This is a genomic window from Domibacillus iocasae, from assembly GCF_001750285.1.
GTDB classification, from domain to species: Bacteria; Bacillota; Bacilli; order Bacillales; family Domibacillaceae; genus Domibacillus; species Domibacillus iocasae.
The window spans coordinates 115,344-172,172 of record NZ_MAMP01000001.1 but is presented as its reverse complement, the minus strand read 5'-3'; the positions used below and the strand labels follow the sequence as shown (position 1 = coordinate 172,172).

At 43.5% G+C, this 56,829-nt stretch carries 61 protein-coding genes, 3 pseudogenes and 1 other annotated feature (2 of these 65 running past the window's edge); of the genes and pseudogenes, 38 read left to right on the top strand and 26 right to left on the bottom strand.

All coding sequences use genetic code 11. From position 1 onward, the window contains the following. The 6 genes from BA724_RS00905 to BA724_RS00885 form a co-directional block, all read left to right on the top strand. Positions 1–946, top strand: partial view of a S1C family serine protease gene (locus tag BA724_RS00905; protein ID WP_069936813.1) — the 3' portion only. It extends 290 nt beyond the left edge of the window; 946 of the gene's 1,236 nt are visible here — the last part of the coding sequence; its start codon lies beyond the left edge, outside the window; its stop codon occupies positions 944–946. 80 nt (positions 947–1,026) lie between these two features. Continuing rightward, the gene (locus tag BA724_RS00900) at positions 1,027–1,236 is read left to right on the top strand and encodes a hypothetical protein (RefSeq protein ID WP_069936812.1); all 210 of its coding nucleotides are present in this window, start codon (positions 1,027–1,029) and stop codon (positions 1,234–1,236) included. Positions 1,237–1,239: 3 nt separating this feature from the next. Further along, entirely contained in the window at positions 1,240–1,395 is a 156-nt protein-coding gene (locus BA724_RS18200; RefSeq protein WP_141719836.1) for a DUF4083 domain-containing protein, read from the top strand. Between the two features lie 178 nt (positions 1,396–1,573). Further along, complete coding sequence (locus tag BA724_RS00895) at positions 1,574–2,719, top strand: DUF3238 domain-containing protein (protein WP_069936811.1); 1,146 nt, start codon at positions 1,574–1,576, stop codon at positions 2,717–2,719. A gap of 433 nt (positions 2,720–3,152) precedes the next feature. Next, entirely contained in the window at positions 3,153–4,295 is a 1,143-nt protein-coding gene (locus BA724_RS00890; protein WP_069936810.1) for a CapA family protein, read from the top strand. A gap of 86 nt (positions 4,296–4,381) precedes the next feature. Then, positions 4,382–4,522 carry a sporulation histidine kinase inhibitor Sda gene (locus BA724_RS00885; protein WP_069936809.1) on the top strand — a complete coding sequence of 47 codons (141 nt, stop codon included), beginning with the start codon at positions 4,382–4,384 and terminating at the stop codon, positions 4,520–4,522. A gap of 155 nt (positions 4,523–4,677) precedes the next feature. On the opposite strand, the gene BA724_RS00880 is transcribed toward BA724_RS00885, so the two are convergent. Together BA724_RS00880 and BA724_RS00875 are read right to left on the bottom strand one after the other, a co-directional pair. Next, complete coding sequence (locus BA724_RS00880; RefSeq protein ID WP_069936808.1) at positions 4,678–5,211, bottom strand: GNAT family N-acetyltransferase; 534 nt, start codon at positions 5,209–5,211, stop codon at positions 4,678–4,680. Next, positions 5,208–5,996 (bottom strand): nucleotidyltransferase domain-containing protein, encoded by a 789-nt coding sequence (locus BA724_RS00875; protein ID WP_069936807.1) that lies wholly within the window; start codon positions 5,994–5,996, stop codon positions 5,208–5,210. Before BA724_RS00875 ends, BA724_RS00880 begins: the two co-directional genes overlap by 4 nt. 425 nt (positions 5,997–6,421) lie before the next feature. Between BA724_RS00875 and BA724_RS00870 the strand changes: the two genes are divergently transcribed. The 6 genes from BA724_RS00870 (at position 6,422) to BA724_RS00845 (ending at position 12,801) form a co-directional block, all read left to right on the top strand. After that, positions 6,422–7,714: an ABC transporter substrate-binding protein gene (locus BA724_RS00870; RefSeq protein WP_069936806.1), complete on the top strand. Its 1,293-nt coding sequence runs from the start codon at positions 6,422–6,424 to the stop codon at positions 7,712–7,714. 84 nt (positions 7,715–7,798) lie between these two features. Further along, a complete protein-coding gene (locus tag BA724_RS00865; protein ID WP_069936805.1) occupies positions 7,799–8,743 on the top strand; it encodes a carbohydrate ABC transporter permease in 945 nt (314 codons plus the stop codon). Next, positions 8,740–9,582 carry a carbohydrate ABC transporter permease gene (locus BA724_RS00860; protein ID WP_069936804.1) on the top strand — a complete coding sequence of 281 codons (843 nt, stop codon included), beginning with the start codon at positions 8,740–8,742 and terminating at the stop codon, positions 9,580–9,582. Before BA724_RS00865 ends, BA724_RS00860 begins: the two co-directional genes overlap by 4 nt. A gap of 60 nt (positions 9,583–9,642) precedes the next feature. Then, a complete protein-coding gene (locus tag BA724_RS00855; RefSeq protein WP_069936803.1) occupies positions 9,643–10,662 on the top strand; it encodes a LacI family DNA-binding transcriptional regulator in 1,020 nt (339 codons plus the stop codon). 73 nt (positions 10,663–10,735) lie between these two features. Further along, positions 10,736–12,085 (top strand): GH1 family beta-glucosidase, encoded by a 1,350-nt coding sequence (locus BA724_RS00850; RefSeq protein ID WP_069936802.1) that lies wholly within the window; start codon positions 10,736–10,738, stop codon positions 12,083–12,085. Positions 12,086–12,195: 110 nt separating this feature from the next. Continuing rightward, positions 12,196–12,801 carry a YesL family protein gene (locus tag BA724_RS00845; RefSeq protein ID WP_069936801.1) on the top strand — a complete coding sequence of 202 codons (606 nt, stop codon included), beginning with the start codon at positions 12,196–12,198 and terminating at the stop codon, positions 12,799–12,801. Here BA724_RS00845 and BA724_RS19165 read toward each other — a convergent pair. After that, positions 12,798–13,016 (bottom strand): hypothetical protein, encoded by a 219-nt coding sequence (locus tag BA724_RS19165; RefSeq protein ID WP_425388967.1) that lies wholly within the window; start codon positions 13,014–13,016, stop codon positions 12,798–12,800. The genes BA724_RS00845 and BA724_RS19165 overlap by 4 nt on opposite strands. Positions 13,017–13,110: 94 nt before the next feature. On the opposite strand from BA724_RS19165, the gene BA724_RS00840 reads away from it, so the two are divergent. Continuing rightward, entirely contained in the window at positions 13,111–13,590 is a 480-nt protein-coding gene (locus tag BA724_RS00840) for a hypothetical protein (protein ID WP_069936800.1), read from the top strand. Positions 13,591–13,745: 155 nt separating this feature from the next. Here BA724_RS00840 and BA724_RS00835 read toward each other — a convergent pair whose 3' ends face one another. Next, a complete protein-coding gene (locus BA724_RS00835; RefSeq protein WP_069936799.1) occupies positions 13,746–14,588 on the bottom strand; it encodes a TetR/AcrR family transcriptional regulator in 843 nt (280 codons plus the stop codon). A 129-nt stretch (positions 14,589–14,717) separates the two neighbouring features. Between BA724_RS00835 and BA724_RS00830 the strand changes: the two genes are divergently transcribed. After that, a complete protein-coding gene (locus BA724_RS00830; protein WP_069936798.1) occupies positions 14,718–17,726 on the top strand; it encodes an efflux RND transporter permease subunit in 3,009 nt (1,002 codons plus the stop codon). Positions 17,727–17,827: 101 nt separating this feature from the next. Here BA724_RS00830 and BA724_RS00825 read toward each other — a convergent pair whose 3' ends face one another. Continuing rightward, the gene (locus tag BA724_RS00825) at positions 17,828–18,010 is read right to left on the bottom strand and encodes a CsbD family protein (RefSeq protein ID WP_069936797.1); all 183 of its coding nucleotides are present in this window, start codon (positions 18,008–18,010) and stop codon (positions 17,828–17,830) included. A 55-nt stretch (positions 18,011–18,065) separates the two neighbouring features. After that, positions 18,066–19,250: an AI-2E family transporter gene (locus tag BA724_RS00820; RefSeq protein ID WP_069936796.1), complete on the bottom strand. Its 1,185-nt coding sequence runs from the start codon at positions 19,248–19,250 to the stop codon at positions 18,066–18,068. Between the two features lie 171 nt (positions 19,251–19,421). On the opposite strand from BA724_RS00820, the gene BA724_RS00815 reads away from it, so the two are divergent. Beyond that, positions 19,422–20,228 (top strand): YitT family protein, encoded by an 807-nt coding sequence (locus BA724_RS00815; RefSeq protein ID WP_069936795.1) that lies wholly within the window; start codon positions 19,422–19,424, stop codon positions 20,226–20,228. A 139-nt stretch (positions 20,229–20,367) separates the two neighbouring features. Here BA724_RS00815 and BA724_RS00810 read toward each other — a convergent pair whose 3' ends face one another. The 4 genes from BA724_RS00810 to mgrA all read right to left on the bottom strand — a co-directional run bounded on the left by BA724_RS00810 (position 20,368) and on the right by mgrA (position 22,824). Further along, positions 20,368–20,568, bottom strand: coding sequence for a DUF2922 domain-containing protein (locus tag BA724_RS00810; protein ID WP_342669978.1), 201 nt, complete (start codon positions 20,566–20,568; stop codon positions 20,368–20,370). Between the two features lie 53 nt (positions 20,569–20,621). Beyond that, positions 20,622–20,840: a DUF1659 domain-containing protein gene (locus tag BA724_RS00805; protein WP_069936794.1), complete on the bottom strand. Its 219-nt coding sequence runs from the start codon at positions 20,838–20,840 to the stop codon at positions 20,622–20,624. Positions 20,841–20,974: 134 nt separating this feature from the next. After that, positions 20,975–21,823, bottom strand: a complete 849-nt coding sequence (locus BA724_RS00800; RefSeq protein ID WP_069936793.1) for an NAD-dependent epimerase/dehydratase family protein — start codon at positions 21,821–21,823, stop codon at positions 20,975–20,977. Next, positions 21,820–22,824: an L-glyceraldehyde 3-phosphate reductase gene (mgrA, locus tag BA724_RS00795; protein ID WP_069936792.1), complete on the bottom strand. Its 1,005-nt coding sequence runs from the start codon at positions 22,822–22,824 to the stop codon at positions 21,820–21,822. Before mgrA ends, BA724_RS00800 begins: the two co-directional genes overlap by 4 nt. Positions 22,825–22,956: 132 nt before the next feature. Here mgrA and BA724_RS00790 point away from each other — a divergent pair, with 132 nt between their 5' ends. Then, positions 22,957–23,274: a winged helix-turn-helix transcriptional regulator gene (locus BA724_RS00790; protein WP_069936791.1), complete on the top strand. Its 318-nt coding sequence runs from the start codon at positions 22,957–22,959 to the stop codon at positions 23,272–23,274. Between the two features lie 182 nt (positions 23,275–23,456). Here BA724_RS00790 and BA724_RS00785 read toward each other — a convergent pair whose 3' ends face one another. Further along, the gene (locus tag BA724_RS00785) at positions 23,457–23,594 is read right to left on the bottom strand and encodes a YvrJ family protein (RefSeq protein WP_046178342.1); all 138 of its coding nucleotides are present in this window, start codon (positions 23,592–23,594) and stop codon (positions 23,457–23,459) included. A 277-nt stretch (positions 23,595–23,871) separates the two neighbouring features. Here BA724_RS00785 and BA724_RS00780 point away from each other — a divergent pair, with 277 nt between their 5' ends. Beyond that, a complete protein-coding gene (locus tag BA724_RS00780; RefSeq protein WP_069936790.1) occupies positions 23,872–24,600 on the top strand; it encodes a DnaD domain protein in 729 nt (242 codons plus the stop codon). Here the strand turns inward: BA724_RS00780 and BA724_RS00775 are convergent. From BA724_RS00775 to BA724_RS00750, 7 genes are all read right to left on the bottom strand, one after another. Continuing rightward, complete coding sequence (locus tag BA724_RS00775) at positions 24,532–25,869, bottom strand: (Fe-S)-binding protein (RefSeq protein ID WP_069936789.1); 1,338 nt, start codon at positions 25,867–25,869, stop codon at positions 24,532–24,534. The two genes, BA724_RS00780 and BA724_RS00775, sit on opposite strands and share 69 nt — an antisense overlap. Beyond that, positions 25,866–27,278: a glycolate oxidase subunit GlcD gene (glcD, locus tag BA724_RS00770; RefSeq protein WP_069936788.1), complete on the bottom strand. Its 1,413-nt coding sequence runs from the start codon at positions 27,276–27,278 to the stop codon at positions 25,866–25,868. The genes BA724_RS00775 and glcD overlap by 4 nt, the downstream gene beginning before the upstream one ends. 86 nt (positions 27,279–27,364) lie before the next feature. After that, positions 27,365–28,438 carry a CdaR family transcriptional regulator gene (locus BA724_RS00765; RefSeq protein WP_069936787.1) on the bottom strand — a complete coding sequence of 358 codons (1,074 nt, stop codon included), beginning with the start codon at positions 28,436–28,438 and terminating at the stop codon, positions 27,365–27,367. 156 nt (positions 28,439–28,594) lie between these two features. After that, positions 28,595–28,792 carry a hypothetical protein gene (locus tag BA724_RS00760; protein WP_069936786.1) on the bottom strand — a complete coding sequence of 66 codons (198 nt, stop codon included), beginning with the start codon at positions 28,790–28,792 and terminating at the stop codon, positions 28,595–28,597. Positions 28,793–28,965: 173 nt separating this feature from the next. Beyond that, positions 28,966–29,106, bottom strand: a complete 141-nt coding sequence (locus BA724_RS18405) for a hypothetical protein (protein WP_169818471.1) — start codon at positions 29,104–29,106, stop codon at positions 28,966–28,968. 5 nt (positions 29,107–29,111) lie between these two features. Further along, positions 29,112–30,494: a protoporphyrinogen oxidase gene (gene hemG, locus BA724_RS00755; RefSeq protein WP_069936785.1), complete on the bottom strand. Its 1,383-nt coding sequence runs from the start codon at positions 30,492–30,494 to the stop codon at positions 29,112–29,114. A gap of 12 nt (positions 30,495–30,506) precedes the next feature. Further along, positions 30,507–30,965 (bottom strand): OsmC family protein, encoded by a 459-nt coding sequence (locus tag BA724_RS00750; protein ID WP_069936784.1) that lies wholly within the window; start codon positions 30,963–30,965, stop codon positions 30,507–30,509. A 175-nt stretch (positions 30,966–31,140) separates the two neighbouring features. On the opposite strand from BA724_RS00750, the gene BA724_RS00745 reads away from it, so the two are divergent. From BA724_RS00745 to BA724_RS00715, 8 genes and pseudogenes are all read left to right on the top strand, one after another. Then, positions 31,141–31,446, top strand: coding sequence for a hypothetical protein (locus tag BA724_RS00745; protein ID WP_069936783.1), 306 nt, complete (start codon positions 31,141–31,143; stop codon positions 31,444–31,446). 5 nt (positions 31,447–31,451) lie between these two features. After that, positions 31,452–31,901: a 2-thiouracil desulfurase family protein gene (locus tag BA724_RS00740; protein WP_069936782.1), complete on the top strand. Its 450-nt coding sequence runs from the start codon at positions 31,452–31,454 to the stop codon at positions 31,899–31,901. A gap of 397 nt (positions 31,902–32,298) precedes the next feature. Next, positions 32,299–33,168: an alpha/beta fold hydrolase gene (locus tag BA724_RS00735; RefSeq protein WP_069936781.1), complete on the top strand. Its 870-nt coding sequence runs from the start codon at positions 32,299–32,301 to the stop codon at positions 33,166–33,168. Between the two features lie 35 nt (positions 33,169–33,203). After that, positions 33,204–33,548, top strand: a complete 345-nt coding sequence (locus BA724_RS00730; RefSeq protein WP_342669977.1) for a GNAT family N-acetyltransferase — start codon at positions 33,204–33,206, stop codon at positions 33,546–33,548. A gap of 11 nt (positions 33,549–33,559) precedes the next feature. Then, positions 33,560–34,069 (top strand): annotated as a pseudogene (locus BA724_RS18195) (aminoglycoside 6-adenylyltransferase); the annotation flags it as partial. Beyond that, the gene (locus BA724_RS18960; RefSeq protein ID WP_083255978.1) at positions 34,055–34,207 is read left to right on the top strand and encodes an aminoglycoside 6-adenylyltransferase; all 153 of its coding nucleotides are present in this window, start codon (positions 34,055–34,057) and stop codon (positions 34,205–34,207) included. The pseudogene BA724_RS18195 and the gene BA724_RS18960, both read left to right, overlap by 15 nt. A 38-nt stretch (positions 34,208–34,245) precedes the next feature. Then, positions 34,246–34,704 (top strand): VanZ family protein, encoded by a 459-nt coding sequence (locus tag BA724_RS00720; protein WP_069936778.1) that lies wholly within the window; start codon positions 34,246–34,248, stop codon positions 34,702–34,704. Between the two features lie 462 nt (positions 34,705–35,166). Then, the gene (locus tag BA724_RS00715; protein WP_069936777.1) at positions 35,167–35,373 is read left to right on the top strand and encodes a FeoB-associated Cys-rich membrane protein; all 207 of its coding nucleotides are present in this window, start codon (positions 35,167–35,169) and stop codon (positions 35,371–35,373) included. 120 nt (positions 35,374–35,493) lie between these two features. On the opposite strand, the gene BA724_RS00710 is transcribed toward BA724_RS00715, so the two are convergent. Beyond that, a complete protein-coding gene (locus tag BA724_RS00710) occupies positions 35,494–37,551 on the bottom strand; it encodes a bifunctional diguanylate cyclase/phosphodiesterase (protein ID WP_069936776.1) in 2,058 nt (685 codons plus the stop codon). Between the two features lie 338 nt (positions 37,552–37,889). Here BA724_RS00710 and BA724_RS00705 point away from each other — a divergent pair, with 338 nt between their 5' ends. Continuing rightward, the gene (locus BA724_RS00705; protein ID WP_069936775.1) at positions 37,890–38,864 is read left to right on the top strand and encodes an S-layer homology domain-containing protein; all 975 of its coding nucleotides are present in this window, start codon (positions 37,890–37,892) and stop codon (positions 38,862–38,864) included. A gap of 131 nt (positions 38,865–38,995) precedes the next feature. Here the strand turns inward: BA724_RS00705 and BA724_RS00700 are convergent, their stop codons facing one another. Beyond that, positions 38,996–40,684, bottom strand: a complete 1,689-nt coding sequence (locus BA724_RS00700) for a 2-isopropylmalate synthase (protein WP_069936774.1) — start codon at positions 40,682–40,684, stop codon at positions 38,996–38,998. 52 nt (positions 40,685–40,736) lie between these two features. Continuing rightward, positions 40,737–40,960 (bottom strand) — a binding site (T-box leader). Between the two features lie 360 nt (positions 40,961–41,320). On the opposite strand from BA724_RS00700, the gene BA724_RS00695 reads away from it, so the two are divergent. The 6 genes and pseudogenes from BA724_RS00695 to BA724_RS18780 form a co-directional block, all read left to right on the top strand. After that, a complete protein-coding gene (locus BA724_RS00695; protein ID WP_069936901.1) occupies positions 41,321–42,952 on the top strand; it encodes a spore germination protein in 1,632 nt (543 codons plus the stop codon). Between the two features lie 16 nt (positions 42,953–42,968). Next, positions 42,969–44,171 (top strand): Ger(x)C family spore germination protein, encoded by a 1,203-nt coding sequence (locus BA724_RS00690; RefSeq protein ID WP_342669980.1) that lies wholly within the window; start codon positions 42,969–42,971, stop codon positions 44,169–44,171. A gap of 27 nt (positions 44,172–44,198) precedes the next feature. Continuing rightward, a complete protein-coding gene (locus BA724_RS00685) occupies positions 44,199–45,311 on the top strand; it encodes a GerAB/ArcD/ProY family transporter (RefSeq protein WP_069936772.1) in 1,113 nt (370 codons plus the stop codon). 6 nt (positions 45,312–45,317) lie between these two features. Further along, complete coding sequence (locus tag BA724_RS00680; RefSeq protein ID WP_141719835.1) at positions 45,318–45,614, top strand: YczF family membrane protein; 297 nt, start codon at positions 45,318–45,320, stop codon at positions 45,612–45,614. Between the two features lie 438 nt (positions 45,615–46,052). Next, positions 46,053–46,244, top strand: a complete 192-nt coding sequence (locus BA724_RS00675; RefSeq protein WP_069936770.1) for a hypothetical protein — start codon at positions 46,053–46,055, stop codon at positions 46,242–46,244. 461 nt (positions 46,245–46,705) lie between these two features. After that, a pseudogene (locus tag BA724_RS18780) lies at positions 46,706–46,870 on the top strand (metal-dependent hydrolase); the annotation flags it as partial. Positions 46,871–46,945: 75 nt separating this feature from the next. Here BA724_RS18780 and BA724_RS17725 read toward each other — a convergent pair. Continuing rightward, positions 46,946–47,119 carry a YjfB family protein gene (locus BA724_RS17725; protein ID WP_083255977.1) on the bottom strand — a complete coding sequence of 58 codons (174 nt, stop codon included), beginning with the start codon at positions 47,117–47,119 and terminating at the stop codon, positions 46,946–46,948. A 347-nt stretch (positions 47,120–47,466) separates the two neighbouring features. On the opposite strand from BA724_RS17725, the gene BA724_RS00670 reads away from it, so the two are divergent. The 3 genes from BA724_RS00670 (at position 47,467) to iadA (ending at position 49,557) form a co-directional block, all read left to right on the top strand. Beyond that, positions 47,467–47,730 (top strand): DUF1292 domain-containing protein, encoded by a 264-nt coding sequence (locus BA724_RS00670; RefSeq protein WP_069936769.1) that lies wholly within the window; start codon positions 47,467–47,469, stop codon positions 47,728–47,730. A 41-nt stretch (positions 47,731–47,771) separates the two neighbouring features. After that, positions 47,772–48,248: a hypothetical protein gene (locus tag BA724_RS00665; protein ID WP_069936768.1), complete on the top strand. Its 477-nt coding sequence runs from the start codon at positions 47,772–47,774 to the stop codon at positions 48,246–48,248. Between the two features lie 130 nt (positions 48,249–48,378). Further along, positions 48,379–49,557, top strand: coding sequence for a beta-aspartyl-peptidase (gene iadA, locus BA724_RS00660; protein WP_069936767.1), 1,179 nt, complete (start codon positions 48,379–48,381; stop codon positions 49,555–49,557). A gap of 51 nt (positions 49,558–49,608) precedes the next feature. On the opposite strand, the gene BA724_RS18400 is transcribed toward iadA, so the two are convergent. The 3 genes and pseudogenes from BA724_RS18400 to BA724_RS00655 all read right to left on the bottom strand — a co-directional run bounded on the left by BA724_RS18400 (position 49,609) and on the right by BA724_RS00655 (position 50,702). Next, a complete protein-coding gene (locus tag BA724_RS18400) occupies positions 49,609–49,782 on the bottom strand; it encodes a hypothetical protein (protein ID WP_169818470.1) in 174 nt (57 codons plus the stop codon). An 85-nt stretch (positions 49,783–49,867) separates the two neighbouring features. Then, positions 49,868–49,975, bottom strand: a pseudogene (locus tag BA724_RS18775) (isomerase); the annotation flags it as partial. 142 nt (positions 49,976–50,117) lie between these two features. Further along, complete coding sequence (locus tag BA724_RS00655; RefSeq protein ID WP_069936766.1) at positions 50,118–50,702, bottom strand: RsfA family transcriptional regulator; 585 nt, start codon at positions 50,700–50,702, stop codon at positions 50,118–50,120. A 202-nt stretch (positions 50,703–50,904) separates the two neighbouring features. On the opposite strand from BA724_RS00655, the gene BA724_RS00650 reads away from it, so the two are divergent. After that, positions 50,905–51,723 carry an STAS domain-containing protein gene (locus tag BA724_RS00650; RefSeq protein WP_069936765.1) on the top strand — a complete coding sequence of 273 codons (819 nt, stop codon included), beginning with the start codon at positions 50,905–50,907 and terminating at the stop codon, positions 51,721–51,723. 175 nt (positions 51,724–51,898) lie between these two features. Here BA724_RS00650 and BA724_RS00645 read toward each other — a convergent pair whose 3' ends face one another. Next, entirely contained in the window at positions 51,899–52,516 is a 618-nt protein-coding gene (locus BA724_RS00645) for a TIGR03943 family putative permease subunit (protein WP_281181979.1), read from the bottom strand. Between the two features lie 112 nt (positions 52,517–52,628). Between BA724_RS00645 and BA724_RS00640 the strand changes: the two genes are divergently transcribed. Beyond that, positions 52,629–53,405, top strand: coding sequence for a hypothetical protein (locus tag BA724_RS00640; RefSeq protein WP_069936763.1), 777 nt, complete (start codon positions 52,629–52,631; stop codon positions 53,403–53,405). An 873-nt stretch (positions 53,406–54,278) separates the two neighbouring features. Here the strand turns inward: BA724_RS00640 and BA724_RS00630 are convergent. Next, on the bottom strand, positions 54,279–55,052 hold the full coding sequence (locus BA724_RS00630) for an SDR family oxidoreductase (protein ID WP_069936761.1): 774 nt from the start codon (positions 55,050–55,052) through the stop codon (positions 54,279–54,281). An 831-nt stretch (positions 55,053–55,883) separates the two neighbouring features. Here BA724_RS00630 and BA724_RS00625 point away from each other — a divergent pair. Beyond that, positions 55,884–56,829: the 5' portion of a YheC/YheD family endospore coat-associated protein gene (locus BA724_RS00625; RefSeq protein WP_069936760.1), read on the top strand. The gene runs 83 nt beyond the window's last position; the window shows 946 of its 1,029 coding nt (coding positions 1–946); its start codon is at positions 55,884–55,886; its stop codon lies beyond the right edge, outside the window.

Sequence of the window (56,829 nt, the reverse complement as noted above, 5' to 3'; positions counted from 1 at the left end):
GCAGGCACAGGATCAAATGAGCTTATTTGGCGGTCAGCCGATGGAAACAGCAGATGAAACGGCAGAAGAAACAGAGGCTGGAACAGGGTCTGGTGTCATTTTTAAAAAAGGTAAGGATGTTAGCTATATTGTCACCAATAACCACGTTGTGGAAGGCGCGGATACGGTTGAAGTGGCGCTTGCAAGCGGCGAACGTGTTGACGCAGATGTTATTGGAACCGACGCGCTGACGGATTTAGCCGTACTGAAAATTTCCAGTGATCATGTAACGGAAGTAGCCAATTTCGGCGATTCAGAAGCGTTAAAACTTGGCGAACAAGTAGCGGCAATCGGCAATCCGCTTGGCCTCGATTTATCGAGCTCTGTGACAGAAGGCATTGTCAGCGGGATTGATCGGAGTGTGCCGGTTACAACATCAGCTGGTGAATGGGAATTAAATGTCATTCAAACAGATGCCGCGATCAACCCAGGCAATAGCGGCGGCGCGCTCATAAACAGTGCCGGGCAAGTCATCGGCATTAACAGCTTGAAAATTGCCGATGATGGTGTTGAAGGACTCGGTTTTGCGATTCCGGCAGAAGATGCGATTCCTGTCATTGAAGAATTAATGACAAATGGTGAAGTGGAACGTCCATATCTTGGTGTCGGCCTGGAAGACGTCAGCGCATTGTCGCGTCAAGTTGTGCAAAACCAATTAAGCTTGCCGGAAACAGTGACAGAAGGAACTGTTATTTCCCAAGTGGAAACAGGCTCTGTTGCGGCCAAAGCCGGTTTTAAAGCAGGAGATGTTGTTGTAAAAGCAGACGATACGGATATAACGAGCACAGCGGATTTCCGCAAATATTTGTACAATGAAGCGGAAATTGGAGACATGGTAACGATGACGATTTACCGCGATGGTCAGCAGCAAACCATTTCTGCCACATTATCTGCTCAGAATGAATAACTTTCACCGGTTTTTCACCAAAGCCGGATACAGTACGATTAGGGCAAACAAATGCCTGCAATAATAGAGGAGGAAAACGAATGAAGAAGCGTATATTTAATGTGGTGATGACAGGGGCTCTTTCTCTGGGTGTTCTCGGTGCAGCCAGCCTGCCGGCACTTGCAGCGAGTGACACAGCGCTTGACAGCGAGACAAAAGCAAAAATGATAAACAAAAAAGTCCTGGATGCACCGGGACTTTTTTGTTTTGGAAAAAACTTGTATACTAAAAGAAAGAAGATCGGGGGTTAAGATATGAGCTCTATTAATGCGGGCGACGTTTTCTTTCAATTGATGATGATGCTTTTTCTGATTATTCCGGCTGTGGTGATTGTCTTCATCGCCCGTTCGTGGCGAAAGCAGACAAAGCAGTTAGAGCGAATTGAACGGAAACTGGATGAGCGGCGATGATTGTTGAAGGGTTTTATACAGCAGGGCTCGGCCTTTTACTTGGCGTGCCGCTTATTATTCTTATTGCAGCACTTGTGAAAATGGGACGAAAAAAAAGCTGATGGCATCGGCTTCTTTTTTAATGTGTTTTTGAACGTGTGTAATCCGGGTAGATAAGTGGAAGAAAGGTGGCGGAATTATGAATGTGACATCAGTCAGCCAGACGCCGGACCAAATTTCGTTCAGCTGGACGGGAGAGGGATCGGTACGGATTTTAAAAGATGGCCAAGAAGTGTACAATGGCAGTGATCATTCATTCACAGACACAGGTCTTGAACCGGGCACGATGTATGCCTATCTCATCAAGGGCGGGCAAACGCTAAAAATACAAACTGCAACAGCTGTGGAGCGTGAAGAAAAAAACGAAGACATCCCGCTTCAAGAGCTGATTGTGACAACAGTCATTCAAGCAGAAAACGTGGCGGTGGCGTGGGAGCCGATCCGCGGGGTGAAAGAGTATGAAATTTATCGGAACGGGGACTATGCCGGAACGGTTACAGAGCCGGCTTTTCAAGACAGGCATGTGAAGGCGGATGAGTCATATGTGTATCAAATAAAAGGCATCCGCCCATTGGAGCTGGGAAGTGAAGAAGCAACGGAAAAACCGTCTCCGCTGGCGAAGGTGATTGATTTGCTGAAGATAAAAAAAGACGAAGATGACATGCTCGTTGAAACGTTTTTGATTGATAAAGACATCGGCCGCCCGGCAGACCATTTACATGATCGTGTGTCGATGCGCCCATTAGAGTACGTTCTCCGCTACACGACTTTTTTAGAAGATGAATGGATCGAAAACCCGAATGTATTATCAAAAATGCGTTATTTCACCGGCGATGGACGTTCATTTGATCCGGAATCCGATCGGTACCGGACACGCGCCGAAATAAAAGTGAACAGCCGTGAAGTATTGTTAACACGCGATGTCGGCGCTTCAGAAGGGTATACAGTCAATAAGGAGCTTGTTGAGCGGAAAGCAGCATCGGACGAAGGAATTGCCGTGAAAAATGTGCAGACGGATGAAGAAAAAGTATCCTTTTTGCTCGATCATTCTGTCGGCAACCCGCTTATGCCGTCGCCGGATATTATCTATGAAGTATACGCTGCTTTTTATCCAAACGGAGTGATTGATATTAGCGGTGAGCATGACGAAGCGCCGCATCATGAAATTTATTTAAAGCATAAGGATGAAGACTGGAAGCCGCTGCACCGTTCTGAGACCCGGGGCTTGGAACGTCTCGCGCCCGTGACAGCCAACCGGTTTTGGCGCTATTCAAACGTAAACTAAAAAGGTACAAAAGCAGCGAAGACTCGGGCTGTTCACCTGATCCGGACGCTGCTGAACATTATGTGTGCGAAGAAAAGCCCGAAGCTGAAATCAGTATCACAGACGGGTAGAGGCATTTACTGAAGCACGCGTATCCGTTTCTGTTTGGCAGGAAGGCATGCAAAGCGAAGCAGTAGATTTGAAGAAAGAAAAGGAAGTTGATTTTTCAGTCGAGCAGCATCTGTTGAAAAAGGTATTTACTTTGTGAAAGCGTATATCGAAACCGACGCACAGCACATGATGCCAACGAAAAAAAAGAATGATCGGCAAACAAGTTGACGTGTCATCTGAAAAGCTGAAAGCAGACATAAAACCTCACCATTGATCACCTATTTGTTCCGGAAATGTAGTATAATGGTATAAATAAGGGCAGCAAGGGGAGCAGTTGATAGGTATGAAAGAACAAAAAAGGATGGGGAGACGAAAAGGGCGCCGGCTGAAACACTGGGTAAGAATGACGCTTTTTGGCCTGTTTTTAGCGGCCGCTGCAGCACTTGTAGCGAATCTAGTCGTGACGGAAGAAGTAAAGGAAGAAGTAAAAGACGAAGTCGCAGATCAAATGATAGAGCCTGTAAAAGAGCCGGTCCCCGCGTCTATTACAGTAAGCGCAGCGGGTGACTTTACGCTCGGAACCGATGAGACCTTTACATATGCAGGGTCGTTCCCGGATGAAGCAGAGCGAAGCGGCTTATCTCATTTTACGGAAGGGCTGGACGGCATTTTCGAGAACGACGATGTGTCGACGGTAAACCTGGAGACGACACTGACCGAAGCCACGGAAAAAGCGGTGAAAAAGTTCCGCTTTAAAGGTGATCCTGCGTATACACAAATTTTGAATGATGCCGGCATTGAATCCGTGAATTTGGCGAATAATCATATTTTTGATTATTTGGAGCAAGGGTATGAGGATACGAAAGCAAATTTGAAAGCGGCCAACATCGGGTATTTCGGCTATGATGATCAATATGTAACCGAAGTGAAAGGTGTTAAAGTTTGGGCGCTCGGCTATGAGGGCTGGGAAGATACAGCGGAAATTCGTGAACAGGTGGAAACCGATATTGATAGAATCCGTGAAGAGGGTGTGTCGGTCATTGTTGTTCATTTCCACTGGGGAGTTGAACGCAGCTATGTGCCGGAACAATCACAGCGCACACTGGCCCAGTTTACGGTTGATGCGGGCGCGGACCTTGTTGTTGGACATCATCCGCACGTCGTGCAGGGCATTGAAGAATACAATGGCAAATTTATCGTCTACAGCCTCGGCAACTTTATGTTTGGCGGCAACCGGAACCCGGCAGATAAAGACACATACGTATTCCAGCAGACGTTTCATTTAGAGGATGGAGAATTAACGGACAAAAAAGATATTAATGTTGTGCCGTTTTCTATTTCATCGCGGACGGACCGGAACGATTACCAGCCTACGCGGCTTGATGGACCTGAAAAAGAGCGTGTAATGGATAAAATTATCGATGTATCGGATCAGATTGAAAAATCGGATTGGGTGCAGTATATGGATAGTGAGCCGTCCAGGTAATGGACGGATTTTTTTATCCAGTAAGACGTTTGAAAACCCGCAGAAAAAGGTATACTTCCTTTTAGAACAGGAGGAAGAGAAAGAATATGAAAGAACAAACAGACCAATTCATTTTAGAAGCATATGAAAAAGCAGTAGAACTAAATTTGGAACATGATTTTCTTCGGTTGCTTGAAGACGAGTTGAAACGGAGAAATTTGACCATACATAAAAAACTGGTACGCTGAAGAAGAGGCTGTCCCATAAATCCGGTACATCTGGATTTATGGGACAGCTTTTTATTATTCATCCTTTTCCACTAACTGAATGGATAATAAGCTTTTCGGACACCGCCTTTTTTATATGGACGGTGGGACACTCTGCAGTTATTCAAACCCCATCATTAGGAAATGGGAAAGTCAGCCCGGTACACGACGTTAAGCAGACATGGCTGTTTTTCTTTTTCTTCAAGTTCCGCGTGAACGTCCGGGTAGTCTGCTTCCACATGCCATGTGATAAATGGCAGCTTTTTTTGGGCGTTTTGGGACCGCTTGTTGGCAAGGCGAGAACCAATAAATACCCGCTCAAGGCCAAGTTCTTCAAACGCAATCCGCAAAATCGCATATTTTGAAGCCATGTTATAGCCGTGTCCCCAATATTCATGTCCGATCCACGTACCGAGGCTGCATGATTTTTTCGTCTGATCAATGAACATGAGCGTGGTGATGCCAATTAATTCTTCCTCTTCATTAAAAATAGCCCGTGACACCGTTTTGCCGTTCATTTCTTCCTGCATCACCGCCTGCAAAAAATCAATCGTATTGTCCACCGTGTCCACATGAAGACCGAGCGCGTTTTTTACTTCAGGGGCAGAGGTTAAGGTGAAAATGCGGTCGGCATACGTCAAGCTATGTGGTTTTAATTCAAGTTTCTTCAATGGCTCCACACCTCGTGTAATGTGCTGCGGAATAATTGGTTTAGCTGCTCAGTCGGATCGTCTGTGTGATGGTGGAGCTCAGCCGCGTAACGGCGAAGCTGCTCAAGTTCCGTTTCGAGAAAGTGATCAATGATCGGGATGTTAGCCCCTTTGTTTCGTTCATCTCCCGCTATTTTCCGCTTTAAAAGCAGTTGAATGGCTTCGGTTAAATCATCACCCGGCGCCATTTCAGCAAGCAATGTATGAAAGGAAAGCGGCGGAATCTCCTGACGCTCCACAATCCATGTAGCTGCCAGCAACGAACGCAGGGCATAAAGATACTTTTTCATCTTCACTTCTTGCTTGCCGTCAATGTCACGGTAATTGTTCGCGGCTATACTAACGTAGTGATGAATGCACGAAGCCGGCGAAAAAATCTTCCGGGCCAGCCCTCTCATTTGTTCAGCAGTCGAATACGTTTCTTCATAAACAATGTCAGAAGAAAGCCATTCTAAAAGCGGCGGATTTGATTTACGAAACAGCTTCAGCGCTTTCGTCAAATCCCAACCGCTCACATCTAGCAGATCATGAATCGGCCGTTCAATGACATCCCGCTTTTTGCCGACACCTACAGGGTCAATGCTCAAATACACATCAGGATGATGCATGTAGAAAAAGCGGACGTCGTAATCACTGTCTTTCGACGGGAATCCCCATGCCCGGCTGCCTGACTCACAGGCATACAGAACCTTGACACCGTATTCTTTTTCAATGTCCCTTAAAGATTGCAGGATTTCTTTTTTCATTGAAAATAACCTCCGTTTGCGGTAGTTTACTCAATTTTCTGGTTAGTGTAAACCATGAAAAAGGATAAAAGAGAAACGAAATTACCGTGTGTATAAATTTTGTTGCTCTTTTTCCCCTTATCCAGGAAGAAAAATTTCTTCGTAAATGCATTAAAATGAGAATTAAAGAAACCGGTTTACAAAATTATCTTTTTTATTTATAAATTATAGTTGATTTATAGAGTATCACCTACTATAATTTACCTTGAAAGCGATTTCTTTATGAGATATATCTAATTTTTTTACTTAATAAAGGAAACCGGTTTCGTATGATTGTCAGCAAGGTGGTGGAAATGATCTTGAGCTTTTTTTTGCAATGATGTAAAAAAGGCATTATCTTTTCTGTTTTTATTGTTGTTTTTAAAAATTATCAGGGGGAATACAGGATGAAACGTAAAAGTAAATGGTCTTTATTGGGGGCAACAATGATTTTAACGTTTTCATTAGCAGCCTGCAGCGGCGGAGATGAAGATAACGCTTCAGGTGGTGGAGATGGTGGAAAGGTTGAATTGGATTTTTGGGCTTTCGGTGCTACTGGTTATGACGAATTAGCGAAAGAGTACGAAAAAGAAAACCCTAATGTTACGATTAAATTTAAATCTGCTGAAACGGCAGAACACCATGATGCTCTCTTTACCGCATTATCCGCTGGAAACGGGGCTCCTGACATCGCAATGCTTGAAGTTGACCAGTTTGATCGCTTTAAAGTAGCTCAAGATCGTTTTACAAACTTATATGATCTTGGAGCGGAAGAAGTTCAAGATCAATATTTAGAATGGAAATGGAATGCTGGAGAAAATGCAGAAGGCGATTTCTTATTCGGGTTACCTACTGACATTGGTCCAAAAGCTTTATACTATCGGACAGATGTATTTGAAGCCGCTGGATTGCCTACAGATCCTGCTGAAGTAGAAGCGTTAATTAACTCACCTGAAGCTTTTAAAGAAGCAGGATTAAAGATTAAGGAAGAAACAGGAAAACCTCTTGTTGACAGCATTGAAATCGCCTATAGAGCAATGCTGGACCCTGCAGTTGACACGTACTTAAATCCTGATGGTGAATTGTTGATAGAAGAAAAAGGAAATGCTGTGAAAGAGGCATATGATTATGCTGTTGAACTGGACGAGGCTGGAATTGTCGGAAAATTCGATATGTGGACACCTGAATGGGCAAGTGCTGTAAATACAGGCGATTTTGCTGCCGAGATAGGTGCTGGATGGTTAAAAGGATGGATGGAAGGAAATGCGCCAGATGCAGTCGGCAAATTTAAAGTTGCAACATTGCCAAAAGAATTTGCGGCAAACTGGGGCGGTTCATACATTGCCATTCCAGGTGAAACAGAAAATGCACAAGCTGCATATGATTTTATTGAATGGCTGGTATCTCCTGAAAATCAATTAAAATCATTCCAAAGCAACGGGTTATTCCCATCAGCACCTGCTGTCTATGAAATGGAAGAGTTTTCATCAAATCAAGACGAATTCTTTGGTGGTCAAGTGTCATCAGAAGTATTTGCAGAAGCAGCACAAGATATTGATGGAGCCGTTTACAAAGGCGAAAAGTATTTCGCTGTTCATCAGGAAGTGTCAAATGCATTAAAAAATGTTCAAGATGGCGGTGACCCTGAAAAAGAATGGAAAGCAGCTGTCAAGCGCGCGAAAGATCTAATAAGCCGGTAATGTTAAACGGATGATTTTTGATGGGGCTGGCTCTGGCAGCAGGCCGGCCTCCTCTAATTTTTAATTTGGAAACGGGGAGTGAAAATGATTTCTGCAGCTGAAAGAGCAATAAAAAAGAAAAGGTCTATTTCAGAAGAAAAGAAAGATATGATCTCAGGTTACTTATATATCGCACCTTTTTTCATTATATTTGCGGTTATCGGTCTTTATCCAGCTCTCTTTAGCACATTTTTGGCTTTTCAAAATTGGAACGGGTTAAGTCCTATGTCTTTTGTGGGGCTGGAGAATTTTAAAGTTGTTTTGGCAGACCCTCTTTTCTGGAAGTCTTTGTATAATACTATTGTTATAGGGCTGCTTGGAACGGCTCCGCAATTAGTGATAGGGATTATTCTTGCATTTCTGTTAAATCTATCGTTTCTCCGTTTTAGAAATTTTTTCAGAGTGACGATTTTTATGCCGTACATTACATCTATGGTTGCAGTCGCGCTTGTTTTTAGTGTGCTGTTTAGTAATCATGAATCTTCATTGGCGAATTACATATTAGGTGTATTTGGATTTGATCCTGTCAACTGGGCTACGTCTGAATGGGGTACTAAAATCGCAATTGCGGTCATGGTTTTTTGGAGATGGGTTGGATATAATACGATTATTTATCTGGCAGGTATTCAAAGTATCCCCGGTGACCTGTACGAGGCGGCTACCATTGACGGCGCAAGTAAAATTCAGCAGTTAATGTATATCACGATGCCATTGCTGAAGCCGTTTATCATTTTAACAGTCTTTTTCTCAACAGTTGGGGCGTTGCAGCTTTTTGCAGAGCCGACTGTCTTTCTTGGTGCAGGCGCTTTTACAAGAGATGAGGCAATGACTGTTGTCATGTATTTATATCGTGACGCCTTTAAACTACAATCCTTTGGCACAGCATCCGCAACAGCCATTATTCTACTGATTATTATTGTGATTTTTTCAGCGGTTAACACGCTGCTCACATCAGGAGTAGGCAGAAAGAAAAGGGGGGTAAAAGGATGAATCAGGAAGCTCGGGCAAATAAATTTTCATTAGGCAGAATTATGGTTTATTTATTTTTATCCCTTGCCTCATTATGTTCACTGTTCCCCTTTTACTGGATGTTTGTTATGGCAACACGTCCAAGTGCGGCATACAATTCGATTCCTCCGACGATTACACCGGGAAATATGCTGATAGAAAACTTCCAAAAAGTTTTAAATGCAATTGATTTTTTTGGTGCGATGTGGAACACGATTATTCTTTGCACAGTGGTTACGGTTGTTGTATTACTCATAAGTTCATTAGCGGGATTTGCGTTTGCGAAATTTAAATTTCCAGGGAAAAATATTTTATTTGTAAGCATATTACTAACAATGGTCATACCGCCTCAATTAGGATTGATCCCGCAGTATTATTTAATTTCTAAAGCGGGGCTGTTAGATACATTGCAGGGAGTCATGATTCTCTCCTTTTTAAATCCATTAGGGATTTTTTTGATGCGCCAATATGTAAGTGGTTCCGTTCCAGATGAACTGATTGAGGCGGCAAAATTAGATGGTTGTTCAAATTTTAGAATTTACCGCAGTATTGTACTGCCTATTATTCTGCCGGCCTTTGCTACATTAGGTATTATCGTTTTTACGGCAGTATGGGGTGAATTCTTATGGCAGTTTACAATTTTAAGAGATCCGGATATGTACACAATACAAGTGGCATTAGCAACATTAAGTAATACGTTCAATATTGACTTTGGCATGATCTTATCGGGCGTTTTTTGGGCCACGGTTCCATTAATTGTTATTTTCTTGCTCTTCAACCGGTTATTTATTGCCAGTATTACGGATGGCGCTGTTAAATAATATTATTTTGACCTATAGTAAAGTTATTAACTTTATGTGGGATAAAAGAAGAGGGTTGGCATGAATTTAACAATAAAAGACATTGCTAAAATGGCGGGCGTATCTCCGGGTACTGTTTCGAAAATTATTAATGACTATGGCGGCATCAGCAGCAAAACGAGAAAAAAAGTATTGGATATTATTATGGAAACAGGCTACCAGCCTACGTTTTCGGCGAAATCGCTTGCGACTAAAAAATCAAACTTAATCGGGCTGATCTACGCCGGGAAAGTAAATGTTGATTTTGCCCATCCATTTTTTAACGAAGTGGTGACTACTTTTAAAAAGACAATCGGGCACCTTGGCTATGATATCTTAATGTTTTCTAATGAGCAGTTTCACCAGGGAAATGAAAACTACTGGGCAAGATGCCAGCACTTTCAAGTGGACGGCTGCTTACTTATTGCAGGTGAGGAAATAGAGGATGCGATCTACGAATTAGTAAGCAAAGATATTCCGTGTATCGGCATTGATATGGAAATAAAAGGACCGAGATCAAGTTTTGTCATGACCGATAATATGAATTTATCAAGAAAAGTGGTTCAGCATCTTTATTTGAATTCGGTCCGGAAAATTGGTTTTATCGGTGGGAAGCGGGATTCCGCTATTGCTATTCTTAGGGAAAAGGGATTTTTGCAGGCGATGAATCAATTTGGCTTAAAAGTCAATCAAGACTGGATACAATATGGAGATTTTCATGAAGAAAGTGGATACGCAGCCATGAAAAGAATTCTCGAACAAAAAAATTATCCTCAAGCCATTTTTGCAGCGTCAGATATGATGGCATTAGGTGCATTAAGAGCCATAAAAGAACATGGACTAAAAGTTCCTCAGGATATAGGCTTAATTGGCTGTGATGATATCGATACGTGCCGGCACAGCGATCCGCAGTTAACGACTGTAAAACAAGATAAAGAAAGGCTTGGTAAACTAGCGGCATATATGCTGAATGATTTAATCAATGGTCAATCACAATTAAAGCCAGTTTTTGTGGATTCGGAGTTAATCGTGAGGGAATCCTGTGGAAGCAATGTGATTTAACTGTGATCATCTATATGCCGGACTTTCTGATTTTCTTGTTGGAAAAAAAGATAAATCAATTGGAGGCTTGACCATGGCAATTATTGAATTTCCTAAAGAGATGAAGTGGGGAGCGGCTACAGCAGCTTATCAAATTGAAGGAGCTGCATTAGAAGATGGAAGAGGGCTTTCCATTTGGGACACTTTTTCAAAAACACCCGGGAATGTGCTAAACGGTGATAACGGTGATGTGGCATGTGACAGCTACCATCGTTATAAAGAAGATGTGCAAATCATGAAAGAACTCGGCATAAATGTATACCGCTTTTCCATTTCATGGCCGCGCATTTTTCCCGCCGGTACAGGTGAAATAAATCAAAAAGGCCTTCAGTATTATCATAATCTTGTAGATGAGCTGCTGGAAAATGGAATTGAACCGATGTGTACATTATATCACTGGGATCTTCCTCAAGCTCTCCAGGATCAAGGTGGATGGGAAAATAGGAAAACGGTTGATGCATTTGCAGATTATGCAGAACAAATATTTAAAGAATTTGACGGGAAAATAAAAAAATGGATCACTATTAATGAGCCTTGGTGTGTGTCATTTTTATCTAATTTTATCGGCATTCACGCACCCGGCTTTCAAAATTTAAAACTGGCAACGGATATTTCCCATCACCTTTTACTTGCTCACGGTAAAGCGGTTGCCCGCTTTAGAGACTTAAAGGTAGAGGGCAGCATTGGCTATGCACCTAACACGGAATGGCTTGAGCCGTTTAGCAGCAAACAAGAAGATATTGATGCTTGCAACAGAGGCATGGGCTGGTTTATCGAATGGTTTTTTGACCCAGTTTTTAAAGGCCAGTATCCTCATTTCATGCTGGAAGTGTTTGATAAACACGGTGCTGCGCCGGCTATACAAGCAGGAGATATGGAAATCATCAGCCAAAAAATTGACTTTGTGGGCATTAATTATTACACAGGCAGTGTAGGCCGCTACAAAAAAGATGCCGATTTGTTTGATTTAGAAAAAGTGGATATCGGGTATGAAAAAACAGATTTCGATTGGAATATATATCCTGAAGGTTTTTATAAAGTGCTGTTAAAAATAAAAGATCAATATGGAGATATCCCGGTTTATATAACGGAAAATGGCGCTTGTTATAATGACGAGGTAGAAAATGGGCGCGTTAAAGATCAAGGGCGCATTGACTATTTAAAACAGCATCTTACATCGTTAAAACGGGCTATGGATTCAGGTGTTCAGATTAAGGGATATTTAGCTTGGTCGCTGCTTGATAATTTTGAGTGGGCAGAAGGCTATCATAAACGTTTTGGCATCGTTCATGTAGATTTTAACACACTCAAAAGAACGAAAAAAGATAGTTACTATTGGTATAAGCAGACCGTCAAAAATGGATGGTTTGATATGAATTATTGATCTAATAAAGATCCCTTATGGAAGCTGATTTTCATAGGGGACTCTTTTTATTTAGCATATGATGAAGAAAGATGTGGATAGTACAGGAATGTAAGAAAGGAGGCAAATAGATGGTTCAAGATAAACTTCAAAAGTCACTAGAGATTTTTACGGCATTTATTTTTCTTAATGTACTGTGGGTTCTTTTTTGTTTACCGGTATTGACTATTTATCCTTCGACGATGGCTTTATTTGCTGTAATCAGGAAGTGGAAAAAGGAAGAGATTGATTATGATATATGGGAGGTTTTCATTTCCAGTTTTAAAGAAAATATGTCCAGGTATTTCTGGGCAGGCCTTTTTTGGCTGTTGACGGGTGTCTTATTAATAGTAGATTATTATCTGCTTTTAACAGTTCCGCTTGAAGGAAAAAGCTTCATGAGCGGCTTGCTGTTTTTAGGAACATTTTTATACATAGGCATGACGCTGTGGATCTTCCCGGTGACAGTGAATTTTGAATTAATGAAAAAAGAAACGGTCAAGAATACGTTTTTATTTACGGCCGGAAGAATGGGCACAACATGCACGATTATGATCATCTTTGTTTGCATGATTATATTTTGCTACTTCGTTCCATTTTTACTGTGGATAGCTGGAAGTTTAACAGGATTTTTAATTTACGTCACCATCAGTCATTTAAATAAGGAAATCTGGAATGGGGCAACGGATGTAAATTAAGGGCTGATTAAATTTTTAAAAGCATCTTCAGGAAAAATTGCAAATAAAAATCCGGAGAGATAAACCTCTTTCCGGATTTTTATTTTTAAAAGAATTTTTATACAATTCGATATACTTTTTTCGAGCATTTTATAAATCGTTTTTGCAGCTTGAGCGCGTTGTACAGCAGCTTTTGGATTAAAGCGGCTGTTTTTATACCCTTGAATAAATTTCAGTTCGTATGAAAAGAATAACAGATTACTTATTTGATTTTAAAAACAGAACGTCAAATGATATACTACGGTCATCAAGAAAGAAAAGAGGCGTAAGATGCTTACATTTGAAGAAAAAAAAGCGATTATTGATACATTCCCGCAGCTAGTGGCGAAAGAGGTGTCATTAAAGCGTGTGAATTATCATTTTGAAGAAAGCTTATACGAAAAAACGGTTGTTGTGTACCATCTGCATCCGAATGGAAATGGCTTTGTGTTTGTTGGTGATCTGCCAGGGTATGCGGCAGATTCAAAAGGACTTGTGAACATTCGCGATTTTTCCGAGACGGACTTACGTGCCGTTATCGCTGATTCGATCCGGTATTTATCCGATAAAGCGGAAGACGAAGTGATTGAACAGGAAGAGCTTGTGAAGGAAACCGAATGGCGCAACCGCGAAGGCCAAGTTTTAGTACTCGCGAATGAAGACGAGCTTTGGAATGTGTATGTCGGTATGAATTTGGAAGAAAGCTTTGAATCATTTAAAGAAGCGGAACGTTATTTAACAGAAGAAGGATTCCGCCCGCAGTCGAAATAAGGAAAGGCCGCTCTTAATTGAGAGTGGCTTTTTTTATTTCGGAAAATATTTTGTCAGAGGACTGCTGGCAGGTTCGGTAAAAGGATAACGAGAACAAGCCCCGGCTGCTCAGCATCGGGGCTTGTTCGAATGGGATCATTGGAAAATAATCACGTTCAGCCAATCTTGTAATAGTCTTGTAAAACGTGCATAAACTCATGAAGTCTCGGTTCTTCGGCAAGGTTGGCAAGCATTCCGCGCAGAACGGCAGCGCGTGGTGTGCCACTGGCGATTTCCTGTTCAATGACGTCAAGAGACACATGGATATCATCTGTCCAGCTGCCTTTTTTCAAATCGGTCATCCATACAGTAATGATGTCTTCGTTCAGCTTTTCTTTTAACAGCCCATTCATAGCGCCGGGGTCAATGATCGGCTGTTTGGCGCGCCGTCTGAATCCAGCTTCTATATCATCAGCGCAGTCGAGCATAAATTCGGCAAACTGGCGATAGTCGATTTCTACTTGATCAATCAGGGACATGTGCAAAAACGAGTGTTCAATTCCTTGAAGAGAGATCGCCATATCCCAAAAATAAGGCTTGATCCGTTCGCCGTAAATGGCGAACAGGCGATTGTGATAAAACCGATGCGTTTCCGTGCGCATTTTGAAAATAAATGCTTCAATTTCGTCATTAAATGGAATAGCATTTTCACGCGCCTGCATAATGAGAAACTCTTTATGCCGATAAATCTCGCGTACTCGGCATTCGATTTGTTTGACGAACTTTTCACGTGGCGGCAGCGACTCTTTCTCGATCGTATTCAATTTTTCAAAAAGCAGGTCAAAGTAATAATGTAAAATGGCAAGCAATAGCGCTTCTTTTGATTTGAAATGTAAATAAAAAGCCCCTTTGGAAATGCCGCACGCCGTGGAAATTTCTTGTATGGATGTGGCAGTAAAGCCTTTTTTGGCAAATAACTTCATGGATGTTTCAATAATCAGCTGTTCTTTTTCATTCATAGTCTGTCACCTCTTCTTCTATTATGACCCACTGGTCACAATTTTGAAACATATAATTGATTGACTGCTGACCAGGTAGTCATATATATTTAAGTTAAAACTGACCAGTTGGTCAAAAGGAGACTATGAATGAACGGGTTAATTAATTTCGTCTTGAAAAATAAGTTTGCTGTCTGGTTGATGACGATTATCATTACAGCAGCGGGCCTTTATTCTGGGCTTTCGATGAAGCTTGAGACGATTCCAAATATTACGCCGCCGATTGTAACCGTGATGACGGTGTATCCGGGCGCAACGCCGGAAGAGGTGGCGGACAGCGTATCGGAGCCAATCGAAAAGCAGCTACAAAATTTAAATGGTGTAAAGGTGGTCAGTTCGACGTCGTATCAAAACGCGTCGTCTGTGCAGGTGGAGTATACATTCTCGACTGACATGGAAAAAGCGGAGCAGGAAGCGGCAGAAGCATTAGCAGACGTTGAATTTCCTGAAAACGTGCAAGAGCCGGACGTATCCCGTCTGAGCATAAACGCATTTCCAGTCATGGCGCTCAGTCTATCAGATGAAAATTTGACACTTGCGGAACTGACGACGCTTGTGGAAGATGAGATTTTACCAGAAATTGAAGGGGTAGAAGGCGTTGCGTCGGTGCAAATTTCCGGCCAGCAGGTGGAAGAAGCGACGGTTGTGTTTAACCAGGAAAAACTCGCCCAGCTTCAATTAACAGAAGAAACGGTCACTCAAATGATTCAGGGGTCGGACATGACAGCGCCGCTTGGGCTGTTTACATTCGGTGATACGGAAAAATCAGTCATGATTGACGGAAACATCACAACATTGGACGATTTGAAAAACATGCAAATCGGACCGGCAAAGCTGTCGGATTTAGCTCAAATTGAGTTAACGGGCAAAGCCGAATCGATTTCACGGACGAACGGCCAGGAATCAATCGGCCTGCAGATTGTCAAATCGGCGGACGCCAATACAGTGGATGTTGTGAACGCTGTGAAAGAAAAAGTGAACGAATTTGAAGGCGATATTGACGGTCTGACAATTACATCGACGTTTGACCAAGGCGGTCCGATTGAAGAATCGGTGAAAACGATGCTGAGCAAAGCATTGTTTGGAGCCATTTTCGCCGTCATTATCATTATGCTGTTTTTACGGGATGTGCGCTCAACCGTCATTTCGGTTATTTCGATTCCACTGTCGATTTTAATTGCGCTTATTTTGCTGAAACAGATGGATATTACGCTGAATGTGATGACGCTAGGCGCGATGACCGTGGCGATCGGGCGGGTTATTGACGATTCTATTGTTGTTGTGGAAAATATTTACCGCCGGCTTTCGCTTGACGGAGAAACGCTGCGCGGCAAAGAATTAATTCGGGAAGCGACGAAAGAAATGTTTGTGCCGATTATGTCGTCAACGATTGTCACAATTGCCGTCTTTTTGCCGCTCGGATTGGTGGAAGGAACGGTTGGCGAGCTGTTCTTGCCGTTCGCACTCACAGTTGTTTTTGCTCTTTTGGCATCGCTGCTCGTCGCGGTTACGATTGTACCAATGCTGGCACATACGATGTTTAAAAAAGGTGTGAAAGCAAAAACACATGAAGAAAAACCGGGGAAACTGTCAGCATGGTACCGTTCTGTCTTGAACTGGACGTTAAATCATAAAATCATTACCTTCGTAACAGCGGTGCTGCTGTTAGTTGGGAGCTTTTTCTTAGTACCGAAAATCGGCGTCAGCTTCCTGCCAGGTGAGGAAGAAAAAATGGTCATCGTCACGTATGCGCCGGAACCGGGCCAGACGATTGATGAAGTAGCAGACATTGCAACGGATGCAGAAAACTACTTTATGGACATTGACGACGTAGAAACGGTTCAGTATTCGGTCGGAAGTGAAAATCCGATGAGCCCGGGCCAGACAAACAGCGCCATGTTTTATGTAATGTATGATGAAGAGACTGAGAACTTTGAAGAGAAAAAAGAAGACGCCATTGCGGATTTGCAAGATTCTGTTTCTAAAGGAGAATGGGCATCTCAGGACTTCTCGGCAAGTGCGGGAAGCAACGCAGTCGCTGTTAATATTTACGGAGAAACCGTAGAAGATATCGAGCCGATTGTTTCAGAAGTAGAAACTATCATGAACGACAGCGGAGATTTTAAAAAGGTCGAAACAGGCCTTGCTGATTCGTATGAAGAATACACACTTGTCGCGGATCAGGAAAAATTGGCTGCTGCTGGCTTAACCGCTGGACAGATTGCGATGGAATTAAGCCCGCTCCGGGAACGCCCAGTGCTGACAACGATTGAAAAAGACGGGGCAGACGTGAATGTTTATGTAGATGTACCAGTACAGACATATGATTCTATTGAAGACGTGACCGGCCGTTCTGTCGCAACGATGACAGGAGAATCTGTGGCCATTGGTGATGTGATGACTGTAGAGGAAGGTGAAACGTCCGACACGGTTTCCCGCCGTGATGGAAAAGTATTCGTTGACGTAAGCGGCGAGCTTGAAGGCGATGATGTATCTGCCGCGTCCGCTTCGCTGCAAAAGGAGCTTGATAAGCTCGATTTGCCAACAGGCGTTGATGTGGAAATGGGCGGTGTAACGCAGGATATTAATGAATCATTTACTCAGCTTGGCCTTGCGATGCTGGCGGCTGTTGCGATTGTGTATCTTGTGCTCGTTATCACGTTTGGCGGCGGACTTGCTCCACTCGCGATTTTATTCTCACTGCCGTTCACGATTATCGGTGCGCTTGTGGCACTGCTCATTGCCGGTGAAACAATCAGTATTTCGTCCATGATTGGCGCGTTGATGCTCATTGGGATTGTCGTGACAAATGCGATCGTCTTAATTGACCGCGTCATTCATAAAGAACGTGAAGGATTCTCGACACGCGAAGCCCTCTTAGAAGCGGGCTCGACACGTCTGCGCCCAATTTTAATGACGGCGCTCGCCACAATCGGTGCCCTGTTCCCGCTCGCTCTTGGACTAGAAGGCGGCGGCTTGATTTCAAAAGGGCTCGGCGTAACGGTGATTGGCGGATTGACGAGCTCAACCTTGCTGACACTGGTCATTGTACCGATCGTATATGAAGTATTGTCGAAATGGATGAAGAAAAAAGCATAATGAAGAGCAGCTTCCTCATGGGAGCTGCTTTTTTTGTGTGAAGATTGGTTATGAAAAAAAAAGAACGTCCGCAGCCGAGTGCGGGCGTTCTTTTTTTTCTATTAATGGCGTTCTTTTGACTCGCCGATTCGTTCTTGTACTTCGCCTTTTACCTTGTCTTTTTTACCATCCGCCTGCATTCTGGTGTTATTCGTCGCGTTGCCAATCTGATCTTTTACTTCACCTTTTGCTTTATTGACGCCCGCTTTTAGTTTATCGCCGAGACCATTGTTGTCGTGTGCCATGCTGGAAACATCTCCTTTTATATGTGTAGTCCATGTTTACCCAGGACACAATAGATTAAACAAGGTCGTCGTTTTCAATAACAGCGTATTGGTCGTCGGCTTTTTCTGAATAACGGTTATAGCGTGCTTTAAATAAGCCAAACATATACGTGACAAACACTTTTAGTAAAGCATATGTTGGCAGGCCGATCAAGACACCGACGACGCCATATAAGTGAGCGGCGGTCAGCAGGACAAAAATAATCGTCACCGGGTGAATCTGCAATGATTTCCCCATAATTTGCGGAGAAATGAATTTGCCTTCTAACAGCTGCACGACCGTCCATACAATGGCCAGTTTTAGCACCATAAAGGGTGATGTGACGATGGCGATTATAATAGCCGGTGTAATGGCAATCACAGGACCGAGGTACGGGACAACACTTGTAACGCTGGCGATTGCTGCCAGAAGCAGCGCGTAATCGAGACCGATAATGAGGAACCCGATGTACATCATAATCCCGATGCATAAACTAACCAGCATCTGTCCTTGAATATAAGAACGAAGCTGTTCATCCATTTCAATGAGCATCGCGCCTGTGCGTCCGCGCATTTTGGGCGGCAGCACATGTAAAAAGCCACTGTATAGTTTGTGGCCGTCTTTTAGTAAATAAAACAAGATGAAAGGGACGGTGACAAGAGATACGATAAAGTTCGTCAGTGTCGCAATAACACCGGTTATGCTGTCTAGTGTCTGGCCTGCCACATTGGAAAAGTTTTGCGTAATGGAGCCGAGAAATTGTTCTGCATCTGTCTGCATATTTTTTGAGACTTCCATATATTGTGCTTCAAACGGTGAATTACGTGCCCACATGTCAATGTCCATGCCAAGCTGGCGTGCATAACCCGGGAATGAAGCAATGAGCGCTTCCGTCTGGTCCCGCAAAAATGGCAAAATGGTTGAAACAAGAATGGTAATGATACCGGACAGCGCAATAAATACGATTAAAATGCCCCAGCCGCGCTTCACTTTATAGCGCTGCAGTACGTTCACAAGCGGGCTCAATAAATAATAGCCGACAATGGATAAAATAACCGGAAGTGCGACGGTACCAATAAATCCAAAGATCGGATCAAAAATAAAGGAAACCCGGGAAAAAACCATAATAATGAGCCCGATCAATAGCACAATGCTTAAGACAAATAAGGCAGTGCGTCCGCCTAAAAATCGGACGAGCGGGGATGGGGATTGATCATTCATTCACAACAACTCCTCTGACGAATCACAAGGACGGAGGAAGCCGCCTTTGGTTTCTTTCATTATACAATAAGAAGAAAAAAAACACGCATTTTCCGCTTTTCTGAAAACACTATTTTTTAAGGAAGTGCCAATTTTTCTCTTATAATAAAGAAAAAAAGGAGAGGCCATTTTATGCATATATTGCTTATTTTAGCAGGCGCGATGCTGGTTGCCATCGCCTACAATTTCTTTTTAATTCCCCATGAAATTTTGAGCAGCGGTCTAAGCGGCATTGCGATTATGCTCGGTATCATATCACCGCTTAACACCGGGGTCCTGAACTTTCTCTTGAATCTGCCTCTCCTCGTTCTTGGGGTCATGAAGCTCGGTAAAAAATTTATTGCTTACACTATTTTATCAGTCGTATCATTGTCCATTTTTCTCTACATCGTCCCAGTCATTCAGCTGTCGACTGAACCGATTTTGTCTTCCTTGTTTGGCGGCGTGTTAACCGGGGCCGGTGTCGGCTTGACGTTCCGCGCCTCAGCATCATCCGGCGGCTTTGATATTATCGCCATGCTGCTTGCCCGCAAGCGTGACTTTCCGCTTGGCACGCTTTTGTCGATGATGAACGCGGTGGTCATTGTCGCAGCGGGCTTCCTATTCAGCTGGGACGCCGCACTCAGCACACTGATTGCCATTTACGCAACCGGCAAAGTTGTCGATACAATCCATACAAAGCATATTAAACTGACATTAAATATTGTTACGTCAAAAGGCGATGAGCTGTGTGAAAAAATGTTGAAAAACTTGTACCGCGGCATTACGGTGATGGACGCAAAAGGCGCGTATTCCGGTGAAAGCCGCTCCATGCTTATGACAGTCATCACCCGCTACCAGTTAAATGAAGTCAAACAGATGATCCACGAAGTTGACCCGCACGCATTTGTGAACATTACGCAGACAGTGGAAGTGATGGGGCTGTTTCACAGGGAATAAGAAGGACCGATCCGTATCTATACGGATCGGTTTTTTCGTTTATCGGTTTTCGAAAAGTCCAGCACAGTCAGACTCGCTGTGTTGTGTTTTCTAGTTTTTTAAAGAAAAAACCGCCCGACAAATCAGGCGGTTCTCATTTTTATAAAATCTCGGTTACTTCACGGTCAATCAGGCTGGCACCTTTGGCGGAAACGAACGAGCCGGTTGTGGTGATGAATACATTGGATGCGATGATCGCGTCCATTGCCTGCTGGACTGCTGCGGCATTGACCGGTTCAGCGGGCGCGTCGATGGTAATGCTTGATGTCCCGCCTCCTGCTGTCGTGAATTGAAGCTGCAATGTTTTAGCCAGTATACTTACCTCCTCTCTTAACAAGATGAAAAAGCGTTTTTTTAGTCGTTAATCGTGGATGTGTCATTTCGTTCGATTGATGCGAGCGGTATGGATGACAGTGTGGCGATGGCGGCTGCTGCAGCACTGAACTGATCCGGTGTTGCGGCCGACTTTACGTTTGAATAAGATTTCGTTTTGAAAATCTGCTTGCCCTTCTCGTCCACCCCGTGATCAAACACGAGGCGAAGCGATGATTTCATTAACGTTGCTTGAGCCATTGTTTTCCCCTCCTTTCACTCCTTATGTACAGGAGGGAGGAGGAAATCGATACTACTGTTTTAAAAAAAATTTTCTGCATAAAAAAGAAAATTTTTCGAGGTCCTCAATCGCCCTTTTTAAGACAGCCTCTTCTTTATTTTAGTTTCACATAATCCCGCCATTGATGAAGGGGCTGCCAGTTTAGCAGCTTTTTGGCTTTTTCGTTGCTTAACAGGGTACCGTATTCGGACAGGTTCCCGCGGATGTCGACGTTTGGATAAACGGTTTTCATGAGCTCGCGGCTCGGAATGTCCATGCTTGTCTCATCAGATGCAATGTTAAGCGCGACCGAGCCGAGGCCGTCTGTTTCAATGGCTTTCATGCAGGCAGCGGCAACGTCGCGTGTGTCAATATAGCTCCACAAAATGGTTGTGCGCTGCATCGGATCGTGAATGAAATCAGGGAAGTTCGCATACATCTCAGGCGCGATGACGTTGCCGAGCCGAAGCGAAACAACCTGCATGCCAGTGCGGCGGTGAATCATGTCGGCTGTCTGTTCATTAACGATTTTCGACAAACCGTAGCTTTCTTCGGGCAGCTGAGGGTGCTCTTCGTCAATTGGCACGTACTGCGGCTCAAGGTTTTGCCTGGAAAAACAAATGCCGTATGACGATTCACTTGACGCGATGACGGCTTTTTGGATTCCAAGACCAGCAGCTGCTTCAAGGATATTGTAGGTGGTCATGACATTGTTTTCGAACGTCACTTCATTTGGAAAAATGTACGCCTGTGGAATAGCGGCTAAATGAACGACCGCATCCGCCCCTTGCAGCACACCGTACGCTTCGCCTAAATTGGTTAAATCCGCGGTCACATTTTGCGCCTCCGGCTGCGATGGTTTGACGCGGTCTACATTGACGACGTCATAGCCTGCTTGGACAAATTCATAGACGACCGACCGGCCAAGTAAACCGGTGCCGCCTGTGATTACGACTTTTTTCATTTTGCTTCACCCGCTAAAATGGATTCAATTTGAGCCAATTCTTCGTCGGAAAACTCAAGGTTGTTAAGTGCTTTGACGTTTTCTTCAATTTGACTTACTTTGCTTGCGCCGATTAAGGCTGATGTAACACGGCCGCCGCGCAGTACCCACGCGAGCGACATTTGGGCTAAAGACTGGCCGCGTTCTGCCGCTGCATCATTAAGTGCGCGGATTTGCGCCCGTACGTTATCGTTAATTCGCTCTTCCTGCAAGGCGCCGGTTTCTTTCGCGGCACGGGAATCCTTTGGTACATCGTTCAAATATTTATTTGTTAAAAGTCCTTGTGCAAGCGGGCAGAAGGCGATCGAGCCAACGCCGTTTTCATCAAGCACATCCTGCAGACCTTCTTCAATCCAGCGTTCAAACATCGAGTACGACGGCTGGTGAATTAAAATGGGCGTACCGAGTTCTTTCGCAATTTTCACTGCTTGGGCTGTCTGCTCGGCTGAGTAGCTGGAAATACCGATGTAAAGTGCTTTGCCTTGACGGACGAATAAATCAAGTGCGCCAATGGTTTCTTCAAGCGGCGTATCCGGGTCCGGACGGTGTGAATAAAAAATATCGACATAATCGAGGTTCATCCGCTTTAAGCTTTGATCGAGGCTCGCGGTTAAATATTTTTTCGAGCCCCATTCTCCGTATGGTCCTTCCCACATGTAGTAGCCTGCTTTGGATGAAATAATCATTTCGTCGCGATACGGGGCAAAATCAGTGCGCATCATGTCGCCAAACATCGATTCCGCAGAACCTGCCGGCGGGCCGTAGTTATTCGCGAGATCAAAGTGGGTAATGCCAAGGTCAAATGCGCGGCGCAGCATCGCACGGCCATTTTCAACCGTGTCAACACCGCCAAAATTGTGCCAGAGGCCAAGAGAGATTGCAGGCAGCAAAAGCCCCGATTTTCCGGTTCTGCGGTACTGCATATTGCCTTTATATCGGTCAGGATTGGCTGAGTACATCATAGGACATCTCCTTTGTATGTAAGTCTGCATTAATTGTACCGCTTTCATTTTTGAAAGAAAAGTAGTGAAATTTTTAAAAGGTAGTATGATATTCTATAGATACTATAAAAAAGATAGTAAGGGGGACCTGGATTGAAAAACAAAGAAATCGTCATTGAATGTTCAATTGAAAAAGCATTAAACATTATCGGATCGAAGTGGTCATTTTTAATTTTACGAGAATTGTTTTGCGGTACAAAGCGGTTTGGGGAGCTTGAGCGGGCCGTCCAGGGCATTAGCCCAAAAGCATTGACGGACACGCTTCGTCACATGGAGGCGAATGATATCGTCGTCCGGGACGTGTATCCGACGGTGCCGCTTCGGGTTGAATACACGTTGACCGAAAAAGGGCAGGATTTTCATAAAATTATTAAAGAAATGAAGATTTGGGGATCGAAGTGGGGAGGATGATTGAGGCGGAAGCGACTGAGCTAACGCCGATAAAATGTGCCCAGCGCCGGAATCCATGCTGCTAACAGCGTTATAGGAAAATACCAGCGTTAGTCGGGATGATACCGGCGATAAAATCAATATACCGATGATAAAGCGCCTAAAAAGCAGTCTCAGTGATAAGCCGAGGCTGCTTTTCGTCGTTATTCTTTCATTTTTTCGGGCAGATTCTGAATGGACTGAATGACGCCATCGAGTTTTGTTTCAATCCGATACAGCAGATAAAATGTGACCGCAATCGGAAAACCAACGTCTTGAATAAGCGGCAAAATCGTTTCCATAAAGCAATCCCTCCTTTCTAATTGTTATATACAGTGAATGGTCTGAAATCGAAACTGGACCGGGCAGATTAGACAGTAGTCCACCGAACAAAATAAGTACGGTAATGCCGGTGAAAAAACGTCCTTTAAGTGTCGCCGGCATCCAGCTATACACTCGTGAATCCAGCTTCATATTTTTCTCCTCCGCCGCGTTTTTCTGTTTACTGTAGCGAATTTACGGAAACGGTATCGATTTTTCTTCTTTTTCTATATATAAAAAATAAAAGGAGTTTTCCTCATGTCTAAATTGATTTTTAACGATCGTCCGCTGCTTATTTCACCAAAACTCGCGACTGAAATCGGGTTAAACGAAACGATTATTTTGCAGCAAATCCACTATTGGGTCGACAAAAAGAAACATGTAGTTGAAGGGAAAAGCTGGGTGTACAATACATATGAAGAATGGCAGAAGCAGTTTCCTTTTTGGAGTGTAACGACGATTACCTGGGCGCTGAAAAGCCTGGAGAAGCAGGGGCTTATTTTAACTGGCAACTTCAATACAATGGCATTTGATAAAACGAAATGGTACGCAATTCAATACGACGCAATCGGTCAATTTGACCGGACGAATGAGCCAGAACGAATAAAAGATGCGGTCGCATTGGACAGCCCTATACCAGAGAGAAACAAACAAAAGACTTTAACAGTAGATTTTTCTTTATCGGAACGCGCCAAATTTGAACAGTCACTTGGAAAAGAAAAGGTCAACGAAGCGATTGATATTGCGAAAGCAAAAGGGATTACCACATGGGCATACATACGCAAAATTTTGCGCAATTGGGAAAACGATCGTCAGCGCACAAAAAAACCATTCCGGCAAGAAAAGCTGCCGGAATGGTTTAAAAAACAAGAAACAATGGAAGTGCTGGATGTGAATTTTGAAAAAGACCGTGAAGCGTTAAAGCGGGAACTCGTCGCACGCCTCAAGCAAGAGGTCAACAATGTGGACCGCCCGGACACTTTCTGATAAGCCTTCACGTTCAATGCCAAGCTTCATTTGCAGCAGGCAGCCAGGATTTGCGGTCACAATCGTATGCGCGTTTGTTGCTTTTGCTTTGTCCATTTTATGATCCAAAATCTGCATCGACATGTCGCTTTCGACAATGTTGTAGATGCCGGCGGACCCGCAGCACGAGTCGGCATTGTCCATTTCACGGTACTCTGCGCCCGTGATCGACTGCATTAACACACGCGGGGCGATATGGGTGTGCATGACGTTGCGCAAATGACACGAATCCTGATACGTAATGACCTGTGGATTTACATTTAGCCCAACGCGTTCATGGAAATTCAGTTCAAACAAAATTTGCGTAATGTCTTTTATTTTCGCGGTAAACGCTTTGGCGCGTTCGCTGTAGTCAGGATCGTCTTTTAGGAGATGATCGTAGTCGATTAAAAATGCTCCGCAGCCGCCGGCGTTTGTAATGATATAGTCCGCATTTGTTTGTTCAAATGCGTCGATGTTGCGCTTGGCAAGTTCTTTCGCGCCATCCTTTTCGCCGCTGTGGCCGTGAAGCGCGCCGCAGCAATTCTGCCCGTCTGGAATAACAATGTCGCATCCCGCTTTTTGCAGAAGCTTCACGGTGGCGTTGTTGGTACCCAAAAACATCGTATCCATTAAGCAGCCGGAGAAAAAGGCGACTGTTGCTTTTTTTTCAGCCAGTGCAGTAAAAGAACGCCCACGCTTTTTCATGTCGCTTCGCTTCGGTACAGCAGGAAGGGCGCGCTCCATCGCCTGCATGCTATCTGGAAACAGCTTCATAAAGCCGAGTTTTCGCGCTGTTTTTTGCAAGCCGCTCCGCTGGTAAATGCCGAGCAGGGTAACCGCGTGTTCCATCCGGTTTTGGTGTGGGAACAAGCCTTCAAACACCGTTTTACGGATTGCTTTTGTTGCCGGCTTAAATTCGTTGTGATCGGCAAAAATATCGCGTGCTTCCTCCAAAAGGTGCCCGTAATTCACGCCGGCCGGGCAAACGGGCTCACATGCCCGGCAGCCGAGGCATAAGTTCAGTGACCGTTCAACTTCCTCGTCCGGTGCGATCAGCCCATCATGGACCGCTTTCATCAGTGCGATTCGTCCGCGCGGCGACTGGCTTTCATCAAAGCCTGTTTCGATGTACGTCGGACAAGAGGGGAGGCAGAAGCCGCACCGCATGCAGTTGAGGAGCTCGCCTTCGTCCATCCGCAGACTGAATTGTTCTTGAATCGTTCGTTCTCGTGCTGTCATCGTTGTCATTGTGTCACCACCACCCGTTTTCTCGTTTCTTTTGCAAACATTTTGCCCGGATTCATGATGTTGTCAGGATCAAACGAATGCTTGATTGCTTTCATAATGGCGATGCCTTCGGGACCCATTTTCCATTCCAAGTACGGCGCTTTCATCATGCCGACACCGTGCTCGCCGGTAATCGTGCCGCCGAGTTCAATCGCTTTCGAAAAAATATCCGCAAATGCCGCCTCGACCCGTTCCATTTCGTCATGGTCGCGTGCGTCGGTCGGGCACGTCGGATGCAGGTTTCCGTCGCCGGCATGGCCGAACGTGGCAATGCGCACATTATGTTTTTCTGCAATCTCATTGATCGCTTTCACCATGTTGACGATTTCCGAACGCGGCACGGTAGCATCTTCTAAAATTGTTGTCGGCTTCAGCCGGGCGAGAGCGGAAAGAGCGGCTCGTCTTGCGGTTGTGAGCGCCAGCGCTTCCGCTTCGGTTGCCGCAATCTGTACCGAAACGGCCTGCTCACGTGTGCAGATTTCCGCCATCTTTTCCATATCACGGGCAACGATTTCAGGAGGGCCGTCTTGTTCAATGAGCAGCACAGCTTCAACATCCGTCGGTAAGCCGATTTGGGCAAAATCTTCAACCGCAATGAGCGTCGGCCGGTCTAAAAATTCAAGCGTTGCCGGAATGATTTTCGCCGCGATGATTTCACTGACGGACTTTGCCGCCGCGTCCATGCTGTTATACAGAGCCAGCATCGTTTGTTTCGTTTCCGGCATCGGAATAAGCTTCAACGTCGCTTCTGTAATGATGGCAAGTGTGCCTTCCGATCCGACAAGCAGCCTTGTTAAATCGTAGCCGGCTACATCTTTTGCGAGCTTGCCGCCGGTCCGGATAATGTCGCCATTCGGCAGGACCGCCTGGAGCGCCATCACGTAATCACGCGTCACCCCGTATTTTAAGCCGCGCAGGCCGCCGGAATTTTCGTTAATGTTGCCGCCGATTGTCGAAATTTTCATCGAGCTCGGATCCGGCGGGTAAAACAAGCCTTTTTGTTCCACGGCTTTGATCATGTCGAGCGTAACGACACCGGGCTGCACGGTCACGGTTAAATTTTCTTCATCAATTTCTAAAATATGGTTCATATGTTTAAACAGAAGAACGATGCCGCCTTCAGACGGAACAGTGCCTGCGGCAAGGTTGGTGCCGGAGCCGCGCGGAACAATCGGGATTTTTTGCTCGCGGCAAACGGTTACAATTTGTGACACTTCCTCCGTATTGCGCGGCGCGATAACGGCGTCCGGCATCGACTGGAAGTTCGGTGTTGCATCGTATGAATACACAAGCCGGCCGGCGGATGAAGTGATCACATTTTCCTCGCCGACGATCGTTTTAAACGTGTTCATTGTTTGAGTAGAAATCATCGTGTTCGCTCCTTTTTTTCTATCATAAGGGCTTTTTATAGTGATTCCTATAGAGAAAGATGAGAAAAAAGGGCTTTTTCTTTGATTTATTTTGTATGTTCATCTAAAAAATTTAGCGCAAGGTACGTCGAGAAAGCCTCTTCCGTTTTCCGAACGTCCTGCTTAGTCAACTCCTGCCATTTTTTCAGCCGGTAATGAAGCGTGTTAATGTGAATGTTTAATGTTTCTGCCGTTTGTTTCAGCGACATATTTTGATCAAAAAAAGTCCGTACAGTGTGAATTAATTCATCATGTCCATCCGCTTTCTGCAAAATCCGTTTAACAAACTCCGCTTTTGTTTCAGGGCGGATGTCATGGAGGCAAAGGGAAAGGCGGAGGTCTTGTTCATACATAATACAGCCAGGTTTCGCTGCAAGAAGCGCCCGCTCTGCCTGAGTAAATCCGATCGCTGCTGCTTCAGGCGTTACAATTTGCCCAACCCCGATCCGTCCGCCGGTGAATCGGAGTAATTTATCCAGCTTAAACGGAAGCACTGCCGCATCATCATGAACAGTATGAACGAGGAGGATGCGGTCGTGACCACGGTGGATAAAAAAATCCAGTCCGCGCCCATCATCCCATAAACGTGTCAGCTCGGTCACACTGCTGTATGTAAAAGAGGAATTGATCAAAATAAACTGCTTGTCCCGCATAAGGTCCACTCCGAAAATAGCCGCCCGCTCACGTAAAGGCGGCGACAGTTCATCCGCTTTCAGCCAGTCATACACAAACGATTCCAGCCCGCGCATACGCCACTGCCGCTCTTCAGAATAGTAGCTTTCCTGCACCAACAGCTCGGTCATTTTCCGCAGAAGCTCCCCATATGGCAAAATGGTCTCCGGATCACCGGTAATGCCGATGACGCCAATGACGCGCTTATCAAAAAAAATCGGCAGGTTGAGTCCGTTTTTGACTCCTTTCAGCCGTTTTTCATCTTCCTTATAAATAATCATTGTCCGGCGTTCTTTTGCACAAAGCAGCGCGCCCTCATGAAACGTGCCGACGCGCGATTCATCGGAGCTGGCGATAATGATGCCGTCGATCGATACGATAATGATGTCTTCATCAATAAACTTTTTCACATCTGTAATGATGTTCCGGGCCAAAAACGTTGAAAGCATGTGCTCACCTGCTTTTTCTTCCTAGTGTAGCACACCGAAATGTTCAAAAGAAAAGGAGGAGGAAAAAGCAGTGTCATCATGTTTTGCCAAATATGCGAAAGGTGCTTCGTATCGTTTAGGCGTAAAAACCAGTCTTCTCTTGTTCGAGGGCTGCTTTCAGTCATAACCATTGGTTTCTTTAACGATTGTGCCGGCAAACGCATTATGTGGGAGTTGAGTGCCACTTTGCGCTTTAAAGCGATCCCGGTCCTTGAAATAAACAAGTCCGCTGACGGAATCGCGATATAGAATGCGCTTGATAATCTGGCTGGAGGTCGGCGCCGATCCGTCTTCCCTTTCAAGGACAATCCCCATTTTTTGTCGCCTGTTGTCTGCCCGGTCTTACGCAGCTGAATCCCCACGTTATCATCATGGGGATGATGACAGAAGAGAAAAACTCGCTTTTGGCCTGTTCTCTCCATTTTTCAAAACAAAAAACACATGCTGATTCATAAAAAAAGTGTCCCGCCGGGAGCGGAACACCTTGATTACATGCGCCGGTTTTCGACGCTTTTCATTCGGTTTTGGTCGTCTGGCTCGCGGTTCTTGTCTTTTTGTCGCTCGTTCGCCTCGATTTGCATTTGCTGTGTGTTCTTCACGAATTTTTCATCGTACTGTTTATCATTCATAGAGATCACCCCTTTTGAAAAGTGTCCCCGTTTCCTGAGATCGTATGCGCAATGCTCCGGCCGTTCTGAATGCAGGCGCCGATGCCGACGCCGAAGTAGGAACAGCCAGCCAGATGCACGTTTGGCGAGCGCTCCTTCATTTTGCCGGCAAGCCCTGCTACTGCCTGCCCATGGCCTAAATGGTAATTTGGCATAAGGTTCGTCCATCTTGTTACTTCAATGGTAATGGGTCTTTTGGCAATCCCAAGGCTTTTTCCTAAATCCAGCAGCGCCGCTTTTGTCAGTTCAGCTTCATTCAGGCCGGCAACTGTTTCGTAATGCGGGTTAGAGCTTTTGTAAAAAAGCCGCACGAGGAGGCGCCGGTCTGCTGATGTATGGGTCCATTTCCGACTTGTCCATGTGCACGCATCACACGTCAAATCCGTCCCGTCTGTGACAATAAACCCGGTCCCATCTGCCGGCAGGCGTTCATCCGGTATATCAAAGCCGAGGTACACACTGATGAGCGATGAATTTTTCAATTCGCTAAACTGTTCATCAAGCACTGGATCGGCCATTATTTTTTGGGCCGCGTCATGCGGCACAGCGAGCACAATGTCATCCGCTTCAATGGTTTCGCCTGAACTGAGTGTCACGCCCTGTCCGGACACGTTCGTTACTGCCGTGTCCTTTAAAATGCGCGCACCGGGTGATTTTTCTTCAAGACGGTCAATCAGTACCGCAAGTCCGCCATTAAATGAAATAAATTTCTTGCGCGCTTTGTCGCCGAGAAACGTTTCTTTGTTTGCCGAAAAGCCTTTAATAATGCTGCCGTATTCGTTTTTGTAGTCAAGCAAGTAGGGCAGTGTTGACTTCATCGTCAGCTGATCAAGCCTGCCGGAGTAAACACCGGAGAGAACGGGAGCGATTTGCTTTTCGACGATCTCGCGGCCCAAATAATACGTTAAAAAATCGCCAACGGAATCATCCGGTCCAAACGGATTGTCCGTTTTTTCAAAGTCATTCAGCGCTTCTTGTTTCGCTTGGTCAGAAATGATCGTGCTTTCATTCAGTGATTCCACGCTTGTTGGAATGCCAAACACGGTTTCTTCCGGTATTTTGTGAAGCATGTTATTCGTATACAAGTACGACACGCCCGTTTCGTTATAAACAAGTTTGTCCATCAACCCGAGTTCCTCGACGAGGGGCAGTACGCCAGCATTCCGGGCGACGATTGAATCTGCACCCGCTTCAATTGTAAAGCCATCCTGTGTTATCGTCCGGATTTTGCCGCCAAGCTGTTCGTTTCTTTCCACAAGTACGATGTTCCAGTCCGGATGTTGATTAGTCAGATGGTACATAGCGGTCATACCGGTAATGCCGCCGCCAATGATAACAACTGTTTTCATAAGTTCATCTCCTTAGGAAGATGATAGCACTTTTTCGATGGAAGCCCTCAATTCAATTTCGACATTTCCTTTAACAGCGCGGCTGATCATGCAGGATGTCTCTGCTTTTTCCACCAGTTTGTGCGCTTTTTGAAGGTCTTTTTCGGTCGCATCCGCTTTTAATACAATGCGAGGCTTGTGAATAATTTTTTGATATGTGATAACGCCATTTGTCACATCCACCATACCTTCTGATGTCATTGTGAGTGACTCTTTTTGCAAATTATTTCGTTCCATCATGGCGGCGAGTGTAATAATGTAGCATGTTGCCGCTGCCCCGAGCAACATTTCATCCGGATTCGTCCCGATGCCGGGACCGTTCATTTCAGACGGAATCGACACCGTCGTGTTTAAATTTCCCGCGTTAATCGTGCCGGTATCATTGCGGCCGCCGGGCCAGTCGGCATGTAAGGTGAAAATATGCTCCGCCATTTTGAACCATCTCCTTTTTGTACAGTGTAAATCATTTCAGGAAAAATAACAGATAAGACGTTTTCATTTCCTTTTTATGTTATATTTTCATTGATTAGCGTCAGTCTCCGGGCGCTTTAACGTAGTGAGAGACTGACATGCGAAAAGGCGGCGCACAAAGTGGGGAAATGGATTTTTGCTTTTTATGTGCTTAACAGGATGTGCAAACAGCAATCAGGCAGAATTTGACGGTGAATTTGGGCGGGAAAAACAAGCGGCGTGGGATTTTTTGCAGGAACAGGATTGGACTGTGAGAGCGGAAAAGATGGCCACTGTGAATGTGAAAAAAGAGGTACAGGACGTGGAATGGGTTCGTTCGTCTAATTCAAAAGAGTGGGTGGCAGTGTCGTTTGCGGATGAAAAACCAAGTGTAATAAGTGTACCTGTCATCCTTGTTGATCCAGAAATGAAAGAAGTCGTCGGATATATACCAGGAGAGTGATAATTATGATCTTAGTGAGCTCGTGCCTTGCGGGAATGAAGGTGCGATATAACGGGACGGATCGGCTTGATGAACGCATTCACAAGCTGGTCGAAGAGAAAAAAGCGGTGATGGTCTGTCCCGAACTTCTGGGCGGATTTCAGACACCGAGGCCGCCGGCGGAAATTATCGGAGGAACGGGGGATGATGTGCTGGACGGACAGGCAAAAGTGGTCGATCAGTTTGGCTGTGACGTAACGGATATGTATGTTTCTGGTGCGGAGGAAACACTCAAGATTGCACGCGAAAACGGCGCGACGACTGTTATTTTAAAAGAAAACAGCCCGTCGTGCGGCAGTGGCTTTATTTATAACGGCACCTTTTCAGGAGAAAAAATCACCGGAGCCGGCGTAACGACGGCGCTGTTGCGGCGGCATGGAATTAAGGTTGTGTCGGAAGACGAATTTTTGGCGTGAGCGAGCACAAATTTTTCTGAATGGACACAAAATCGTGATAACTGGACAAAATGAGGTGTGGATGGACAATAAAAAGAGGAGAATTTACAAGAAGAGCAGGGAAGCAGCGGTGTTGTCTTAATTTCTATTTATGGAAAGTAAAAATGAGATCATTGGGGCAGCGGGCGTGTTAGATGAATAACACCCAGTTTATTTTCCTTAAATAGGAAAGGAGAATTGATTGAAAAGGGAGTCATTGCAAAATGAAAAAAAGAACTGCAGCACTCATCATGCTATTTTTTCTGGCCGGTTGTTCGGATCAAACGGGGAAGAACAGTATTATTTGGCACTTTTAGAAGGATGACGGGCTTGACAGGGTCAAATCAACAGGTGCTGAACTGATAAGGGAGGAAACAGATTGAACCGGATTATTGGGACATACGAAACGAACGGCCATGTAACAGAGTATTCGATTATTGGCGACGGGACACCGGTGCTGGTGATGCATGGCGGACACTCCAATTGCTATGAGGAGTTTGGCTACCGGCATTTGCTCGATCACGGGTTCAAAATCATCACGCCGTCGCGGGCGGGATATGGTATGACGACAACAGCTTCCCTTCATGACGCGGTCTGCCGGTATGTGGAGCTGCTGGATCATTTGCAGGTGGACCGTGTGCATCTAATTGGGATGTCCGCCGGAGGGACGAGTGCAATCAAGCTGGCTGCGTTATTTCCAGAAAGAATCAACACTATGACGCTGCAAAGCGCGGTGGTCGGCCGGTGGCTGACAGCGGAACACACAGAATACAAAACGGCACAAGTAATATTTCGGTTTCCTATTGAACGATGGACATGGAGGCTTCTATCAACTTTTGGAAATTGTAGTCCGCGCTTATCATTTAAGCCGATGTTTTCTTCTTTAAGCACACTGCCTTATGAGCAGGCGCAGCATTTAATTTGGGAAGAAGATATTGAAGAGATTCGGAAAATGAATAACCGTCAGCGGTCCGGCAAAGGCTTTTTACTCGATTTGAAAAATTCAGCGCTTCTGCAGAAAGAGGACTTAGCCCGTGTACAGTGCCCGACACTCATCCAGGCAAGCTTGAATGACCGTTCTGTTTCCAATGCGCATGCTTATTTTGCTAAAACTCATATTTCTTCTGCCTCGCTAAAATTTTACAATACGTGGGGGCATTTAATCTGGTTGGGTGAAGGATCGGACAAAGTGAGCAAGGATCTTATTTCTTTTTTACAAGCAGATGATGAAAGGGGTGCTTCACGCTGAATATAATAAAGAATCTTTCCATCGCCAATCATGAAGTGCCGGATTTGCGTGAAAGAATCGGCTGGGACCGACGTGACCAGGACTATCCGATTCTTTTTGAACGCTGTTATTTTTGGGCGGGTGCCCGTTGCGCCAGCGGGAAACTCATTGCATTCGGGTACGTGTGTGGCATGGGACTCCAGCACGGATACATGGAAGACATTCTTGTTCATCCCGATTTTCAGGGAAAAGGAATGGGGAAAATGCTGGTGAAGCACCTGCTGGAAGAAGCCGGACTATTTGGGGTGGAAATCGTTACCCTGACATTCGAAAATGAAAAAGCTTCGTTTTATAAAAAATGCGGATTTGAGATGAGTGGCGGGGGCGTATGGCGTAAATAAAAAAGCGGGGGATGGGTATGCGAAAAAAGCGACGGATGGAACAGGAAATGATGGATCTTCTTTTAGGTTTTGCCGTGAAGGATGAGCGGGTGCGCCTGATGGGGATAAATGGCTCGCGTGTGAACCCGAATGCGCCAAATGACGAATTTCAGGAATATAACATCGTTTATGAGGTCATAGACATGGAATCATTTTTACATAACCCGGACTGGATCGATGTGTTTGGGAAGCAGCTCATGATGCAGACGCCGAAAAACATGACACTCTTCCCACCGCAGCTCGGCGGCCGTAATGCTGTTTGCTGATGGAAAACCGCATCGATTTGACGCTTATGCGACTGTCAGACATCGAACACTATGCGAAAGAAGATTCTCGCTATTTTGCTGGATAAAGATGAGCGAATCTCAGTCATGCCGAGGCCCTCAAACCTTGATTACGGGGTGAAAAAGCCGTCTGCCTCTTTTTAGGAGGACTGCTGCAACGAGTTTCGGTGGATCACAAGCTATGTGGCAAAAGGTTTAGCGCGCGGAGAAAGCGAAGACGTGTGGCGGGCGCTGGTTGCCATGTGCGATTTGTTCCGTCAGACCGCGGTTCGGGTGGCGGATCGTTTTTCATTTTCGTGCCCTTATGAAGATGACCGGCGCATCACGGGCTACTAAAGAAATGGACGGTCCGTAAAGAGAGGGGGAGAAAAAAGATGCGTGTTGCGAAATGGCTTGTTTTTATCGTATATGTACTTGTTATGACGAAATTTATTTTATTAAAGCACATTCCTTCGCAAAACATATGGCAGATGGTGGATATGAGTCAAATCGCTTTCAGATGGCAGTCGGCAAATCTGATACCATTTCGAACGATTGAATTGTATCTCGCTCCATCACCATTAAATCCAGCTATACGGATGCAAAACTTAGCCGGAAATGTCCTGCTTTTTATTCCGTTTGGCGTTCTGCTGCCGCTTTTTATTCATCGCTTCCATAGCATTATCCGTACGACCGTGGGGTCTGCTGCGTTCAGCCTTTTTTATGAAGTGGTTCAGCTTCTATTTGGACTCGGCAGCTTCGATGTGGATGATGTGCTGCTGAATACAATCGGAGGCATGATCGGATATGTTTTGTTTTATGCATGGAGAATAGCAGGAAGGAGCCAAAAATGAAAAAAAGATAGCTGTTTTTTTTATGTCTGTTCATTGTTTTAGCGGGATGCCAGTCGCCAGACAGCCAGCTGACCGAAAAAGCGCAGATTCAGGGACGGCTCCAATCGGAAAACGAAGTAACCGTTATAGCTTAAAAAGAGGGATATAACACGGATGCGGAGACCAGTCATTTCATTAATCTCTTTTTGTGTGTTTAAAAACGGATTCTGTCACTGTTTCGGAAGAAGTCCCTTTACTTTTTGCTCCAGAAGAATGGAAAATTCGGTTAACAGGCGTATTATTTTCACTGATTTAGTGATGAAATTACAGAAAACGAGGGTGGGGTTATGAACATCTTTGTTGCTCTTTCTTAAAAGCATCCGGTTTTATACGCCTAACCTGCTTTTTATTGTATAAAAATTGGTTGTATTTCAAAAAATATTAGTTGATATCCACATAGAGTGGATGGAGAGGAGCAAAAACATGCCGTATTTGATTCTTGCGATGATTATTGGGATCACTGGGTTTTTAATTATCAGAGCTGTTAAAAAGAAAAACAACTCCAAATCGCACAACGACATCAAGCTCGACCGTCCGTTTGATTCGAAATTGGATGCACCGGAATCAGGTACGAAACATTCTATACAATCTGAAGCAAAGCAAGATGATGAACATGCAAAGCGCTTTTAAAGAAATAAACCGCTTGGGCAAAAAATAAAGAATGATCATCATATTAAATATCACAATTTTTTTGTAAGGAAAGCTTGCATAAATAATAACGGCTGTCTCGCAATGGACAGCCGTTATTCATTAAGAAAGTAAATAATTCCCGTCCGGGACAGCTGAAAAGGTTGTCCGCCACTCAGCCAGTTCATCCGGTGTCATTGGCTTGGCATAGTAGTAGCCCTGAATCGTCAGGGAACGTGCTGTCGTCACAAGAAAAAGAACTTGTTCAGCCGTCTCGACGCCTTCGATGACAATATCCAAATTTAACGACTGGCCGAGCGTAATGATGGCGTCTAAGATCGCTGAATCTTTTTCAGATTGCGGAACCCCATCGACGAACGATTTATCGATTTTTAACGTCGTAATCGGCATTTGCCGCAAAAAAGAAAGCGATGAAATCCCTGTGCCGAAATCGTCGAGTGCAACAGAAAACCCTTGTTCCCGAAATAAGCTGATCGCCCGAATCGCACTTTCCGAAGACTGAACGACACTCGTCTCGGTCAGTTCGAGTTCAATCTGGCGTGGATCAACATGGTAATAGTCGAGCGTTTTCTTTAAAACAGCGAGCAGGCGTGATGATGTTATATATTCGCCTGGAATATTAACCGCCACTTTTTGACTGTGTTTCCCACTTTTTCCCCATTCACTAATTTGCCGGGCCACACGGTCAATGACCCAATCGGTCACGTCATCAATGCGATGATGCTGTTCCAGAATCGGAATGAAAATCTCAGGCGACAGCAAGCCGTAAACCGGATGACGCCAGCGAATGAGAGCTTCAAAGCCGTTTAACCGATAAGAATCAGCGGAAATTTTCGGCTGATACACAAGAAACAATTCATCTTCTTTCATTGCACGATCGAGACTCTTTAAAACTTCCTGCTCAAATGAAAACGTGTGAACAGCCGGGTCATACGAAATGACATGATTTGCATACGCCGTTAAAGGATGTTCCAAAACCGCCATGGTGTTCGCATACAGCTGGTCATGCGTATCTGCTCCTTCTATAAAGGAAATGGCACATACAGACGATAAATCAATCCACTTTTCCTCCACTAAAAAAGGTTTCCTCCATTTAAGAGTGATCGCCTCCATTGCCTGCCGGAAAATATCCGGCTCTACTCCTTCGGCAAGAAACGCAAACCGGTTGCCTTCAATTCGGTACAAATCCGTAAAACCAGGATGAGCTTCCCGCAGTTCACAAGCAATTCGCTGAATAACGCGGTCGCCAAACGCATATCCGTATCCACTGTTCATTTTTTCGAAATTGTGGAAATGCCAAATGGCCAGATTGCGGCTTTCGGACGGTTTGTTTAGTATCTTTTCAAATTGACGCCGGTTTGGCAGACCGGTAAGCCCGTCAAAATAACTCATCCTGTAGTCAATATAACGGTCCATGATACTTGAAAATAGCAAAGCACTAAGCAATAAGAACATCCCGATCGAAACCAGTGTGGTCAGCATCGCCATATCCGTGTGACTCACATGACCTTTCATGAGAGAATCAGGTGACGCGTAAAAAGACATTGCTGCCATGCCGGTATAATGCATGCTTGAAATGGCGGTTCCCATCAAAAGAGCGGTGACAATTTGGATACGCCTTTTTTCCATAAGCCGCTGCAAATTCGAAAAAATGTACAACGCAACAAAAGAAACGAGGATCGCAATTGCGATCGACAAAAGAAAGAGCCATATATTGTACATGTACACTGCTTCCATTAACATTGCAGCCATTCCCAAATAGTGCATCAGCGCAATGCCAAAGCCCATCATAAGGCCCGCAAATATAAAAGTGGAAAGCGACTGCTTTGGACGGCTCAATGAATAAAAAGCCAGGAAGGAAGCGAAAACAGGGGGGACAATCGATAGAAAGGTCCATATATGGTTATAGCTAATCGCAACTGGAAGCGAAAAAGCGCTCATGCCGATAAAATGCATCGACCAAACACCGAAGCCCATTGCCATCGACGCCAAAATAAGCCAGATCGACCGGTGTAAAAAAGAGTTTCTGCTTACCCGCTTATTCATAGATAGGGCTGTATATGACGCTAAACACGCAATAAAGATCGAAAGCAAAACAAACGGCACCGAATGATGGCCGGAAAGTTCAATGTATCCTGATGGAATAGACGACGTAAACATAGAGATCCCTCGTTTCTACACAATTCGTACTGTTAATATCGGACGACCTTCACGTTCTCTTTAGAACTATAATTGTATTAGAATGAAAAACAGATAAAATAGGACATAAATTGACGCAAATGGACTTGTAGAAATAAACAGATGGAGGAGTAGGAGTATCCGTTGATGGGAGAACTGGGATCATTGATTAAAAAAATGAGAGAATAAAATGTTATTTAAACAAGAGCCGTTAGACCTTCAAAGCATACTCCTTTTTCCAAGTCTAGCGAACTATTTACCGTATTGCCTTTAAATGCTAAAATCAGCTAAACACATCTTAAGATAGGAGATTAGCAGAATTGAATAAATACGCATTTTTCACAGCCACAACTGCCGCAGCCGTCACAGTCGCCAGCTTTTCAGCTCCTGCCTCAGCTTACAGCCTGCCATTTAAAGATGTCGGCCCAAATTATGAGGAAGCTGTTGACTTTTTATATGAAAATGAAGTAATTAAAGGTGTTTCCGCCACTGAATTTGGTACGTATAAAACATTAACACGCGGGGATGCAGCGGTTATTTTGGCTGAAATGCTCTGGCTGGATACAGAAAGTGCGCCGGATGCCGGTTTTAAGGATGTAAACAGCCGGGTCAAAGGGTCTGTGAATGCTTTGAAAGAAGCGGGGATTATTTCCGGGATCACAAAAACAGAATTCAGACCGAACGAACCGCTTAGCCGCGGGGCGATGGCGAAAATTCTTGTATTGTCTTTTGAGTTGCAAGAATACAGTGAGCCTACAGCATTTAAAGATGCGGCCGGCGCGTTTAAGCCTTACATTGAAGCGCTGTATGGAACGGGCGTCACAAACGGTAAAACGTCCACTTTGTATGGAACAGATTTGAACATTACACGCGGCGATTTTGCGAATTTGCTGTATCGTACGTTTATGTTTGTCATCGAAAATTCCTATTATCCGGTTGCTGTTGATGCAACAGTGACATCCGCCACATCTACGCAAATTGTGCTCGAGGAAGCGGCACCGGAAGAATATACACCAAGAGACATTGCGGATATGTTTTACTTCTCTCTTGACTACGGCGATGGAACAGAAAACGATTTTGACCCTACTTCTTTTGCATTGTCCTCTGACCGTAAAACATTAACGATCCGCCATGAAGATTTAACAGGCAAAAAAGGCATCATGCTGATCGATGATTTCGAAACAATTCTTGAAGCGCCGTTTGACTTTACATCGGCAGCGACCACATCAAGCCCGAATGTAGAAGATTCTTTTGAACAGCCGACAGATGTGCCGGCAACAGAAGCAGCGCAATAATTCTAGTGAAAGCACTCCGAGTTATTGGGGTGCTTTTTTAGTTTCAGTAATCCTGCAGGACATTATCAAAACCCATAATTTCTTTTAACAAGAAAAACCCGCTTCCCGTCGCCGGGAAGCGGGTTTTTGTTTTATTTCGTCGCCGCAAAGCGTTCCTGTTCTACTTTCAGCAAATTATTCACTGCGCTGAACAACGCTTTAACGGACGAGTTCATGATATCGGGATCAATGCCGCAGCCCCAGTATACAGTGCCGTTGTCGGATGTAATGCTGACGTATGAGACGGCATTGGCTTGCGAACCAATCGACTGGGCGTGTTCTTTGTATGTTAAATCTTTGTACGAAATACCAAGCTCCGTTTGAAGCGCATTGCTGATGGCATCCAGACGGCCATTGCCGGCGCCGTGCCATTTATTCGTTTCACCGTTTACTTTTACTTGAATCGTTGTTGTCGCTGTATCTTTTCCTTCAAATGTGTAATCTAAAAGCGCAGCAGGTGTGTCGACGTTGACGAATTCCTTCATAAAAATGTCGTGGATTTCATTCGTCATTAATTCTTTCTGACTGCGATCCGAGACGTCTTTCACTTTGTAGCCAAGCGTTTCGCGCATTTTCGGCGGAAGTTCGAAGCCATATGCCTGTTCAAGCAAGTAGCCGATGCCGCCTTTTCCTGACTGGCTGTTAATCCGGATGACTTCGCCTTCGTATTCGCGGCCGATATCTTCCGGATCTACCGGCAAATACGGAACGGTCCAGTGTTTGCGCTCTTCCTGCTCACGCCATTTCATGCCTTTGGCAATCGCATCCTGATGTGAGCCGGAAAATGCCGTAAAAACAAGCTTTCCTGCATATGGCTGGCGGTCCGGAATCGTCATGCGTGTCACGCGCTCATACACTTCCTGAATCGCCGGCAGGTTATCCAAGTTCAGCTTCGGATCAACGCCGTGCGTGTACATATTTAATGCCAACGTAACAATATCGACGTTTCCTGTCCGTTCGCCATTTCCAAACAATGTACCTTCGACGCGATCTGCGCCGGCTAAGATGCCAAGCTCCGCATCCGCAACGCCTGTGCCGCGGTCATTATGCGGATGAAGCGACAAAATAACGTTTTCACGGTACTTCATGTTTTCGCTCATGAATTCGATCTGGCTTGCATACACGTGCGGCATCGACATTGACACCGTCGCCGGCAAGTTGATTATTACTTTATTGTCAGCAGTCGGCTGCCATACGTCAAGGACACTGTTACATACATCAAGTGCAAATTCAATTTCTGTACCGGTAAAGCTTTCCGGCGAGTATTGGAATTTAAAGTTGCCTTCCACTTCCGCTGCGTATTTTTGCAGCATTTTTGCACCGCTTACGGCAATGTCTTTAATTTCTTCTTTGGAACGTCTAAACACTTGCTCGCGCTGTGCCAAAGACGTGGAGTTGTACAAATGAACGACCGCATTTTTTGCGCCGCGAAGCGATTCAAATGTTTTCTCGATAATGTGCTCGCGTGACTGCGTCAACACTTGGATCGTGACATCGTCCGGAATCAAATCCTGCTCAATCAATGTGCGAAGGAATGTATACTCTGTATCGGACGCAGCAGGGAAGCCGACCTCGATTTCTTTAAAGCCGACCTCGACAAGCACCTGGAAATATTCCAACTTTTCTTGAAGGTTCATCGGGATAATAAGCGCCTGGTTGCCATCGCGTAAATCAACGCTGCACCAAGTCGGTGCCTCGGTAATGTATTCTTTCTGTGTCCATTTCAAGCTCGTTGCAGGCGGCATAAAATAATTGCGTGTATATTTCGTCACATTTTTCATCATACTCATCCTTCCATTTTTAAATAAAATAAAAAACGCCCGCCATCTCTATAAAAGAGACGACAGGCGTTAACCTTCCGTGGTACCACTCTTGTTGGCTTATGCATTCGCATAAACCCGCTTAAAGGCTGATTACGGGGCGTCCGTCAAAGCCTAATAATGTTTCAGCTTTGCCGCTCATGGGCGAGTTGGGGAAGCGATTGACTGCCTTTCACCAAAGCGGCAGCTCTCTAAAAACAATCACGATTCCTTAATGCTCCCAGTCGAAGCGTTTCATTGTTGTTTCATTTTTTCCATCGTATTACCGATTGTCGGTTTTGTCAATGTGAATTGCAGAAATTATGCAAAAATTGCTGGAGTGTACTGGATCTAAGGACCAAACGAAACTGTTGTCCCTACTGAAAAAGTAAACAAAATTAAAAGAGCATCCGCTGAACAGGCAGATGAACATTGAATCAAAACTCAAAACCATGCCTGAATTGAAAGCGATTCCCTGCTGTTAAGAAATTTGCGTGTTCTTTAAATCTTTTTCATCCACTTTACTCCATACGTTCATTTTTAAAACGGAAGATTTGTTTAAAAACCGACCTCTCCGGACATAATGATCTCAACATATAAAGAGAGGTAATGGCTGCTATGGTTCCTTTTTTTAAGCGAAAAAAACAATCAAACAAAGGCAAAAGGCAAGAAAGAGACAGCTCAGGTTCGTCAAAGAATAGCGCTGAAGAAAAGGATTTTATTGGAAGTTCTCTCGCTGCCAATGTTGATAAAATCAGACAAAAAACGGGGTACAGCTCAGATCTCGTCATCCGGTTAATAAACATTGGACCCCAATCTGAAATTAAAATAGCTGTTTTGTATGTAAAAGGCATGGTTGACAGTCAATCTATAAATGATTTTTTGATTGAGCAGATAATGAAAAACAAAGCGTTACAAGAAAAGATTATGCCAAATGAAGCTTTAGACATTATTACCGAAGAGGCAGTGGCTCTTGGCGGTGTCAAATCAGTACAAGATTGGGAGGAATTATTCACTGTCTTGATGGCAGGTAATACGATCCTTCTCATCGATGGGATCAATAAAGCACTCAGTGCCAGTACCCAGGGCGGGGCAAGACGTTCCGTTCAGGAATCAACCACAAATGTTTCAGTCCGTGGGTCAAAAGAAGCATTTACTGAATCAATCGAGACGAATACAGCGATGGTACGCCGGATCATCAACAATCCAAATTTATGGACGGAATCCATGAAGATCGGCAAAATGACTAAAACAGAAGTATCCATTATGTATATAAATGGCATTGCGAAGAATGAAATCGTCGAAGAAGTCCGCAAGCGATTAAAAAGAATTAATATTGATGGCATTCTTGAATCGGGTTATATTGAACAGCTGATTGAAGATCAGACACTGACCACATTCCCAACCGTTCATCATACCGAAAGGCCAGATTGTGTCGCGGGCAATCTTCTCGAGGGCAGGATTGCCATTTTAGTAAATGGGACTCCATTTGTGCTGCTGGTACCGGCATTATTTATTGATTTTTTTCAATCCGTTGAAGATTATTATGAACGTTTTGATATTTCGACAGCCCTTCGCTTTTTGCGTACAGTTACCTTCTTGATATCGCTTATCGCACCTGCCGTTTATATTGCAGCTACAACCTTTCACCAGGAGATGATCCCAACGCAGCTTGCCATTATTATTGCGGCACAGCGGGAATCAGTGCCTTTTCCTGCTTTTGTTGAAGCACTCATAATGGAAGTAACATTTGAAATATTACGAGAAGCAGGGATCCGGATGCCAAAAGCGATTGGCTCGACCGTATCCATTGTAGGAGCGCTTGTCATTGGGCAGGCGGCTGTACAGGCTGGCATTGTTTCACCCGCCATGGTCATTATCGTCTCGATGACAGCCATTGCCAGTTTTGCAACTCCTTCTTATGCGGTAGCGATCTCCGCCCGGTTGGTCAGGTTCGTATTTATGATCAGTGCGGCAACGTTTGGTTTTTATGGAATTATTCTGGCGTTTATCATGCTGACCGTCCATTTATGCAGTCTGCGTTCCTTCGGTGTACCGTATATGTCACCGCTCGCACCGTTTATTCCAGGTGAAGCGGGCGATACTATCTTACGAAAACCGATTTGGGCTTACAGCAAAAGACCACATTTGATCAGCGGTGAAAATAAGGTCAGCGAAGGCAAGCATCAGAAGCCAGGGCCCCCAGGACCTCGCAACATGACCAATCATTACACGGAAAAAGGTGAATAAATTGAATCGCAAAGCGATGTTTCTTTTTTTCATAATGATAAGCACAGTATTCATATCGGGGTGTTGGAGTCAGAAGGAATTAAATGAGCTGGCGATTATATCAGCCATGGCCATTGATAAAAATGAAGATGGAAAATACGTTAAGACCATTCAGTTTGTTAATCCGGGAAATGTAGCCGGGGGGCTTCAGGGGGGCGGGGGCGGTCAAGGACCGGCCGTTACTGTTTATACTGCGACAGGGGACACGATACTTGAGGCGCATATTAACGCATCCGCCAAAGTTTCACGAAGATTGTACCACGCTCATGCAAATCTGTTGGTGATCAGTGAAGAGGTGGCAAGAGAGGAAGGGATCGATGGGATTATAGACGCCTTTGAGCGCGACCCGGAAGTCCGGACAGAGTCAAAGATCGTGATTGCCCGTGATGCAAAAGCGGGGGATATTGTTAAATCTTTGACATCCATTGATAAAGTTCCATCGGAGAAAGTGAATAAAACATTGCTCGTTACGGAACGGGCAAGGGGAGAAAACATTGTTGTCAGCATTCAGGATTTTATTTCGGTCAGCGCTTCTCTCGGGAGAGAACCAGTCATCAGCGGATTTCGTATAAAAGGAGAACCCGAAAAGGGGAAAAAGATGGAGAATGTTCAGCAATCTGAGCTCGATGCTACGCTTGAAGCAAGCGGACTGGCTGTTTTTAAAGAAGAAAAGTTAATCGACTGGTATGAAGGTGATTTGGCAAAAGGGACGATGTGGATTCTTGATAAAATTCAACAAACAGACGTAAAAGTGAGCTGGAAAGGGAAGAAAAATGCCGTTGTTTATAACGTCATCCGGCAAAAAACAAATGTCTCGGCTGATACTAAAAATACGTACCCTGAAATGACGATTCATGTCCGTGCGGAAGGGGATATTCGTGAACTCACGACACCAGTAGATATAACCGATCCAGCTGTCATCTCGGATTTAGAAAAAGAAATAGAAAAAGAAATCAAGAAACAGTTAGAAAAGGCCGTTACAAGAACTCAAAAAAACAACTCGGATATTTTCGGATTCGGTGAAGTGGTTCATCGTACTGACCCGGAAAAATGGAAAAAAATGAAGCGTGATTGGGATGATGAGTATTTTCCATATGTAAATGTGAACGTAAAAGTTGACGCTTTTATACGCCGTACCGGTTTAAGAACAAATTCATTTCATTCAAATACCGAAAAATAAACATTCATGAACAGGAGTGAAGAATCAATGGAAAAAGCAAAAATCAGCGCATACCAGCTGTTTGTTCTCATTGTATTATTTGAACTTGGCAGCGCCATGTTGATTCCTCTTGCGATTGAAGCGAAACAGGATGCCTGGCTGGCCATTTTAATTGGAATGGCAGCCGGGTTTTGCTTATTTTTGGTCTATTATAGTCTTTACGCGTACTACCCTGATACACCGCCCACTGACTATGCACAAAAAATAATGGGCACTGTTTTAGGAAGAATGATCGCCTTCTTGTATGTGCTTTATTTTGTGTATCTTTCAGCTAGAGTAGTGAGGGATTTTGGAGAAATGCTTGTGATCGTTTTTTATCCCGAAACCCCCTTGTTTATTATGAATGCTCTGATGGTCCTTGTTGCTGTCTATACCGTTCGCAAAGGAATTGAAGTCTTGGCCAGAACAGGGGAATTACTATTTGTATTAGTGAGTTTACTCGCCATTAGCGGGCTTTTTCTAATTGTTGTCGCAGGTATTATTGAAATCTCTAATTTACAGCCCGTTCTCGAAGAAGGAATGAAACCGGTTATCAAAACGGCCTTTACCCAAACCCTGTATTTTCCTTTTGGAGAAATAGTCGTATTTATGATGATTTTGCCCTATTTAAATCAGCCCAAAAAAGCAAAACGGACTGGATTGCTTGCATTAGGGATAAGCGGCGTTACACTGGCTTTGATTATGGCTTTAAATACGAGTGTACTCGGAGTAGCAACTGTTGAACGTTCACTTTTTCCCCTGCTTTCTACGATACAAGCCATTGAGGTAGCAGGTTTTTTGGAACGGCTGGATGTCTCTTTTATGGTTGCTTCGGTTATTGGCGGTTTCTTTAAAATAACCTTATTTTTTTATGTGTCTGTGGCCGGGACTGCGAGTTTATTTAAGATTAAAGAACCGACCCAGCTGGCTTATCCTCTGGGAGTCGTCATCCTGCTTTTATCCATGATGATCGCGAGCAATTTTACAGAGCATCTTCAGGAAGGGGTAGATATTGTCCCTTTATATGTACATTTTCCATTTCAAGTAATGATCCCGGTCATCCTGCTGATTATTGCTTTTTTTAAAAAAGGAAAACAGAACGACCAAGCCATAAATAAATGAGACAGTTTGAACCGATTTTTAAAAGGAAAGAAGGTGAGAACAATGAAGGTCCTTGGAATTTCACTTATGATATTGCTTTTATTAATGGCCTTTTCAATGGGCTGGGATGTCTTTTTAAGTAATGTTGATTTTAACACTTCTTTAAAAAATACGACGAATCCTTTTCTTGTGATGGAATTGGCTGAACTGGCTGTCTTTTTTCTTATCCTTCTCTCCGTTTTTGTTAGTCCTGTTCGTTCCTTTTATCAAAAAAGAAAAAAAGCAAATGAAGAAAATAATCAACAGCACCCTAAAAACCAATAAAAAAGTCAATGTGGATGAATTCGTATGTGATAAATAAAAAAAGCAACGAACGAAAAAGGAGCGGTGCGCATGTATTTTGTTGATGACCATCACGCCTTCAATTATAAATTAACGCATCTGCAATGGGAATTGCCAAAAATGACCCGGAATATGCCGCAGTCTGCTATCTTTTAGCGGTGCCGTGGAAGATATCATCTAAGCAAAGAACAAAAAATTAAAAAAATAGAAAAAATGGTTTGCCGGAAACACAGGATGGGTAAATAAAAAGAGTCAACATATCGAATGGTTGACTCGGGCAGGATGGCAAAAGTGGCTGTCAAGGTATTTGGCGTAGGTGGGGCCGGTACGGGAAATAGATTTTAAGATGTTTGTCGAGTTTTCTTTCATTCTTTCAGTAGGCTGCCTTTGGAGAAACTGAACTAAGAGGAGGAAAAGAAAATGGCTTCGTTACATGAACTTCATACTGGTGCAGCAGACCTTCAGACAGTGCATATCCTTACAAAAATGGCGGCGGAAGACGACGCAGTCTACATTCTGGCCCGTGAACGTGATGTAACGAGAGAAGCAGCCGACAAATCCGATGACGAAAAATTGAGAGATCAATATATGTTGTTCAGCAGCTTGTTTTAAGCAAATATAGAAGCTGAGGTATAAGGAGTGGCCGAAATGATTCGGTCATTCTTTTTTTGTTCATCGTTTAATTGAATGGATGATTCTTAACCTTTAGACATTATATAGAACAATAAGGAAGTTTCATAAAGTATGGAATCGACCAGCAGGAGACACGCTTAAAAGCAGGAATTATGCCGGAGGAGAATGGATTTGGGGCCGATCCTGAAAATGGCCTATGGCACAGCTGTGTATATCGACTCGAACGGCGAGGAGCATGAAATACGATTCCTACTCCTCAAGGTGATTATGGAAAAGTATATAACAATTTATACAAGGCAATTCTCCACGGCGGAGAAAAGCTAGTCAGTGACCGTGAACTGTTAACGAGTATGGAGATTTTGGAGCGGGGTTTTGAAAAAGCGAGTCCTCATGTCATTGAATGGAAAAAAGAGCAGCCGGTCGGTGAAAAATAAAACCGTTTGCTCGAATCTTTGCACAAGCGGTGGCCATGTCTTTTGTCTGACGTACAAACGGGACCTGGAAAAACATTCATTCATCCGGACTCAAGAGAAGTGACGGTAGGAGAAAATATTGGAATGTACGCCTGGCACGGCCGCCATCACCTGGCGCACATTACCTCACTTGTCTCCAACAAGTACTCGATACCGATTGACATAAAAACAATGGCGAATAAACATACGTGTGCTTCACTTTTCTTGTTACCCTTTTACGTCAATTGATTTTCCAAGCGTCGGATGGGGAGCCTGCAGCATTTGTACCATTTGATTGGCGTTTTGCTGGGCCATGTCCATCGTTTTTTTTGTCAGCGCAATGCTGACACTCTGGCTGAGGGAAGCATTGCTCATTCCCATTGATAAAGCAGCAATATCCAAAGAAGTCACCTCCCTCCTTTATTATCGGGATGAATACAAGAAACTAAAGGGTAAATCTGGAAAAAACTTTTTTCACTCTCGAGAAAAAAGGATTGAGCATGGGATGGATTGGCATTATGGCTATTATCGTGAGTGCCTGTTTAATTGAAGTAAACGTGAAAAAATTTGTTGCACAAAACAAGTGGATTATTCAGCTGCTTAAAAATGATTGAACAGCATCAAGAAGATTTTAAAGTTTCCAGGTATGTGTAAAAGAGGAAAGTCAGACGAATACTAAATAATTGAGCAAAAATTGGGCAAAGTATGTACAGACATGATTTTAGAAGAGTATGAGAGGAGCAGGTAATATGGAAAAAATTGAAGTGGGCGACATTTTTACATTGATCGATGAAAATGATCAGGAGCAGGAAATTGAAGTGCTGGGCACGTTAAGCGTTGATGGAACAGAATATGCTGCTGTTGCTTTTACCGAAGAAATTGAGGAAGAATCAGACGTAGAGGTGGATGTTTTCTTTTTAAAAAGTGAAAATGTTGAGCAATTATCAATCATTGAGGATGAGGAAGAATTCGAAAAGGTATCCGCAGCGTTTCAGGAGGCGGAAGAACAGTAAGGATATGTGTGAAGCCTCTATTTTGTCTAGAGGCTTCTTTTTTGAACGTGGAAATAATGAAGGGAATGCGGTTCATGCGTGATTTAGTGAAAAATAGAAAAAGCCAAGTACGGTACTGTGAAAAATTAAGCAATGGTCAATCCGTGCATGTATATTTTTGGCGGGAAAAAGAGTTTGTCTCAGACCGGGTGGTGTATGTATGGAATGCGGCTGCGATTATCACGGACTCCCGCAAAAAAGCGAATAACTGGAAGAACCACAACCGGCGCGGTGCGAAGCAGGAGGCAACGGGAAAAGCGGGACTTGAAGGGCTGAAAAAAGCACTCCATATCATTCTTCAGTTCCGTTATCGCTTAAAGCCGAATGAGTACTTATTTGTTGTGTTTGATGACGAAAAAAGAAAAAATGCGTACCGGTGGCTGGAGAGGTACGGGTTTATGGAGTTTCATAAAAATGGGAAACTCATAGCGTACGGCTCATTTAACCCATCAATCGGACAGTGGGCACAAAAAGAATAAAGAGTTTGCCAAAAAGCGAAACCGTCTATTAGTGCAGACGGTTTTTTTCTTTTTATTTGAATAGGTATAAAGAGAGGAGAAGAATACTCGTGATGCCATAAAAAAATCACCTTCAAAAGGAGGAGCCGGATTGCTTACGTTAATGAAAAATGGTGAAGTGTATGCACCCGAATACAGAGGAAAAAAGGATCTTTTGCTTGCGGGTGGAAAGATCATGGAGATAAAAGAGGATATTGACCTTTCAGGCACTTCGTTATCCGTCCATGAGATCGACGCGGAAGGAAAGCTCATTGTGCCGGGGTTTATTGATTCTCACGTTCATTTAATCGGCGGCGGCGGCGAAGGCGGTTTTAAAACCCGGACACCGGAAATTTCGTTAACGGACGCAACGCTTTCGGGGATTACAACGCTTGTTGGTGTACTAGGCACAGATGGGACAACGAGACGAATGGAAAGCCTTCTGGCAAAAGCACATGCGCTTGAAGAAGAAGGAGTAACGTGCTTTGTTCACACGGGCTCCTACCAAATACCAGTAAAAACATTAACCGGGTCCATCGAAAGCGATCTGATCTTTATCGATAAAATTATCGGGGTTGGAGAAATTGCCATTTCTGATCATCGTTCTTCCCAGCCGACTTTTAATGAGCTGGCAAAAATAGCGGCAGCTGCCCGAAACGGCGGAATGTTATCAGGGAAAGCCGGAGTGCTGGAAATTCATGTCGGTGACAGTGCAGACAAACTCCGGTTGCTGGAAGAATTAGCGGCCAAAACGGATATTCCGATTCATCACTTTCACCCAACACATATGAATCGAAACAGGGAATTGTTTAATGCTGGTATTCAGTACGCATTAAATGGGGGATATGTGGACTTCACAACGAGCAGCGCTGGCCAGTCTCGGAAGAAGGAGAAAGAAAAAGTAAAGTGCAGCAAGGCGCTTCGCCTCATGCTTGAAAAAAAAGTTTCCATTTCGGCCATTACCTTTTCTTCAGATGGGCAGGGGAGCTTGCCGCTCTTTCATTCAGACGGAGAGTATGCGGGTCTGCAGGTTGGAAAAGTGGAATCCTTATATGCAGAAGTAAAGGATGCCGTCCAAATTGAGGACATTCCATTGGAAACCGCACTGCGGGTTATTACCTCCAACCCTGCGAAAATATTAAAATTGCATGCGAAAGGCACAATTGAGAAAGAAAAAGATGCAGATCTCGTCTTACTCGAAAAAGAAAATCTGATGATCCACAGTGTATTAGCGAAAGGACGCGTCATGGTTGAAAATAAAATACCAATCGTCAAAGGAATATTTGAATAAAAAAACCAACCGATCTTTTTTACGCTAACTAAAAGAGATCGGTTGGTTCCTTCAATTATTGGCTGCAAACTCATCTTCGAAATAAAAAGTTGCTGAGTGCTCTTTTACTGTATAAGAGTATGCCTTCATATTCTTCACGTACTGCCATTTATTTATCGTGACTAATTCATTCGTTTCTTTTATCCTGACTACTTCTCCAGTATGGTACTTATTTTTTTCTGCCATTTTTACACCTCTACCGTTAAGTATATCATATATTGCACTGTCTTCACGAACTGAGATGAAATTCGAAGTATTTTACATAAACAGTGGTTCCCGTTACGGCATCTTCTATCGTGCCGGAATAGGAAGAAGAGAAATGACGGGCATACATATGTGCCTGTGCATCATATGCTTCCAGGCAAAAAGGATGAACCGATGTTATCTTCAATTAAATAAAGCAAACAAGCAACTGTTTTGAGGAATTGGTCTGTAGAACGTTAAGTAAGAGTTTGTTACAGTGTGTTGTAAATTCTTCTTTCATTTTTTAAATCAAAAAAAACGGAATCGCCGTATTGCCGTTATTCCGCTACTTTCTCTAGGTTTCCGTTTTTATCCATTTTAAATTTAGTAGAAGCAGGCGCATCTTCTGAAAAAACGACTAATTTTCGGGCACGCTCCATAATCTGTATGAGAGATTCATAATCCTCCTGCATAGACTTGTAGCCTTCTTTTAACTGATGAAGTTCTTTTTTGACGGCTTCCAGTTCACGTTGCAGCCGGTTGTTTTCTTCCTGCAAGGACACTGCATTTTCCGCCGGTGCAATGGTTGTTAAGTAGTGAATAACATCTGACATCGTGATCCCATTTTTTGATGCTTCAGAAAGGCGGGAAGGAGATGTATGTTCCATTTTTCTTTCTGGCTGCCCTCTCTCTATGCGGATTCGCTGCTTTCTTTCTTTTTTTGCCGTCTCCATTTCTGAAATATAATGCTGGCGGACAACCGCATTCCATCGAAATCCGCAAGCGGCGGCAGTGCGGTTAACGATCTCCGCTACTTCCTCAAACGCTTTTAATTGGGTGCTTCCTTCTCTGACATGTTTTAGTACAATAGTGGCGAGAAGGAGATCATCGTCTTTTGACCAGGCATCTTGACGAATGTTCAAAATATGTCACTCCTATCAGTTTTTTAATAGATATAGTAAAATTTGAAATATTGATGATAGGTATAAAGAGTCTTTCCGCTTTGATGTTAGTCTATTCACATCTATATAAATTTATTCTTTAAAAAACAAGTAAGAGATTAATTGAAGAAATATTTTATAGGTTATAATAATTTCATTAGCAGGAAGAACAGGAGGCATATCGATGAATTTGTTTTTGCGTTTTTCTACATACATTGGTGAAAATGTGGAGTCTTTAGCGCTTGAAGTAGTTGAAGGTGTCTTGCACAGATTGAAATTAGATATTCCTCAATGGGAAAAAAAACAAGCTATTGACATGTATGTATCACTTTTACGTTTTTTTGGCGAGTCGCTTGTGAATGAAGACAAGGAATTAGTTCCTGATTTTTTTATTGATTGGAGTAAAAAAAATGCGGCTATGCAAATATCTTCAAATGGAAAAATATCAGAAATTGCCGTTCGTTATCCTCCGACAAGAGATGTTTTGCTGGAAATCGTAACGGAAATCAGTATAGAGCTCGGGTTGTCTATAAAGGAAAATGCATTCATTATAAAACGGCTAAACACATTGCTCGATATTAGCTTAAATGAAACCATCTTCGCTTTCGAGCGGCTTTTCGAGGAATCCAGAGAAGTAACACAAAAGGAGCTGGCGGCATTATCAGCGCCTATTATACCTGTTAAAGACGGGGTTGTAATCCTTCCTTTAATTGGAGATATTGATACATATAGGGTAAATTATATTATTGAGCATGTTATTCCAAAAATAGGGGCAATGGATATTCATTATTTGATTGCCGACTTTTCAGGTATTTATACGATTAATGTAGACATTGCCGAATATCTCGATCAAATCGGAAGCATGCTTCAATTAATGGGTATTTGTGTCCTAACGACGGGCTTGCGGCCTGAGCTGGCACAAATAGTAGTGAATAGCCGTATTAATATCTCTTCCATTAATACGTTTGCTAACGTCAAAAAAGCGTTAGAAAGTGTGAAGTAACTTTGGATATGATGCAAGGGGACTCTTTATTAGAGAAGAAGCCGGCTCAAGTCATCTATTGAGCCGGCTATTTTTAAAGGATTTTGATATAAACCGGATACACATAAGGTTTATTTGGCTCAGCAATGATTTTCCACGATGTGACATTCAGCAGGGGCATTTCAGCTCCGTCGTATTAAGTAAGTTCGATTGTTCCTTCTATTTCCAGCCACGTATCTTGTTCCACAGCGGAAGCCTCGTCAAATTCTGTTAAAAATCTATTGCTCGCTGCATCTGCAATACAATGGGTGATTAAAAACCGGGTTAAGGCGAGCTGATTGGATTGAAACCCTTCTTCTTTGTAAATAAATCCAGTCATTTTTATGGTGCGGCCGACGTATTTTTGAGGATCGGTGCTGATTCGTCCGTAATAAGGCTCGAACACATCATCTTCCATTTGGATCACAGAATCCTTTTCCAGCCGATTCATGTTCTCGTCATATTCACTTTTCACTATTTCTTTTCGGTCGACAGCCGCTTCTTCCTGGGCTTGCGGTTGGGCTGGTTTTAATGTTAAAACGGTTCCTTTTTTAGCGGCAATCAAAGCACCCAGCGTTTGGGGCGGTAATAAAAAACCGGTTAGCAGCGGGAATACCAAAATAGAATACGAGATGATTCTTTTACCGGGTGAACCGGCATAATTGTGATCGTGCCGGCACCCATCATGACAAACGTGATCCCTCTTATTCTTTCGTCCCCACATTCGAAAAAGCTGAATGAAAAACAGACAAAAAAAGACGTAAGCCGCTGACAAGCTGAGCAAGTATGAGGGGATTCATAAAATTCAGCCAGAAGCCGATAAAAGGATTGTATAGTTAAGGAAATTTTATTATCCTAAAGACGTGAAGAAAGTGGGGTGCTTAATAATGGCGGATATTTTAGATAAGGTTAATACCTACCAGCTACTAAATAAAATCGATGAAAACATCTTTATCACGAATGCAGACCAACAGATTATTTGGGTCAATGAAAAGGCAAAAGAGTTGCTATTGAAGGTTGGCCCTTATGTTAAGATGCCGAATCCGGATGACTTCATCGGGATGAATGTTTCCCGTTTCCATGGAGAAAAACAGATGAAAATCTTAAAAGAAGGTCCGTTTCCACATGTTGCCAGCATCACGTTATTTAAAAGGTTTGCGGCAAGTATTTTGGTTGATGAGATAAAAGAGGAAACAGGAAGACGATGCGGATTCATCCTTACGTGGAAAGATGTTACAGAATATGAAGACATCATTAAAGAAGGAAAGGAATTATTGCAAGAGATTGATGCACCTATCCTCAGTACGATTATTGATTCCGTTAATCTTGTGCCCGTCACCGGAAGGTTAACAGCAGAAAGGCTGGAATCCATGCAAATAAAAATTTTGTCCTATTGTTCAGAACACCACACAACGACGATGATTATCGACTTTACATCGTTTCAATACTCTCTAGAGCCTTTTGAAGTGGTTGGGCTGCGCAATCTGGTGAATGCATTAGGGTTAATGGGGGTCCAGGTTTTCTTTGTTGGAATTGGGGCGAAGATGGCGCAGTCTATCGTTCAAAAACAAATAAGCTTTGATGTCCCCACCTTTCAATCCTTTAAACAGGGGCTGCAGCATATTATGAAGCAGAAGGGGTATAAGTTGGTGAAAGAAAAATAGGTACTTTGGCAGCGTTTACACATTTTCCAATCAGGAAAGATCACTGCAGGCGTGGGAGTGTCAAGGAGTCTGCTGCGTTCATACAAAAACATCCTTTCATGTTTGGATGAACTTATTGTATAGTGTTTCTATATACAAAAATGAAAAAACCAGCGTTTTTAAATAAGGCTCTGTTAAAGTTTGCTGTTGGTATTTAATGTTTTTTAAATATTGAGTAACAGTTGATTAATACTTCTTATTAAATTCTTTTAACTTAACAAATAATCACCAACAAGGAAGACTGCTGTGATAACTGAAAAAAATAATGAAAAAAGAGATAATGTTATTCTCGCTCTTTTTGAAATTTCTTGAAATCTTACATTATAAGCATCACGGAAAAAATAAGCGCAGTAAGCCCTAAAACTCCAATGATAATAGATTTTGTAAGTTCTTCACCGCTTAGTTCACTAAAAGACCGATTCGTATTTTGGTTTAGATTAATAATCACACAAAGTCCAAAAACAAATTGAATAATAAACGCGTATAAAAAAAACATTAGTTTATCCATACTTTTATAACTTCTTTATTTAACTGTTCTTCAACAAATCTGCCCCTTTAGTTAAACAAGAAAATCTATATTAGCCTTGAATGAGCCTTTTTTTAAGTAAGCCTTTTACTCAACAGTATCAGTCAACTGCTGTCTAAGCCAAGATTAGTGCAGCTGACCCGTATGGACGAACTGTTGGGTAATAACCATCTTTTTTTTAGGCTGTGGTAAACGATGATGTTGATACTTCATCAAAAAAAAGGACCATTTTTGGTTCTTTGTTTGGTCTTTCTTGAACTAACCGCACCCATTAGCCATTCATGAAGCAAAAGCACTTTCTGTTTAATTTATCTTCTAAAACCACCCTCGGAATGAATGATTTGGCCAGTAATCCAATCAGCTTCATTACTCACCAGAAACTTAATCGTTTTTGCAACATCTCTTGGTTCACCTATCCTGCCGAAAGGAAACAACGGTTTTAGGTCACTCTTTATCGTTTCTGTCATCCATCCTGTATCAGTTGGTCCTGGATTTACTGCATTGACTGTTATCCCCAAGGGGGCAAGTTCCGCCGATAATGTAATCGTTAGGGCATCGACTGCCCCTTTTGTAGTTGCATACGCTAATTCACCAGGCATTGGTCCTTGAAATTGACCTGAAGTAAGATTGACAATTCTTCCTCCAGATTTCTTGTCAAATTTTCGAGCAAATTGAATACTTAAAAGTGTTGTTGCACGAACATTAATCATATAATGCTTGTCTAATTCTTCTGCATCTAGGTTAGAATAGTCGGTATTAGTTGAGAATGCTGCATTATTAATTAGGATATCTGGATAACCAAGTTGCTCAATTACTTCATTTAACAGTTGTTGAGGTGCATCAGGATTAGATAAGTCTAGTTCCATGCAGGAAGCCTTGACACCTTTTCGTATTAATTCTTCTTTTAATTTCATTGGCTCGTCTAATTCAATACTCCAAGGCATTTCTTTATCATAATCAGTCCAATAAGTAAAAAATATATGATACCCTGTTTTGGCTAACTCTCTACAAATAGCTGCCCCGATACCTTTAACACGACTTGCTCCAGTAATAATAGCAATTTTTTCTTTTAAATGATTCATTAAAATACCCCTTTATATGAAGGACACATTGATAAGGTCAACAGAAGATATAATTATTCTTAAATAAAAAGGCATAAACACAAACAGCATCCAACCTTTATCAAAAGGGGTTGATTCGGAATCATAGAGTCCTTGTAAGATTGTAGATAGTCAAATACCCCCTCTTAAATAAAGAGAGAGATCCTACTATACCCAATTACAAATCATTACAAGTTCTTCTGCATCTCAAATCTTATCCCCTTTCTAGCCATCTCCTACGCTTAACCCTAACAAATAAAGGTAAATTTCACAATAACTTTAGATTTCACTTCTTGGTTTTTCTTATTAAATTAACCTCTTTCCATTGGTTTAACAAGAAAATTAACAATATTTTTGAGCCTTTCTTTTAAGTCAGTTATTGAAAAGCCTTTTGTGTAACAGTTTCGGTCAACTGCTTATACTGCATTCTGCGAAAAATCAACACCAGCGTTTAACAGAGCCTTTTAAAAAAATACTGACGACTAAAGCAACGATCAGAACACAAAGGGAATGGCTTCAATTAAAATGCTTAAAAAAATGGTATTCAGCTGCAAAAGAGGGAGACAGGAACGATAAAATGTTTTGCATCTGAGAAAGATCTTTAAAAACGAGAAAATAGAAAATAGTTAATATAAAAGCGAACGACGTGATATTCAATCAGTCGAGTACGAGAATACCTATGATGTTTAAAAAAGAATTAGTACGATTAGAAAGTAAAGGAAGAAAGAAATCAAAGAAGAAAAAATTGGTATCCTTAAAAGCAATCGTTAATAAACTGAAAGGAGGGTTTGAAAAAGGTGGGGTGGCTTTATTATGACGTTAATTGGCATGTTTCATTTCAGAGAGAATCCTGAAAGAGTAACAAAAGCATATGCATATGCAGCGGCGGCTAAAGCGGAAGGGGTCCCCTTTTTTTACTTTACACATAAAGATGTGATGGTGGAAGAGGAAAGAATCATTGGAAAAGTATATGAAAACGGGGAATGGGTGGAAAAAATTTTCCCCTTTCCGGATGTGATTTATAATGCGGGTGCCCCGCCGGATGACGAAGCGGAAGAAATGTATGATTTTTTGTCTGGGATCATTCCGTTTACCAGCCATTCCGTCGGAAACAAACTAAGAGTATACAATCGGATTAAAGAGGGCAGGGAATTTGGGAAATACCTTATTCCTACATTTGAGTTAACTGATAGCGATATCCTTTTTGACATGATCAGCCAATATGGGAAAGTCCTTTTAAAGCCGAAATCGGGACATCAAGGCAAAGGAATTATCACTGTTGAAAAGAAAAGCATCAGATGGTATCAGCTGATGGAGGCAGGGAACAGCACCACTTACAAAAAAAAGAAATTGCTTAAGTGGTTTTCTGACCACATTCAGCCAAATGAGTACATTGCACAGCCTTTTCTTTCGTGCCGGCTCAATACCGGCCATGTATATGATTTGCGCCTGCATGTTCAAAAGAACGGGCTGGGAGAATGGGTGATCACATCTATGTATCCACGGATAGGCCCGATCGGGAGCGTTACATCCAATATGGGCAGCGGTGGATACACGGGGTACTTGGATGATATTTTAAAAAAGGAATTTCCAGATTCCTGGCGTGAGATGAAGGCGGAGGTTGAGCGGTTTGCCATTGACTTCGCTACTTATTTCGAATCTTTATACAATGATGTTTTATTTGATGAACTGGGCGTTGATATAGGCATTGATGAGAATCAAAAATTGTGGTTATTTGAAGTCAATTGGAGGCCCGGGG

Bases quoted from the DNA above. Each gene is read 5' to 3' on its own strand.
- BA724_RS00900 (WP_069936812.1), top strand. From the start codon at position 1,027: ATGAAGAAGCGTATATTTAATGTGGTGATGACAGGGGCTCTTTCTCTG.
- BA724_RS18200 (WP_141719836.1), top strand. From the start codon at position 1,240: ATGAGCTCTATTAATGCGGGCGACGTTTTCTTTCAATTGATGATGATG.
- BA724_RS00895 (WP_069936811.1), top strand. From the start codon at position 1,574: ATGAATGTGACATCAGTCAGCCAGACGCCGGACCAAATTTCGTTCAGC.
- BA724_RS00890 (WP_069936810.1), top strand. From the start codon at position 3,153: ATGAAAGAACAAAAAAGGATGGGGAGACGAAAAGGGCGCCGGCTGAAA.
- BA724_RS00885 (WP_069936809.1), top strand. From the start codon at position 4,382: ATGAAAGAACAAACAGACCAATTCATTTTAGAAGCATATGAAAAAGCA.
- BA724_RS00875 (WP_069936807.1), bottom strand. From the start codon at position 5,996: ATGAAAAAAGAAATCCTGCAATCTTTAAGGGACATTGAAAAAGAATAC.
- BA724_RS00870 (WP_069936806.1), top strand. From the start codon at position 6,422: ATGAAACGTAAAAGTAAATGGTCTTTATTGGGGGCAACAATGATTTTA.
- BA724_RS00865 (WP_069936805.1), top strand. From the start codon at position 7,799: ATGATTTCTGCAGCTGAAAGAGCAATAAAAAAGAAAAGGTCTATTTCA.
- BA724_RS00860 (WP_069936804.1), top strand. From the start codon at position 8,740: ATGAATCAGGAAGCTCGGGCAAATAAATTTTCATTAGGCAGAATTATG.
- BA724_RS00855 (WP_069936803.1), top strand. From the start codon at position 9,643: ATGAATTTAACAATAAAAGACATTGCTAAAATGGCGGGCGTATCTCCG.
- BA724_RS00850 (WP_069936802.1), top strand. From the start codon at position 10,736: ATGGCAATTATTGAATTTCCTAAAGAGATGAAGTGGGGAGCGGCTACA.
- BA724_RS00845 (WP_069936801.1), top strand. From the start codon at position 12,196: ATGGTTCAAGATAAACTTCAAAAGTCACTAGAGATTTTTACGGCATTT.
- BA724_RS00840 (WP_069936800.1), top strand. From the start codon at position 13,111: ATGCTTACATTTGAAGAAAAAAAAGCGATTATTGATACATTCCCGCAG.
- BA724_RS00835 (WP_069936799.1), bottom strand. From the start codon at position 14,588: ATGAATGAAAAAGAACAGCTGATTATTGAAACATCCATGAAGTTATTT.
- BA724_RS00830 (WP_069936798.1), top strand. From the start codon at position 14,718: ATGAACGGGTTAATTAATTTCGTCTTGAAAAATAAGTTTGCTGTCTGG.
- BA724_RS00825 (WP_069936797.1), bottom strand. From the start codon at position 18,010: ATGGCACACGACAACAATGGTCTCGGCGATAAACTAAAAGCGGGCGTC.
- BA724_RS00820 (WP_069936796.1), bottom strand. From the start codon at position 19,250: ATGAATGATCAATCCCCATCCCCGCTCGTCCGATTTTTAGGCGGACGC.
- BA724_RS00815 (WP_069936795.1), top strand. From the start codon at position 19,422: ATGCATATATTGCTTATTTTAGCAGGCGCGATGCTGGTTGCCATCGCC.
- BA724_RS00805 (WP_069936794.1), bottom strand. From the start codon at position 20,840: ATGGCTCAAGCAACGTTAATGAAATCATCGCTTCGCCTCGTGTTTGAT.
- BA724_RS00800 (WP_069936793.1), bottom strand. From the start codon at position 21,823: ATGAAAAAAGTCGTAATCACAGGCGGCACCGGTTTACTTGGCCGGTCG.
- mgrA (WP_069936792.1), bottom strand. From the start codon at position 22,824: ATGATGTACTCAGCCAATCCTGACCGATATAAAGGCAATATGCAGTAC.
- BA724_RS00785 (WP_046178342.1), bottom strand. From the start codon at position 23,594: ATGGAAACGATTTTGCCGCTTATTCAAGACGTTGGTTTTCCGATTGCG.
- BA724_RS00780 (WP_069936790.1), top strand. From the start codon at position 23,872: ATGTCTAAATTGATTTTTAACGATCGTCCGCTGCTTATTTCACCAAAA.
- BA724_RS00775 (WP_069936789.1), bottom strand. From the start codon at position 25,869: ATGACAACGATGACAGCACGAGAACGAACGATTCAAGAACAATTCAGT.
- glcD (WP_069936788.1), bottom strand. From the start codon at position 27,278: ATGATTTCTACTCAAACAATGAACACGTTTAAAACGATCGTCGGCGAG.
- BA724_RS00765 (WP_069936787.1), bottom strand. From the start codon at position 28,438: ATGCTTTCAACGTTTTTGGCCCGGAACATCATTACAGATGTGAAAAAG.
- BA724_RS00760 (WP_069936786.1), bottom strand. From the start codon at position 28,792: ATGGGGATTGTCCTTGAAAGGGAAGACGGATCGGCGCCGACCTCCAGC.
- BA724_RS18405 (WP_169818471.1), bottom strand. From the start codon at position 29,106: ATGAATGATAAACAGTACGATGAAAAATTCGTGAAGAACACACAGCAA.
- hemG (WP_069936785.1), bottom strand. From the start codon at position 30,494: ATGAAAACAGTTGTTATCATTGGCGGCGGCATTACCGGTATGACCGCT.
- BA724_RS00750 (WP_069936784.1), bottom strand. From the start codon at position 30,965: ATGGCGGAGCATATTTTCACCTTACATGCCGACTGGCCCGGCGGCCGC.
- BA724_RS00740 (WP_069936782.1), top strand. From the start codon at position 31,452: ATGATCTTAGTGAGCTCGTGCCTTGCGGGAATGAAGGTGCGATATAAC.
- BA724_RS00720 (WP_069936778.1), top strand. From the start codon at position 34,246: ATGCGTGTTGCGAAATGGCTTGTTTTTATCGTATATGTACTTGTTATG.
- BA724_RS00715 (WP_069936777.1), top strand. From the start codon at position 35,167: ATGCCGTATTTGATTCTTGCGATGATTATTGGGATCACTGGGTTTTTA.
- BA724_RS00710 (WP_069936776.1), bottom strand. From the start codon at position 37,551: ATGTTTACGTCGTCTATTCCATCAGGATACATTGAACTTTCCGGCCAT.
- BA724_RS00700 (WP_069936774.1), bottom strand. From the start codon at position 40,684: ATGAAAAATGTGACGAAATATACACGCAATTATTTTATGCCGCCTGCA.
- BA724_RS00695 (WP_069936901.1), top strand. From the start codon at position 41,321: ATGGTTCCTTTTTTTAAGCGAAAAAAACAATCAAACAAAGGCAAAAGG.
- BA724_RS00690 (WP_342669980.1), top strand. From the start codon at position 42,969: ATGTTTCTTTTTTTCATAATGATAAGCACAGTATTCATATCGGGGTGT.
- BA724_RS00685 (WP_069936772.1), top strand. From the start codon at position 44,199: ATGGAAAAAGCAAAAATCAGCGCATACCAGCTGTTTGTTCTCATTGTA.
- BA724_RS00675 (WP_069936770.1), top strand. From the start codon at position 46,053: ATGGCTTCGTTACATGAACTTCATACTGGTGCAGCAGACCTTCAGACA.
- BA724_RS00670 (WP_069936769.1), top strand. From the start codon at position 47,467: ATGGAAAAAATTGAAGTGGGCGACATTTTTACATTGATCGATGAAAAT.
- BA724_RS18400 (WP_169818470.1), bottom strand. From the start codon at position 49,782: ATGGCAGAAAAAAATAAGTACCATACTGGAGAAGTAGTCAGGATAAAA.
- BA724_RS00650 (WP_069936765.1), top strand. From the start codon at position 50,905: ATGAATTTGTTTTTGCGTTTTTCTACATACATTGGTGAAAATGTGGAG.
- BA724_RS00640 (WP_069936763.1), top strand. From the start codon at position 52,629: ATGGCGGATATTTTAGATAAGGTTAATACCTACCAGCTACTAAATAAA.
- BA724_RS00630 (WP_069936761.1), bottom strand. From the start codon at position 55,052: ATGAATCATTTAAAAGAAAAAATTGCTATTATTACTGGAGCAAGTCGT.